The sequence below is a fragment of the Cognatiyoonia sp. IB215182 genome, from assembly GCF_033963905.1.
Taxonomy (GTDB): Bacteria; Pseudomonadota; Alphaproteobacteria; order Rhodobacterales; family Rhodobacteraceae; genus Yoonia.
Window position 1 is genome coordinate 1 of the sequence record NZ_JAXBMB010000010.1, and the last position, 56,685, is coordinate 56,685.

The 56,685-nt window shown below is 58.9% G+C and carries 55 protein-coding genes (1 of these 55 only partly in view); 22 read left to right on the forward strand and 33 right to left on the reverse strand.

Annotated features, from left to right (window positions below):
• Positions 1-222: 222 nt before the first annotated feature.
• From rpsO to truB, 4 genes are all read right to left on the reverse strand, one after another.
• Complete coding sequence (gene rpsO / locus SLH47_RS19400) at positions 223-492, reverse strand: 30S ribosomal protein S15 (RefSeq protein WP_320241854.1); 270 nt, start codon at positions 490-492, stop codon at positions 223-225.
• 135 nt (positions 493-627) lie between these two features.
• Entirely contained in the window at positions 628-1,470 is an 843-nt protein-coding gene (locus tag SLH47_RS19405; RefSeq protein ID WP_320241856.1) for a calcium-binding protein, read from the reverse strand.
• A gap of 95 nt (positions 1,471-1,565) precedes the next feature.
• On the reverse strand, positions 1,566-2,078 hold the full coding sequence (locus tag SLH47_RS19410; protein WP_320241858.1) for a DUF1643 domain-containing protein: 513 nt from the start codon (positions 2,076-2,078) through the stop codon (positions 1,566-1,568).
• A gap of 4 nt (positions 2,079-2,082) precedes the next feature.
• Positions 2,083-2,988, reverse strand: coding sequence for a tRNA pseudouridine(55) synthase TruB (gene truB / locus SLH47_RS19415; RefSeq protein ID WP_320241860.1), 906 nt, complete (start codon positions 2,986-2,988; stop codon positions 2,083-2,085).
• A gap of 107 nt (positions 2,989-3,095) precedes the next feature.
• Here truB and SLH47_RS19420 point away from each other — a divergent pair, with 107 nt between their 5' ends.
• Positions 3,096-3,806, forward strand: coding sequence for a haloacid dehalogenase type II (locus SLH47_RS19420; protein ID WP_320241861.1), 711 nt, complete (start codon positions 3,096-3,098; stop codon positions 3,804-3,806).
• 27 nt (positions 3,807-3,833) lie between these two features.
• On the opposite strand, the gene recQ is transcribed toward SLH47_RS19420, so the two are convergent.
• The gene (gene recQ, locus SLH47_RS19425) at positions 3,834-5,867 is read right to left on the reverse strand and encodes a DNA helicase RecQ (RefSeq protein WP_320241862.1); all 2,034 of its coding nucleotides are present in this window, start codon (positions 5,865-5,867) and stop codon (positions 3,834-3,836) included.
• A 189-nt stretch (positions 5,868-6,056) separates the two neighbouring features.
• Between recQ and SLH47_RS19430 the strand changes: the two genes are divergently transcribed.
• From SLH47_RS19430 to SLH47_RS19450, 5 genes are read left to right on the forward strand one after another with little or no spacing between them, the layout of a single operon-like run.
• Positions 6,057-6,701: a histidine phosphatase family protein gene (locus SLH47_RS19430; protein WP_320241863.1), complete on the forward strand. Its 645-nt coding sequence runs from the start codon at positions 6,057-6,059 to the stop codon at positions 6,699-6,701.
• Positions 6,702-6,714: 13 nt separating this feature from the next.
• Positions 6,715-7,500 (forward strand): hypothetical protein, encoded by a 786-nt coding sequence (locus SLH47_RS19435; RefSeq protein WP_320241864.1) that lies wholly within the window; start codon positions 6,715-6,717, stop codon positions 7,498-7,500.
• A 55-nt stretch (positions 7,501-7,555) separates the two neighbouring features.
• Positions 7,556-8,158: a glutathione S-transferase family protein gene (locus SLH47_RS19440; RefSeq protein WP_320241865.1), complete on the forward strand. Its 603-nt coding sequence runs from the start codon at positions 7,556-7,558 to the stop codon at positions 8,156-8,158.
• Positions 8,158-9,207 carry a saccharopine dehydrogenase gene (locus tag SLH47_RS19445; RefSeq protein ID WP_320241867.1) on the forward strand — a complete coding sequence of 350 codons (1,050 nt, stop codon included), beginning with the start codon at positions 8,158-8,160 and terminating at the stop codon, positions 9,205-9,207. The genes SLH47_RS19440 and SLH47_RS19445 overlap by 1 nt, the downstream gene beginning before the upstream one ends.
• Entirely contained in the window at positions 9,207-10,133 is a 927-nt protein-coding gene (locus SLH47_RS19450; protein ID WP_320241869.1) for a glutathione S-transferase family protein, read from the forward strand. The genes SLH47_RS19445 and SLH47_RS19450 overlap by 1 nt, the downstream gene beginning before the upstream one ends.
• Here SLH47_RS19450 and SLH47_RS19455 read toward each other — a convergent pair.
• From SLH47_RS19455 to SLH47_RS19495, 9 genes are all read right to left on the reverse strand, one after another.
• The gene (locus SLH47_RS19455) at positions 10,118-10,444 is read right to left on the reverse strand and encodes a DUF3775 domain-containing protein (protein ID WP_320241870.1); all 327 of its coding nucleotides are present in this window, start codon (positions 10,442-10,444) and stop codon (positions 10,118-10,120) included. The two genes, SLH47_RS19450 and SLH47_RS19455, sit on opposite strands and share 16 nt — an antisense overlap.
• Positions 10,445-10,571: 127 nt before the next feature.
• Positions 10,572-11,531, reverse strand: a complete 960-nt coding sequence (locus tag SLH47_RS19460) for an alpha/beta hydrolase (RefSeq protein ID WP_320241871.1) — start codon at positions 11,529-11,531, stop codon at positions 10,572-10,574.
• Positions 11,532-11,562: 31 nt separating this feature from the next.
• The gene (locus SLH47_RS19465) at positions 11,563-12,120 is read right to left on the reverse strand and encodes a nuclear transport factor 2 family protein (protein WP_320241872.1); all 558 of its coding nucleotides are present in this window, start codon (positions 12,118-12,120) and stop codon (positions 11,563-11,565) included.
• A gap of 116 nt (positions 12,121-12,236) precedes the next feature.
• Entirely contained in the window at positions 12,237-13,115 is an 879-nt protein-coding gene (locus SLH47_RS19470) for an AraC family transcriptional regulator (RefSeq protein WP_320241874.1), read from the reverse strand.
• 49 nt (positions 13,116-13,164) lie between these two features.
• Positions 13,165-13,902, reverse strand: a complete 738-nt coding sequence (locus SLH47_RS19475) for an SDR family NAD(P)-dependent oxidoreductase (RefSeq protein ID WP_320241875.1) — start codon at positions 13,900-13,902, stop codon at positions 13,165-13,167.
• Position 13,903: 1 nt separating this feature from the next.
• A complete protein-coding gene (locus SLH47_RS19480) occupies positions 13,904-14,476 on the reverse strand; it encodes a DUF3833 family protein (protein ID WP_320241877.1) in 573 nt (190 codons plus the stop codon).
• A 2-nt stretch (positions 14,477-14,478) separates the two neighbouring features.
• Entirely contained in the window at positions 14,479-15,705 is a 1,227-nt protein-coding gene (locus SLH47_RS19485) for an MFS transporter (RefSeq protein ID WP_320241879.1), read from the reverse strand.
• A complete protein-coding gene (locus tag SLH47_RS19490) occupies positions 15,702-16,460 on the reverse strand; it encodes a DUF1365 domain-containing protein (RefSeq protein WP_320241881.1) in 759 nt (252 codons plus the stop codon). The genes SLH47_RS19485 and SLH47_RS19490 overlap by 4 nt, the downstream gene beginning before the upstream one ends.
• Positions 16,457-17,758: an NAD(P)/FAD-dependent oxidoreductase gene (locus SLH47_RS19495; protein WP_320241882.1), complete on the reverse strand. Its 1,302-nt coding sequence runs from the start codon at positions 17,756-17,758 to the stop codon at positions 16,457-16,459. Before SLH47_RS19495 ends, SLH47_RS19490 begins: the two co-directional genes overlap by 4 nt.
• 257 nt (positions 17,759-18,015) lie before the next feature.
• On the opposite strand from SLH47_RS19495, the gene SLH47_RS19500 reads away from it, so the two are divergent.
• On the forward strand, positions 18,016-18,540 hold the full coding sequence (locus tag SLH47_RS19500) for a sigma-70 family RNA polymerase sigma factor (RefSeq protein WP_320242121.1): 525 nt from the start codon (positions 18,016-18,018) through the stop codon (positions 18,538-18,540).
• 8 nt (positions 18,541-18,548) lie between these two features.
• Complete coding sequence (locus SLH47_RS19505) at positions 18,549-19,202, forward strand: ChrR family anti-sigma-E factor (protein ID WP_320241885.1); 654 nt, start codon at positions 18,549-18,551, stop codon at positions 19,200-19,202.
• Between the two features lie 55 nt (positions 19,203-19,257).
• Here the strand turns inward: SLH47_RS19505 and SLH47_RS19510 are convergent, their stop codons facing one another.
• The 3 genes from SLH47_RS19510 to mutL form a co-directional block, all read right to left on the reverse strand.
• Entirely contained in the window at positions 19,258-20,370 is a 1,113-nt protein-coding gene (locus SLH47_RS19510) for an acyltransferase (RefSeq protein ID WP_320241886.1), read from the reverse strand.
• 221 nt (positions 20,371-20,591) lie between these two features.
• A complete protein-coding gene (locus tag SLH47_RS19515; RefSeq protein WP_320241888.1) occupies positions 20,592-21,830 on the reverse strand; it encodes a DNA recombination protein RmuC in 1,239 nt (412 codons plus the stop codon).
• Positions 21,827-23,638: a DNA mismatch repair endonuclease MutL gene (gene mutL, locus SLH47_RS19520; protein WP_320241890.1), complete on the reverse strand. Its 1,812-nt coding sequence runs from the start codon at positions 23,636-23,638 to the stop codon at positions 21,827-21,829. The genes SLH47_RS19515 and mutL overlap by 4 nt, the downstream gene beginning before the upstream one ends.
• A 101-nt stretch (positions 23,639-23,739) precedes the next feature.
• Here mutL and SLH47_RS19525 point away from each other — a divergent pair, with 101 nt between their 5' ends.
• A complete protein-coding gene (locus SLH47_RS19525; RefSeq protein WP_320241892.1) occupies positions 23,740-24,732 on the forward strand; it encodes an NAD-dependent epimerase/dehydratase family protein in 993 nt (330 codons plus the stop codon).
• Here SLH47_RS19525 and SLH47_RS19530 read toward each other — a convergent pair.
• From SLH47_RS19530 to SLH47_RS19560, 7 genes are all read right to left on the reverse strand, one after another.
• A complete protein-coding gene (locus tag SLH47_RS19530; protein WP_320241894.1) occupies positions 24,729-26,039 on the reverse strand; it encodes a pitrilysin family protein in 1,311 nt (436 codons plus the stop codon). The genes SLH47_RS19525 and SLH47_RS19530 overlap by 4 nt on opposite strands.
• On the reverse strand, positions 26,039-27,370 hold the full coding sequence (locus SLH47_RS19535) for a pitrilysin family protein (RefSeq protein ID WP_320241895.1): 1,332 nt from the start codon (positions 27,368-27,370) through the stop codon (positions 26,039-26,041). Before SLH47_RS19535 ends, SLH47_RS19530 begins: the two co-directional genes overlap by 1 nt.
• An 85-nt stretch (positions 27,371-27,455) precedes the next feature.
• A complete protein-coding gene (locus tag SLH47_RS19540) occupies positions 27,456-28,169 on the reverse strand; it encodes a DUF3035 domain-containing protein (protein WP_320241897.1) in 714 nt (237 codons plus the stop codon).
• A gap of 52 nt (positions 28,170-28,221) precedes the next feature.
• On the reverse strand, positions 28,222-28,728 hold the full coding sequence (locus SLH47_RS19545; RefSeq protein ID WP_320241899.1) for a signal peptidase II: 507 nt from the start codon (positions 28,726-28,728) through the stop codon (positions 28,222-28,224).
• Positions 28,729-28,857: 129 nt separating this feature from the next.
• Positions 28,858-30,447 carry a bifunctional phosphoribosylaminoimidazolecarboxamide formyltransferase/IMP cyclohydrolase gene (purH, locus tag SLH47_RS19550; protein ID WP_320241901.1) on the reverse strand — a complete coding sequence of 530 codons (1,590 nt, stop codon included), beginning with the start codon at positions 30,445-30,447 and terminating at the stop codon, positions 28,858-28,860.
• Positions 30,448-30,467: 20 nt separating this feature from the next.
• Positions 30,468-32,147, reverse strand: coding sequence for a heparinase II/III family protein (locus SLH47_RS19555; protein WP_413785661.1), 1,680 nt, complete (start codon positions 32,145-32,147; stop codon positions 30,468-30,470).
• Positions 32,148-32,243: 96 nt separating this feature from the next.
• Complete coding sequence (locus SLH47_RS19560) at positions 32,244-33,512, reverse strand: RsmB/NOP family class I SAM-dependent RNA methyltransferase (RefSeq protein WP_320241904.1); 1,269 nt, start codon at positions 33,510-33,512, stop codon at positions 32,244-32,246.
• Between the two features lie 68 nt (positions 33,513-33,580).
• Between SLH47_RS19560 and SLH47_RS19565 the strand changes: the two genes are divergently transcribed.
• Both SLH47_RS19565 and SLH47_RS19570 read left to right on the forward strand, forming a co-directional pair.
• Complete coding sequence (locus SLH47_RS19565; protein ID WP_320241906.1) at positions 33,581-33,754, forward strand: DUF1674 domain-containing protein; 174 nt, start codon at positions 33,581-33,583, stop codon at positions 33,752-33,754.
• 332 nt (positions 33,755-34,086) lie between these two features.
• Entirely contained in the window at positions 34,087-35,115 is a 1,029-nt protein-coding gene (locus tag SLH47_RS19570; RefSeq protein WP_320241908.1) for a polysaccharide biosynthesis/export family protein, read from the forward strand.
• A gap of 3 nt (positions 35,116-35,118) precedes the next feature.
• Here SLH47_RS19570 and SLH47_RS19575 read toward each other — a convergent pair whose 3' ends face one another.
• Positions 35,119-37,338 carry a calcium-binding protein gene (locus SLH47_RS19575; protein ID WP_320241909.1) on the reverse strand — a complete coding sequence of 740 codons (2,220 nt, stop codon included), beginning with the start codon at positions 37,336-37,338 and terminating at the stop codon, positions 35,119-35,121.
• 197 nt (positions 37,339-37,535) lie between these two features.
• Between SLH47_RS19575 and SLH47_RS19580 the strand changes: the two genes are divergently transcribed.
• Positions 37,536-38,912 (forward strand): phosphomannomutase, encoded by a 1,377-nt coding sequence (locus tag SLH47_RS19580; RefSeq protein WP_320241910.1) that lies wholly within the window; start codon positions 37,536-37,538, stop codon positions 38,910-38,912.
• A 169-nt stretch (positions 38,913-39,081) separates the two neighbouring features.
• On the opposite strand, the gene galE is transcribed toward SLH47_RS19580, so the two are convergent.
• The 5 genes from galE to gmd all read right to left on the reverse strand — a co-directional run bounded on the left by galE (position 39,082) and on the right by gmd (position 45,531).
• Positions 39,082-40,101, reverse strand: a complete 1,020-nt coding sequence (galE, locus tag SLH47_RS19585; protein ID WP_320241911.1) for a UDP-glucose 4-epimerase GalE — start codon at positions 40,099-40,101, stop codon at positions 39,082-39,084.
• Positions 40,102-40,166: 65 nt separating this feature from the next.
• Entirely contained in the window at positions 40,167-41,645 is a 1,479-nt protein-coding gene (locus SLH47_RS19590; RefSeq protein WP_320241912.1) for a M10 family metallopeptidase, read from the reverse strand.
• 370 nt (positions 41,646-42,015) lie between these two features.
• Positions 42,016-43,428, reverse strand: coding sequence for a mannose-1-phosphate guanylyltransferase/mannose-6-phosphate isomerase (locus SLH47_RS19595; RefSeq protein WP_320241913.1), 1,413 nt, complete (start codon positions 43,426-43,428; stop codon positions 42,016-42,018).
• A gap of 10 nt (positions 43,429-43,438) precedes the next feature.
• Positions 43,439-44,407 carry a GDP-L-fucose synthase gene (locus SLH47_RS19600; protein WP_320241914.1) on the reverse strand — a complete coding sequence of 323 codons (969 nt, stop codon included), beginning with the start codon at positions 44,405-44,407 and terminating at the stop codon, positions 43,439-43,441.
• Between the two features lie 2 nt (positions 44,408-44,409).
• Positions 44,410-45,531 (reverse strand): GDP-mannose 4,6-dehydratase, encoded by a 1,122-nt coding sequence (gene gmd / locus SLH47_RS19605; RefSeq protein ID WP_320241915.1) that lies wholly within the window; start codon positions 45,529-45,531, stop codon positions 44,410-44,412.
• 157 nt (positions 45,532-45,688) lie between these two features.
• On the opposite strand from gmd, the gene SLH47_RS19610 reads away from it, so the two are divergent.
• Positions 45,689-46,450 carry a DUF2793 domain-containing protein gene (locus SLH47_RS19610; protein WP_320241917.1) on the forward strand — a complete coding sequence of 254 codons (762 nt, stop codon included), beginning with the start codon at positions 45,689-45,691 and terminating at the stop codon, positions 46,448-46,450.
• Here the strand turns inward: SLH47_RS19610 and SLH47_RS19615 are convergent.
• Complete coding sequence (locus SLH47_RS19615) at positions 46,447-47,322, reverse strand: LysR family transcriptional regulator (RefSeq protein ID WP_320241919.1); 876 nt, start codon at positions 47,320-47,322, stop codon at positions 46,447-46,449. The genes SLH47_RS19610 and SLH47_RS19615 overlap by 4 nt on opposite strands.
• Positions 47,323-47,418: 96 nt before the next feature.
• On the opposite strand from SLH47_RS19615, the gene SLH47_RS19620 reads away from it, so the two are divergent.
• The 7 genes from SLH47_RS19620 to SLH47_RS19650 all read left to right on the forward strand — a co-directional run bounded on the left by SLH47_RS19620 (position 47,419) and on the right by SLH47_RS19650 (position 53,651).
• Positions 47,419-47,583, forward strand: a complete 165-nt coding sequence (locus SLH47_RS19620) for a hypothetical protein (protein WP_320241921.1) — start codon at positions 47,419-47,421, stop codon at positions 47,581-47,583.
• A 325-nt stretch (positions 47,584-47,908) separates the two neighbouring features.
• The gene (locus SLH47_RS19625) at positions 47,909-48,469 is read left to right on the forward strand and encodes a F0F1 ATP synthase subunit delta (RefSeq protein WP_320241923.1); all 561 of its coding nucleotides are present in this window, start codon (positions 47,909-47,911) and stop codon (positions 48,467-48,469) included.
• Entirely contained in the window at positions 48,470-50,008 is a 1,539-nt protein-coding gene (gene atpA / locus SLH47_RS19630) for a F0F1 ATP synthase subunit alpha (protein ID WP_320241924.1), read from the forward strand.
• Between the two features lie 21 nt (positions 50,009-50,029).
• Entirely contained in the window at positions 50,030-50,902 is an 873-nt protein-coding gene (locus SLH47_RS19635; protein ID WP_320241925.1) for a F0F1 ATP synthase subunit gamma, read from the forward strand.
• Positions 50,903-50,920: 18 nt separating this feature from the next.
• Positions 50,921-52,345, forward strand: coding sequence for a F0F1 ATP synthase subunit beta (atpD, locus tag SLH47_RS19640; protein ID WP_320241927.1), 1,425 nt, complete (start codon positions 50,921-50,923; stop codon positions 52,343-52,345).
• A 12-nt stretch (positions 52,346-52,357) separates the two neighbouring features.
• Complete coding sequence (locus SLH47_RS19645; RefSeq protein WP_320241929.1) at positions 52,358-52,765, forward strand: F0F1 ATP synthase subunit epsilon; 408 nt, start codon at positions 52,358-52,360, stop codon at positions 52,763-52,765.
• Positions 52,766-52,844: 79 nt separating this feature from the next.
• Positions 52,845-53,651: a class I SAM-dependent methyltransferase gene (locus tag SLH47_RS19650; RefSeq protein WP_320241930.1), complete on the forward strand. Its 807-nt coding sequence runs from the start codon at positions 52,845-52,847 to the stop codon at positions 53,649-53,651.
• Positions 53,652-53,694: 43 nt separating this feature from the next.
• On the opposite strand, the gene SLH47_RS19655 is transcribed toward SLH47_RS19650, so the two are convergent.
• Positions 53,695-54,462, reverse strand: coding sequence for a hypothetical protein (locus SLH47_RS19655; protein ID WP_320241932.1), 768 nt, complete (start codon positions 54,460-54,462; stop codon positions 53,695-53,697).
• 126 nt (positions 54,463-54,588) lie between these two features.
• Here SLH47_RS19655 and SLH47_RS19660 point away from each other — a divergent pair, with 126 nt between their 5' ends.
• Positions 54,589-54,939, forward strand: coding sequence for an H-type lectin domain-containing protein (locus tag SLH47_RS19660; protein WP_320241933.1), 351 nt, complete (start codon positions 54,589-54,591; stop codon positions 54,937-54,939).
• 6 nt (positions 54,940-54,945) lie between these two features.
• On the opposite strand, the gene SLH47_RS19665 is transcribed toward SLH47_RS19660, so the two are convergent.
• On the reverse strand, positions 54,946-55,965 hold the full coding sequence (locus tag SLH47_RS19665) for a ribose-phosphate pyrophosphokinase (RefSeq protein WP_320241934.1): 1,020 nt from the start codon (positions 55,963-55,965) through the stop codon (positions 54,946-54,948).
• Positions 55,966-56,090: 125 nt separating this feature from the next.
• On the opposite strand from SLH47_RS19665, the gene SLH47_RS19670 reads away from it, so the two are divergent.
• Positions 56,091-56,685 carry the 5' portion of a 2-hydroxychromene-2-carboxylate isomerase gene (locus SLH47_RS19670; protein ID WP_320241936.1) on the forward strand. The gene runs 2 nt beyond the window's last position, so 595 of the gene's 597 nt are visible here — the first part of the coding sequence; it begins with the start codon at positions 56,091-56,093; the stop codon is cut by the window's right edge — 1 of its three bases falls inside, at position 56,685.

Genomic DNA, 56,685 nt, shown 5'->3' on the forward strand with positions numbered 1-56,685 from the left:
TCTCGCCCCTGTGAGCGATTTGAAACGAAAACAAGCCGGTACTTGTGCGAATCCCTAGCTCTGCAAGCCGCCAGAGCGGGCCATAGATCGAATGTTCGGTTTGGGCTGGCAGCAATCATTGCGTACGACCTGGCGAACGACAAATCCGGCTGCCAAGCCGCCTAACAAAAAACGCCCACCAAATGGTGGGCGTTTTGGTCATTCCGAATATTGGTTGTCGCCTTACCGGCGCAGGCCCAGACGCTTGATCAGGTCTTGGTAGCGCGCCTCGTCCTTGCTGCGGGTGTAGTCGAGCAGCTTGCGGCGCTGTGCGACCATTTTCAGCAGGCCGCGGCGGCCGTGGTTGTCTTTCTTATGGGTCTTGAAGTGCTCTGTCAGCGTCGCGATGCGGCTGGACAGGATTGCGACCTGCACTTCGGGGGATCCGGTATCGCCGTTTTTGGTGGCGAATTCTTTCATGATCTTTGCTTTTTCTTCAGCAGTAATCGACATCGGGGGCTCCTTTGGTTGAAGGGTGATGGCGCGATCCGGGATGTCGTCCAGAAAGGCCCGTGGAGGGTCCGGTCGCAGGTGATTCCGCGCGCGGATGGGTGCGTTTAGGGGGATTTGGCGAAAAAGGAAAGGGATTTATTGGGCGGCGACCAGCGACACTGCGTTCACATCCAGATCTGAGAGGTTCGTAAAGGTCGCCACAATCTCATCATCGGCCAAAAGGACGAGGCCCGCATCAGAGAGGGCGGTGCTGAGCGTTGGTTCTTCGCCTTCAAACGCGATTTCGATCACGTCCTCTGCGGGGTCAAAGTCTTCGACGATCGTGTCGTTGGCTGCGGTCAGGTGAAATGTGTCCGTCCCGGTGCCGCCATGCAGGTTGTCGCCCGCGCCACCCATCAGCACGTCGTCACCAGCCCCGCCGTTCAGATAATCCCGGTCAGTATCACCCCGATCATAGAGGATATCATCGCCAGAGCCGCCGTGCAGCGTGTCGGCGCCAGCACCACCCACAAGGATATCATCGTCAAGCGAGCCAAGCAGCGCATCGTCACCGTCGCCGCCCATCAAGAGGTCGTTGCCGCCCCCACCATTGAGCGCATCGTCGCCAGCCTCACCGGCGATCACATCATCTCCAATATGTCCGACGAGCGTATCGTCACCTGTGCCACCGGTGATGATGTCGTCACCACGACCGCCATGGATCTCGTCATCGCCTGCGCCGCCATCAAGGCGGTCATTGCCATCCTGACCGTCGATGTAATCATCGCCGGCACCAGTCTGCACCACATCGTCGTCATCGCCCGAAAAGATGATCGTGTCCTCATCGCTCAACCCGGCAATTTCGTCGATCGGCTGGATCTCTTCACTTGGGTCATCGGGATCGCTTTGTGGTTCTTCCATCTCTGGCGTCTCGGCGTCTTCGCCAATCATGAATGCCGCGGTCACGGCAACGCCCAGCAAACCCATTATGGCCAACATCATCTCACCCCAAAACCAACGGCCACCCCTGACCGGATCAGATCGCTACATTAGCATCGAAAAGCGGCTAAGAGGTTGAAAATCTGCAGCTAAGGTTAACAGGCGTCCCACAGGATCGGTGGTTGGGCGTAACGGATGTAAAGCGGGTGTTTGGGATGCCCGTCTTTGCTGAGGCCCAGATGGTGGATCGGCTTGCCGGTCTCACTTAAGAGCGCAGCGACCTCGCGTCCACGGTCCAGATGCGCGCCATGGGTGCCCCAGGCAGCGATGATCGTGTCAGCCCATCGCGCGCCTTCTTCAATCACCGCGTCATTGTCAGGGCCGATGGGTTGAGAGGCTTTGCGCATTTGATGTGGGTTTGTCTCGCGCCAGGCGAAGATGTTCGTCACCTGAAAGGCACCGTATCCCAATGCCCGCGCGCGCCGTTCGCACCGCTCGACTGTCGGGTCGTTCTGCACCTCTGTCGCCTTGGACGGGTTCAGCATGACAAAGAGCACCTTTTGCCTGTTATCGTCCCAGGTCCGGGTCAACGCATAGCGATAACGCTCACAATCGGAATAAAGGGCGGTCGAGGGCGCGTCGTCCTTGATATGGGAACGGATGATCATCGTCTTACGGGTTGAAGACGCGGCTCGGCTGCATCTCACCTCCACGATAGGTGCCAACCGCAACAGCCTTGCCTTCGTAGGAGGCCCAGACCTCTTCCCCGAAATCCACGCCTTGCGCGATCACGGATGCAGGATTGCCGTTGCGCATTTTGGCAACGCTTTCTGCAAGGCAGCGCACTTCTGGCAAATCGGCAAGGCCGACCTCAAGCGGCTGCAAATAGGCGTCAAGATCAGGTGATTTGGCCAGCGCATCGACCTGGTCGAGGCAGATACCGTCTTCGGCGGTGAAGGGACCCGACCAGATGCGCCGCAGGGATTTGACATGCGCCCTGCACCCCAGCGCGTCGCCCAGATCGCGCGCGATAGAACGCACATAGCCACCTTTCCCACAAGTCATCTCAAGCACCACATGATCAGGATCGGGACGATCAATCAGCAACAGTTCCTCAACCCAAAGCGGGCGGGCGGCGAGTGTCATATCCTCGCCATCGCGGGCCTTCTTGTAAGCACGCTCTCCATCGACTTTGACGGCCGAAAACTGGGGCGGAACCTGCATGATGTCGCCGACAAACTGGCCCAGTGCGTCCTTGATCGCATCGTCGTCGGGGCGCATGTCGCTTTCCGCAATGACTTCGCCCTCGGCATCGTCGGTATTCGTCGCCTGCCCCAGCCGCACCGTGAATGCATATGCTTTGAGCGCGTCAGTGATATAGGGCACGGTCTTGGTCGCTTCCCCCAAGGCTACGGCGAGAACGCCGGTAGCGTCCGGGTCCAACGTGCCCGCGTGGCCCGCCTTTTTGGCGTCCATGGCCCAGCGCACCTTGTTAACCACGGCGGTTGATGTGACCCCGGCAGGCTTGTCGATGACCATCCAGCCCGAGATATCCCGTCCTTTGCGTCTGCGCGCCATGCTCATTTCCGTATTTTGAGGTTTTGCGGGTGCTAGAATGGTCTGGCAGAAGGGTCAAGCGCCAGGCGCGGCTTCTCAGCGCCAGGCGCTCATGGTAGCTCGACCGCATGGATCGGGCTTTCATCTTTGACGTTTTTGGAACATTGGTGAATTGGCGCGAAGGTGTCGCGCAGGTGCTCAGGGCGGCCTTTGCAGAGCGCAACATTGATGCTGACCCCCATCAATTCGCCGACGCGTGGCGGGCGCGGTACGATCCAGCGATGGCGCGGATCCGCGCGGGTGATCGAGGATATGTCCCGCTCGACATCCTGCATCGCGAAAACCTGGATGAGACTTTGACCATATTCGGGCTGAGCGAGGCATTCGATGAAACCGCGCGTATCGCGCTGAACCATGCCTGGGAGTGTCTGCCGCCTTGGCCTGATGTGCGAGATGGGATGGATCAGCTTCGCCCGTTCGGATTTCTGGCTCCATGCTCAAACGGGTCGGTCGCTCTATCAGTGTGTCTGGCAAGGTTTGCGGGCTTTCAATGGGACACGATAGTGGGCGCTGAAACCGCACAAAGCTACAAGCCTGACCTTGAGGTCTATCGCGCGTCGGCGCAGGCACTTGGTTTGCGTCCCGATCAGGTCGTGATGGTGGCCGCACACAATAGCGATCTTGCCGCGGCGGCAGAGGCCGGTCTGCAAACGGCGTTCTTTCCGCGTCCCTCCGAACATGGGCCAGGGCAGACAACGGACCTGACGGCCGAAGGCGATTGGACCTATGTCGCGCGGGACCTTGTGGATCTGGCGGGGCAGATCAGGGCTGGAGCCTAAGCAGACATCATTTACGGTGCCACGTCGCTAACCGTCTTCCAGCACCTCCAGAAACGCCTCCCCGAACCGTGCGGCGTATTTGTCGCCAATTACACGGGTCAGATGATCCAGATCAGGGCTACGCAAATTTGCGACCTTGGCGATGAGTCCCGCCGAGCAGGTCATCGGCTTGTCCGTTCCGTGCGGGCCACGGCTGAGCCGCGCTTGCGCGGCCAGCAGGCGGTCATAAATCGCGCCTTCGTTGCGCCCGGCAAGCTTGCGGCGGGCCGGGTGCATGTCTTCGGCGGCACCTGCGATAACTTCCAGAAAGGCCTGGCCGTAGCTTTCAAGCTTCTTCGCCCCGACACCGCCGATCTGCGCCATTTCGTCGAGATTGCGGGGGCGCTTTTCGGCCATTTCAATGAGCGTGCGGTCGTTGAAGATGATATAGGCGGGGGCGTTTGCCTGTTCGGCGAGATACCGGCGCTTGGCCTTCAGCGCAGACAAGAGTGGCGCGTCTTCCTCACTGACCAGCATCCGCACTTTCGGGCCGGTCTTGGCAGTCCGGATCGTGTCGCGGCGCAGTTCAATCGTTGCTTCACCGCGCAGGATGGGCCGCGCCTTTTCGGTCATGCGTAAAGCACCGTGCCGCTCGCGGTCAGGGCGGATCAGGTCATGGCCCATCATCTGCCGGAAGATCGCCTGCCATTGGCGTTTGTCATACTCTTTGCCGACGCCGAATGTGGGCAGGCTGTCATGGCCACGCTGCCGGATTTTGTCGGTCATGTTGCCCAGCAGAATATCGATCAGATAGCCCGCGCCGAACCATTCCTCGGTCCGCAAAGCGGCGGAGAGCGCCATGCGCACGGGTGTCGTGCCGTCAAAAACCTCTGCAGGTTTGTCGCAGAGGTCGCAATGGCCACATGGCGCGGCCTCCTCTCCGAAATACCCAAGCAGCGTCTGGCGGCGGCATTTGAGCGCCTCCGCCAGACCCAAAAGCGCGTTCAGCCGGCCATGATCCGCCGCGCGTCGTTCCGGTGGCGCGAGACCTTCGTCGATCTGCTGGCGGCGAAAGCGGATGTCGTCGGGGCCGAAGAGCGTGAGTGTCTCGGCAGGCGCGCCATCGCGACCGGCGCGGCCGATTTCCTGATAATAGCCTTCGATTGATTTTGGCAGGTCCGCATGGGCGACCCAGCGGATATCCGGTTTATCGATCCCCATGCCAAACGCGATTGTCGCGCAGACGATCAGGCCATCCTCTTGTTGAAAACGCCGTTCGACATTGCGCCGATCTTCCGCCTCCATCCCGCCATGGTAGTGACAGGTGGGGTGACCGGCCTCGGCCAAGGCCTTGGCCAGTGTTTCGGTTTTGGCGCGGGTGCCGCAATAGACGATGCCCGATTGGCCCTTGCGGGCGGCGGCGAAGTTCAAGATCTGGTTGCGGGGCCCATCCTTGACGGCAAAGGCAAGGTGGATGTTGGGCCGGTCAAAGCCGCGCAGGAAGGTCGCGGGTTGCGTGCCGTCAAAGAGTTTCTGGATGATCTCTTGCCGGGTTTCAGCATCCGCTGTGGCGGTGAAGGCGGCCAGCGGCACGTCCAGCGTCCGCCTGAGTTCCCCGATCCGCAGATAATCGGGCCGGAAATCGTGGCCCCATTGGCTGACGCAATGCGCCTCGTCCACCGCGATCAGACCAACGCCTGCGCGGCGCAGCATGTTGATCGTGCCCGCAGAGGCGAGCCGTTCGGGCGCCATGTAGAGGAGTTTTAGCGAGCCGCTTTCCAATGCCTCCCACACCGCATCGGTTTCTTCTGCCGTGTTGCCAGAGGTCAGTGCGCCAGCAGACACCCCGGCCTCGCGCAGGCCACGCACTTGATCACGCATCAACGCGATCAGTGGGGAGATCACAACCGTCACGCCATCGCGCACAATGGCAGGCAGTTGAAAGCACAGCGATTTGCCGCCACCCGTGGGCATGATGGCCAGGGTGTTCTGCCCGTTGGTGACCGCCTCAACAATATCCTGCTGGCCTGGCCTGTAGGCATCAAAACCAAAAACATCACGTAAAAGCGTGGCTGCAGACATCGCCGGAATGCACCTGTTCTATGCTCGGGGTTCTTTTGCCCGCCACATTTTCATAGGCCGATTCCGCTAACAAGATGTATCTGGCGCACCACCCGAAAAATGGCACTTTGCTTGGCGTCAACGGGTGACAAAGCAGCGATTGCTATTGGCATTTGAACGCCGTACCTCTGTCCCTTTAGGAGAGACGTGATGGGTGAGATCATTCTGGTCCGGCATGGGCAGGCCAATTCAGGAGCGACGGACGAGGAAAGCTATGACCGGTTGTCGGATCTGGGTCACCAGCAGGCCCGCTGGTTAGGGGATTACCTGCGCGACCGGGAAAGGCCGTTTGACAAGGTGATCGCGGGCAGCTTGCGGCGTCACCAGGAGACGGCAGCGGGGATCGGCTATGTCGATCCACAGATCGACCCGCGCCTGAATGAGATGGATTACTTCAACCTTGGTCAGGCATTGGAAGACGTGCATGGCGTCCCCTTTCCCGGCCCCGATGATTTCGCGGCCCATGTGCCGCAAGTGATGGAGGCCTGGCACCGGGCCGAGATCATGGGGGTGGAGACCTTTGCGTCGTTTGAGGCGCGGGTGACAGGTGTGCTGCAAGAGGCGGCGAAACCCGGCGCGCGGGTGCTCTGCGTGACCTCTGGCGGGGTGATCGGGATGATCATCCGGCATCTGCTGGACCTTGACCCCAAACGCATGGCGCATGTGCTTTTGCCGATCATGAACAGCTCGATCCACCGCGTGCATGTGATCCCGCAAGGGCCGATCCTCGCGGGGTTCAACGCGGTGCCGCATCTGGACCATCCGGACCGGGCCTATGCGCTGACGCATTACTAGGCCTCTTATTGCCATGACCATCACCCCAATTGGCTATCTGTTTTTTGGCTCCATCGCATTTGGCATTGCGCTGATGGTGGGCGTCAGTCGGCGCTGGTCAAAAGATGGAAAACCAGCGGGGATTGTGGCCAATCTGTTTTTCGGGCTGGTGCTGGTCTGTATCTCAAATCTCTTTTTCATGCTGAGCTTTGTCGGTGTGAAAGCCGTCTATGAGATGGTCACCTTTCCGAAATACGAGGCAACCATCATCAGCTTTGAGAGCGAATGGGAAGAATTCACACGCACCGATAGCGATGGACGGAGTTACACGGAAGATGTGCTGATGCATACGCCGATGCTGCAATTCACGGATGAGACCGGTCGCATTATCACGCAACAGGGGAACATCCGTTCTGGTGCTGAACCCGTGATCGGGGACACGGTTACTGTCGGCTATCGGCAGGGCCGTGGGCTGCAGGTCATCTCACTCGCCTCCATCGGTCTTTACACCGGTCTGTTCGTGATCCTGATGATCCTTGTGTTCATCTTGGCCAAGGTGTCGTTGTTCACGCTTGGGCGAAAATCGAAGTGGCTGGACGCGTTTGGCAGTTTCCTTCTGGTCTACATCGTCATCGGCGGCAGCATGCTATTTATGCTGGCTGCGATGACTTACGGCGTCTTCAGCTATTTCCAGCCCGGCAGTGATATGCCGCTTTGGGTCATGCTGGTTTGCGCTTTCTTCACGCTGACGCTCGTCCTCGCCTTTGCCGGGATGTTCGTGGCGACCAAGAATGATAAGCAAAAACGCTCGGCATCTTGACGATCCTCGCAAATCCCTTGCGTATTGATGATGTCGATTGCTCAAAGGATCTCTCATGCTTCGCTTACACTACGCCCCCCGCACAATCTCGGTCGCTGTGGCGATTGCTTTTGAGGAGGTCGGCACGCCTTACGAGGCTGTGCGCCTTGATTTCGCGGCGGGTGAGCAGACGAAAGAGGATTATCGCCGGATCAATCCCAAGGGCCGGGTGCCAGCATTGGAGACACCCGACGGCATCCTGACCGAGACGGGGGCGGTATTAGAGTATGTCGCGCCTTCACTAGTGCCGGCTGATCCCTACGCCGCAGCCAAAATGCGGGAATTGATGTGTTACCTCAACGGGACGATGCATCCGCATCACGCTCATGGTCTGAGGGGAGAGCGTTGGGCGGATCAGGAATCCTCTTTCGCCGATATGAAGCAGAAAGTGCCTGAGCGGATGGCGGATTGCTGCGTCTATCTGGAGGAGCATCTGCCAGAGATGCCCTTTCCAATTGGTGATCTGCAGGTCGTGTCGGATGCCTATCTGTATGTGGTGCTGACCTGGCTGAAAGGGGACGGGGTTGATATTGAAGATCACCCGCTGCTTGCGCAGTTCCAGCACAAGATGAATACCCATCGGTCGGTGCAGGCGGTCTATGAAAAAGGCATGCTTTGATGGTGCATCTCTGGGTCCGGTCTGAGGCGCGTGCGCATGAAGAGCGGGTGGGGCTGACGTCGCAGGGTGCGGCGAAGCTGATTGGTGCGGGGTTTCGGGTGACCGTTGAGGAAAGCGCGCAGCGTATTCTGCCGGTTGCGGATTACGCAGGCGCAGGATGCGAGATCGCGCCAGAGTTTTCCTGGGTCGATGCGCCAGATGACGCGATCATCTTTGGGCTGAAGGAGTTGCCGGAAGACGGCACGCCCCTCCGCCATCGGCACATCATGTTCGGCCATGCCTATAAGGGTCAGCCTGCGGGGCAGATCTTGCTGGGGCGGTTCAAGGCGGGTGGCGGGACGCTTCTTGATCTGGAATATCTGACCGATGCGGATGGCCGCCGGGTCGCCGCCTTTGGCTATTGGGCGGGTTATGCGGGTGCTGCGGTGTCTTTGATGTGCTGGGTCTCGCAACAGCAAGGTGGGATTGCGGGGGCGGTCAGAGCCTATCCGAGTGCCAACCATATGCTGGCGGAATTGCAGCAATCGCTGGTCAACCTTGGTACGCAACGGCCGACGGCGCTGATCATCGGTGCTTTGGGTCGCGTGGGAACCGGCGCGGCGGATTTGTGTCAGGCGATGGGTGTGGCGACGAGGAAGTGGGACATGGAAGAGACGGCGCATGGCGGGCCGTTCCCGGAGGTGCTGGCCCATGACATCTTTCTCAACTGCATCCTCGCCCGTCCAGGTACGCCGGTCTTTGTGCCCGCGAGCGCGAAGGTCGCCGCGCGCGATCTGTCAGTGATTGGCGATATCGCCTGCGACCCGGACAGCGATTTCTCCCCGATCAAGGTCTATGATCGGACCACGACATGGGAGGCTCCGGCCTTGCGTGTGCATGAGAGGCCGGTTCTGGATGTCACGGCGATTGACAACCTGCCCTCCATGCTGCCCGCGGAAAGCAGTGAGGATTTTGCAGAACAGCTTTTGCCGCATTTGCTGACCCTGAACGCGCCTGATCAGGGTGTTTGGGGTCGGGCAAAAGCCTGCTTTGACAGGGCGGTCGGCTGATGGGGTATATGGTCGATGGGGTCTATCATGTGGGCGATGATGTCACGGCGACACTGCCCTCCGGCGAATTCGAACGCAGCCGCAGTACGGTGCGCAACTGGATTGGCGATGCGGATTTCCCGGCTGAGGCGGGCCGCTATCATCTCTTTGTGGCTTGGAACTGCCCCTGGGCGCACCGCACCCTGCTGATCCGCGCGCTGAAAGGGCTGGATCATATCACTGTATCCTACGCCCTGCCGAACCGGACCGATCAAGGCTGGGTGTTTGACGCTGAAGGCGAGTTTGCGGACTCGCTTTTGAACGCGCGGGCGGTGCATGAGGTCTATAGCGCCGATCCGATCAGGTACACTGGTCGTCTAACCGTGCCGGTTTTGTGGGACAAGGTCGCGCGGCGCATGGTCAGCAACGAATCTGCAGATATCGTGCGGATGCTGAATGACGTCTTCGACGGCCCGGATTTCGCGCCGGAGGCGTTGCGAGACCAGATCGATGAGTGGAACGCGCTGATCTACAAGTCAGTCAATAACGGGGTGTACCGCGCCGGGTTTGCATCAACCCAAGCAGCCTATGAAAAGGCCGCATATGAAGTGTTCGCCACGCTCGACCGGATTGACGCGCATTTGGCCGAGAGCCGGTTTCTATGCGGGGACCAGTTTACGGAGGCTGATCTGCGGCTCTTTCCCACGCTTGCGCGGTTTGAAGTGGCTTACCATTATGCGTTCCGCTGCAATCTGAAGAAGCTGTCGGATTACGCCCATCTTTGGCCCTATGCCAAGGCGATCTACGCGATGCCCGGCGTGGCCGAGACTGTGCGGTTTGACATCTACAAACGCGGCTATTTCAGCGCGAGCGAAAAGCGGAACCCGCTGGGGATTATCCCGATTGGGCCAATCGTCGATTGGGGCACCGATCAGGTCGGGCGATAAAGCTCATCCTCGGCTTCGGTCGCATCCATGCCCAGCGCGTCCATACCCGCCTCCAGATGGTCTGAGAGATGCGGCGAACCCTTGAGGTAGTCGGCGGTCGGTACTGTCGCCTCACGCATGGCGGTGTCGATTGCGTCCTCCAGATCGTCAGCCTCAAAACTGCCGCGCCCGATCCAGAAGACGGCGACGAGGCCCGCCTGTTCGTCTTCGTTCAGACGCTCCACAAAGGCATCGAATTCGTTTTCGGCGCGGTCAAGTTCGCGGGCCAGAATGATCACCTCGGCGATCTTGTCAGCTGTGATGGGTAGCATGATGCATCCTCCTGTTGGGGGCAGGATGGGGCAAATTGTACATATCGGCTTTGATCTGGCGCAAGTGATCGCACGCAAAAGCGGCGGCCCGTTTCGTGGCCGCCGCCGTGATTTTGTGTCTGTTCTCTTAGCTGTCCTGCACCGTTGCGGCACCGAAATGGGCAGCCATCGTATCAGCGGCGCGGGTCACATCCTCTGGATTGTCGTAGAAGTCGAACTGCGTGACATCTTCGAGCATCTGGAGGGTTGCCTCACCAGTGAAGCCTTCGAGGAAGCTGCGGACACCTTGGGGGATCGCTGCGGCCTCGGAATGGACAACCGCCAAGGGCTGGGTCAGTCGGTTGGGGTTGTCGGCGGGGTGATAGGTCAGCCAGCCTTCCCAGCCTGCGTTGTTCCACTGGTTGTCGTATTCCGGGATCGCACCGCGATCCGCCTCGTAATAGTAGCCACCGATGGGCATCAGCACGCCCTCGGCACCTTCGGGGCCTGCGGCTGGGATGATCTGGCCACCCGCAGCCTGGGCCGCGCGGCTGACGTCGATCAGGCCGCTCACGCCCTCTTCGCCGCCATAAACCGCATTCACGATCTCTGCGTTCTGCAGCCACGGGGCGACCAGACCTATGCGGTTCACAAGATCATTGCCCGCAACGGCGTCGACCATGTAGCCGGCGGAGGCGCAGATGCCCAAACCGTTGATCTGGGTCGCGTCAACCTCTGGCAATGTGGCCACGAAGTTGAAGGCTGCGCGGATGTCGGATGTCTTTGCCTTCGGGCTTTCGACGAAGCGCACGTTCTGCGGAAGGTCACCCGATTTGCCCCAGCCGCGGAAGTCGAATGTGAAGGCGGCGAAGCCACGTTCGACCATCTGTTCGGCATAAACGCGCGGCATCTGTTCTTCGACCGTGGTCCATGCGCCGGTGACGACGATTGTCGGCAAGGCGCTGCCATCATGACCTTCGGGCAGATAGAGCGTGCCGGAGAGCATCGCGCCTTCGTTTTCAAAGGTCAGCGTGCGGGTTTCGACCTGAGCGATGGCGGCAGTCGAGGCCATCAGCATTGCGGCGGTTGTGATTGAGAACGTGTTCATTGTCATATCTCCAGTGATGAGGGGTTACGGTTCAGGATCCGGGTGTGTTGCGGACAAAGGGGTTGCCGCGTTCGGCGGTGGCGGTGAACGTCATTGCGTTGACTTTCCAGCCGTCTTCGGTGCGGGCAAAGCCATGCTCATAGGTGCCCCAGACTTCCCACAGCGCCTCTCCACCATTTTCGGGCAGCGCGCCGCTTTCCATCCGGTTCCAGGCATAGCCGTGCGAGACCATGGTGGCGGCGTCAGGCCCATCGAATGTCACACGGTGATTGCCGCGCAGGTGGAATGAGGTTTTTTCGGCGGTCAGGTTGCCGGACCATCCGGCGATCAGCGCGTCGGCGGGGATCGTCGCAGGCTCTCCCCCCACCAGCGATGTGAAATCGACGGTGATTTCGTCGGTGAAGAAACTGCGTGTCAGGTCCCAGTCTTTGGCGTCGACACCGGCATCGATGGCGTCAGCAATGCGGACCATTTCGGCTTGGTCGACCAGCGTTTCTGCGGTAATGGGATCGCCCGCCAGATTGGGCGTGTCGGCAAGGGCGATGGTTGCGGAAGCGATCAGGGCGGTTGCGGCGGTCAGGGCTTTCATTGTCTTGTCTCCGTTGGTGTGTTCCGATGACCAAAGAGATACCCAACGACCGGCCAGATGAATTGAACCGGTCTGCCGGGTTTTTGTAGGATTCTGCTTTTTGAAGATTGCCGCCTTCAGGCGGCGCGGAACTGGCGGGGGGTCTGGCCTGTGACCTGTTTGAAGCTGCGTGAGAAATGCGCCTGGTCGGCAAAGCCGCAGGATAGGGCCACATCACCCAAGGGGCGCGCCGGATCCTCCATCATCTTCATAGCCTGCTCAATCCGGTAGGCCAGCACATATTGCATCGGGGTCGAACCTAGCGTTTCCTTGAAGACGCGCGCGAAATGCGAGGCGCTCATCCCCGTCTCGCGCGCGAGTTCATCGACGGTGATGGTTTGGTCCAACCGTGCGCGGATGAAGGCGAGGACCTGATTGTAGTGTTTCGATGTGAACTTCGCGCTCAGCGCCACCTCTTCCGCGCGACGTTTGCCGTAGCGCTGGAGCAGCTTGACGAGGAGCACGCGGCTCATCGCCTCAAACATCACACCGGACGAGATGTCGTCGTTTTCCAGCGCATCGCGCAGCATGGCCCCTGCGTTGCAGAGATCGGCGTCAGAGAATTGCGGCTCGTCATTCAGCTGCTGCGGGTCGAGGAGGATGCCCAATTCCGATTGCGCAAATCTTTCGACCTTGGCGGGATCAAGCGTCACGATGATCACGTCACTCTTGGCAAACCAGCGCCAGCCGGAGCGCATGCCAGCGGGCGTGATGATCACGTCATCCTTGTGCAGCGTGAAATCCCGCATCTCGCCATTGCGGCGGTTCTGGACGCGATGGGGGTTTTCCTGCAGGTTTAGCACGACATGATGTTCGGCAAAGATGTCCTCGGGCATGCTGTCCGGCTCGGCCTGGAAATAGCGGACGGACATGAGTGCCGCGGCAGAGATATGCTCTTTCGCGTCGCTATTAAGAAGCGGAAGCGAGGGATAGATTTCAGCGTAGCGGCGCGGCATGGGTGGTATCTCCTACCGCATATTTAGCGTCTTCCGGACGATATACGACCTACTTCGCGCCAAAGAGCCGGTAATACATCCAGTCCGGCATGAATTGCGACAGGCGGAACACCCATGAGAACATCATCGGGAAGCTCTTTTTGAAACTGTCGGTGTTCATGTGGTCGAAGACCTCGCGCGCGGCGTCTTCGGGGGACATGATGAAGGGCATGTTGAAATCGTTCTTGTCGGTCAGCCGCGTCTTGATGAAGCCCGGATTGATCAACTGCACCTCGATGGGTGAGGTGCGCAGATCGGCCTGCATCGACTCAGCCAGCGACATCATCCCCGCCTTGGACGAGCAATAGCCGATGGCACCCGGCAGGCCACGGAAGCCGGAGAGCGATCCGACGAGCACGATGTGCCCTGCATTCTTGGCGATCATATCCTTGATGACCGAACCAACCACGCGGGATGCGCCGAGGAAATTTACCTCGCCCATCATATCGGCTTTTTCGTTGTCCCATTCCTGGGCCTTCATTGGCCAATAGACACCGGCGAGATACACGACGCCGTCCAACTCACCCGTCTCAGCGGCGGCTTTTTCAACGGCGGCACGGTCGGCCACGTCAACGGTGATGTAGGAAGCCTTGCCGGGCAATTCCGCGACCAGATCTTTCAACCGGTCCTCTGATCTGGCGGAAACGATGACTTCTGCCCCTGCCCGGTTCAGGATAAACGCCACCTCGCGCCCTAACCCCTCGCTCGCGCCGACGAGCCAGTAGCGCTTACCTTGCCAGTTCTTCAATTCACTCTCCTGCGTAGGCCTGTTCTTTGGGTCGCATCGTCGCGACCAGTTCGGCCACTTTGATCCCGAATTTGCGGAACTGACTGCGGTTCATGATGGTCCCGTTCGACATCAGGTACATCCAGTCGGTTACATCCAGTGCATGACCGCCTGCCTCTTCGGTCAGTTTGATCCGGTAGTTGAGCAACACGGCTGAACCCTGCTGCTGCCCCGTTCCGGCGCCGATCACATCGGGTGCCTCGGCCTTGATCCGGCCGTCATTGCCCAGAGTCAGGGTCCAGACACGATCCTGGACCATGCCGCTGTCGTAATGGAAACGCTCAACCATCGTGCAGATATTGCCGGCCCATGTCGCCTCAAAATCGGCCACGAAACGCGATGAGACTTTCCCGGTCGGACCGTAAATGATGCCTTCGCATTGCACGGGGCCGTTGAACCGCTCGCGGATATCGAAAATCGGACCATCCGCGTAATCATCAGATTTCTGCGCCCAAAAGGACACGTATCGCGTCTTGAGCATCATCGCGGCGGCCATCAGCACGGCTCCGATCAGGATGTAAGTCACAAAAGACATCTTCAGTCCTCAAGTTTCGTGGCAATCAGCAAGCCGATGGCCAAAAGTTTCAAAAGCGACGGCACCAGCGCATAAAGCATCGTCAGCGTTGTTATTGCTTCGCGAGGCAGATCGGTGCTGCCAGCCACAAAGCCGGATCTTTCCAAAAGCGGCAGCAGCGCGACCGCTGCGAAGGCAAGGGTGAATTTGTTCACCAGGTTCCAAAGCCCGAAACCCTGCCCCCCATTGGGCGAGATCACGGACATCCGCTTTGCAAACATCGCGGGCAAAAGCGTGAGGTCTGCCCCGATCGTTGCACCACTTAGTACGCAGATAACCGCAAAAGGGATCACATCGCCGGGCGATAAAGTGAGGGTATAGCCAAATGAGGCAACCGCGAGGATCATCGCGGTGATCAAAACCGGCTTCTCGCCATAGCGGCGGGCGAGCGCTGACCAGATCGGGGAGGAGATGGCGGCGGCAAGAAAGAAGAGGACCAGAAGCGGCCCTTCCCACCCGGCGGCGCCCAATTTGCTTTCGACGTAGAAGAGGAAGAGTGTGGAGGAAACGGCAAGTGGCGTGGCATTGACCAGAGCAAGGATGAGGAGCTTGCGGGCGGTCCCGTCGCTGATGATCTCGCGGATTTGCGAAGGTTCCTGGCTGACCCGCTCTTTCCATTCGGGCCACATGAAAATGGCGGCGACCAGGGTAACGACCGCGAAGCCATAAGCGAAAGCGGCAAAGGGGTCGGCCACCACACCGATCAGTGCCGTGGGGATCACGGCCGCGATACAGACGCCCATCAGCGCCCCGCTCTCGCGCCACGCCGCCAGCCGCACATGGCCCTTTGGGTCGGTGCCCGCCTTGCTGACGCCTTGGGCATAGAAGTTGATCGACAGGAAGCTGAACGCGGTGAAGAGGCCGGTGACGGTGATCCCGAACCACCAGATCGGCGCGATGGGCGGGATGATCGCAAAGAGGCCGATCATCGACAGGGCAAGGACGGTGGCGGTGAGGGTGATGATCAGCTTCTTGGCGTAGGTCAGACGCTCGCTGATCCAACCCAGCACCGGGTCCTGGGCAAAGTCGAAAAGGCGCAGACCAAAGAGCAGCGCGCCCAAAGCCGCAAGGCTCACGCCGTAGGTATCGTGATAGTATTTAGGCGCGTAGATATAGATCGGCAGGCCCGCCCCTGACAAAACAGCGGCAAATCCGGTATAGGCCGGCAGCCGCTCTTTGAGGGCTTTCATCTGCTGATCTCTTCCACCGGTGGTGCCGGTTGCGACCGGAAGGTGGCGCCCTTCCACCAGAGTTTTAATGCCTGCCAGTGGATCAAAGTCAGCACCCGGCGCGATCCAAATGGGCGGCGGAGAACCGAACGGATAATCGAGGCATTGGAGATGGGCTTACGTGCGCCAGTGAGTGACGCGATCAGCCCGCCATTGCCGCGCGAATAGTCGATCCAGATGCCAATGCTGTCAGGCTGGATATCAAACCGGAACACATATCCACCTTCAATCGGCTGGAAAGGTGAAACATGCATCAGTTTCTGCGCCGAGATCGTGTCCACCTTGGTGATCGCACGACCGTCATCATGGCGGCAGAGATAAGAGTGCCGGTCGCCGAATGTATTGGTGACCTCGGCAATGATCGTCGTGAGCGCGTCATCGTCGTCATAGCACAGCCAGAATGACACGGGGTTGAACACGTGCCCCAAAACCCGCGGTTGCGCCAAAAGTGAGATGCGCTTTGGCGATGGCACATCATGGGCCGCAAGCACCTCGCGCACCCAAGCGGCCCCGCGCCCGTGTTTGGGCGGACCGCCATGATCGCGATCTTGCAACGACATCAGGTTGCCTTTGTTACGGGCAAACAGACCAGGGGTCTTCACCTCAGCCTCGGCTTCCATCAGCACATAGTCGATGGAATAGCGGAAGGCGTTTTTGGTTGCCCCCCGCCTGCCGTGGTAGGTCTCTCCCGCGATATGATCGATGGTTGCGGTCACTCTGCCGCCATATCCAGGTGTTCGACCGCGTTCAGCGCATGCACCACGTCCAATGCGCTGGACAGGCCGTCTTCGTGAAACCCGTTCTTCATCCATGCGCCACAGAACCATGTGCGGTTCGACCCGTTCATCGCGACGGCGGCCTCTTGCGCGGCCAGTGCCTCCAGATCGTAGACGGGGTGGCGCAAGGTGACCTCATCCCAGATCAGCTCTTCCTTGATGGGGCGTTTGGAGTTCAAGGTGACCATGATGTCTTCGCCCTTCAGCCACGGCTGCAGCGAGTTCATCCAGTAGGTCAGGTCAATCTCTTGCGAATTGCGCTGCGCATCCTCGGTATAAATCCAGGACGACCAGACCTGCTTGCGCTTGGGCATGATCGAGGTATCGGAATGCAACACGATCTTGTTGGGCTGATACCGGATTGACCCAAGAACCGACCTTTCGACCGCCGTTGCATCCGCGAGCATACCCAACGTGTCGTCCGAATGCGTGGCAAAGATCACCTCGTCAAAATTATCCCAGTCGCCGCCATATGCCTTGACCTCAGCCCCGAAAGGCGTGCGGCGCACCCCTTGAACGGCGGCGCCAAGGCGCATGTCGATGCCACGCTGCAGCATGTCCGATGCCAATCGCGTGACATATTCACGCGACCCGCCTTTGACTGTGTACCATTGATGCTGCCCCGTGACGCCCAACAGCGCATGGTTGTCAAAAAACCGCATCAGCGCGTAAGCAGGAAAATCCATGATCTTTTCTTTGGGCGTCGACCAGATCGCGCCAGAGAATGGCAGCAGGTAGTGGTCACGAAAAAAGTTGCCAAGATCGAGGGTCTCTAGAAGGTCGCCGATTGTCAGCGCTTCATCCGCCTGACTGATCTCAAGCCCATGCTTATTGAACCGCATGATGTCGCGCAGCATCCGATAAAATCGTGGGCTGACAATGTTGCGGCGCTGCGCAAAAAGTGCGGAGAGGTTGTTGAGCGCATATTCAAACTGCCCACCTGAAAACGAGGCCCCGAAGCTCATGTTACTTTTGATCACGGGCACGTCCAGGTGATCAAAGAGTGCGGTCAGGTTTGGATAGTTGGCGTAGTTAAAGACAATGAAACCTGTATCGACGGCCTGATCCATGTTGCGACCGGCCATTTTGGTGCGCGCATGTCCGCCAAGCCGGTTTTCAGCCTCAAACAGGACAACACGGTGATCTTTGGCCAATGCGTGGGCCGCGCCCATGCCGGATATCCCTGCCCCGATCACTGCGATTTTACGGGGAAGGGCGGTCGAAGTTTCAAACGGCATGCAGGCGGATCACTTTCGTCGGTCACTTTGGTCGTTGCGCTTCTTACGCCGGCCGACTGGGAGTGGATCACAGGAAAACGTAATTGAGCAGTGATCCAACCCCCGCAATGCCCCGTAATAATGTCATGGAAGTTCAAACTGATCTGTTGCCGAAAACGGATGCGTCTGATGGCGCGCTTGCTTATAAAGGGTTGAGCGCGAACGAATTTCGCAAATCGGGGGCGAAAAAGTTGACGGCAGAGCAGACGACCAAACGCATGGCCTGGGTCGCTCAGGTTATTGCTGTGCGGGATGACAAAGACAGGTCGGCTTTTGCCGAAATCTTTGGATATTTTGCGCCGCGCGTGAAGTCATTTTTGATCAAATCGGGGGCCAGCCCGGATCTGGCAGAGGAATGTACACAGGAGGTCATGGCGACCCTTTGGAATAAGGCCCACATGTTCGATCCGACCAAGGCGAGTGTATCCACTTGGATTTTTACAATCGCCCGAAACCGAAAGATCGACATGTTGCGCAAGCAAAAACGGCCTGAGCCCGAGGATTTGCCATGGGGCCCTGAACCAGAGCCTGACCAGGCCGAGGCGATGGGTTTACAACAAGAAACTGAAAAACTGGGCGAAGCACTTGCGACATTACCGCCCGAACAGAGGAAACTGATCGAAAAGGCCTATTTTGGTGAATTAAGTCATAGCGAAATTGCCGCTGAGACCGGACTACCACTGGGTACGATCAAATCGAGGATTAGGTTGGCGCTCGAACGTCTGCGCCACAAGATGAAATGATGACAGATATGAAGAAGATTAAGCATCACCTGACCGAAGAATTGTTGATGGGCTATGCGGCAGGCACCCTGCCGGAAGCATTCAACCTTGTCGTGGCGACGCATATTTCCATGTGTGACGAATGCCGCGCGGCACTCGCTGAATATGAGGCTGTCGGTGGCGAAGTCATGATGGGTGGCGATCCGATTGATTTGGCCGAAGATGCCTTGGCCGCGACAATCGCGCTGATCGAAAACGGCAACGTCGGAAAGCCTATCGTGGCGCCGAAGCCCAAGGTTTCCGGGCTGTTTCCCACCCCTTTGCAGGAATACGTGAATGGTGACCTTGACGCCGTGAAATGGCGCAAGATCGGTGGCGGTGTCAGCCAGATGATTTTGAACACGTCAAAGGAAGCGACCGTGCGGCTGCTCCATATTCCTGCAGGCACTGCCGTACCTGATCACGGCCATCACGGGACCGAATTGACGCTGGTCCTGCAAGGCGCCTTTGTGGACGAAACCGACAGGTTTGGTGTTGGCGACGTCGAGGTTGCGAATGAAGACCTCAACCACACACCCGTTGCGGAAGAAGGCATGGATTGCATCTGCCTTGCCGCGACTGATGCACCGTTGAAATTCAACAGCCTGATGCCGCGGATCGCGCAGAAATTCGTCAGGATTTGACAAACCTTTCATCGTAGAAACCAGCTCGTGGCGATCTGCTCAGGTCGCCACTTTTTTATGGTGAGAACTGTTTCTTACGGCCAAGCAGTGCTCGTTTGCTCATCCGGCCAAGTGGCCGCTCATACCAATGGAAGATCGCGTAAGCCAATAAGACAGACGCCGTCACGTAGACAGGCAAGGTAAGGTAACTTTCCGCAAATTGCCGTGAACCATCAAAGAACACATCTGCAAACAAGAGCACTGTCATCTGAAGCGGCACATGGACCAGATAGAGACTGTAGCTGATATCGCCCAACGCACTTAGGCGTTTGCCGCTTTGTGTCGCAACGCTGTCCAACCCGGCGGCGACTGCCAACAATGCAACGGCAAGGCCTGCAACAAGCAGGTGATCGACGCCAACACGAAAGCCTGCGATCGACAGCGCCCCTCCGACAGAGCCGATCGCCAGTGCACGCCCGAAATGACCATGCGGGCGCGCGCAATACAGAACTGCGCCCAGAAAGAAGTATCCCGCGCATTCGAACACACCAAGCCGTATCAATGGCAGGTCAACCGGATGCCACGCGACCCAGGTCCAGGACGCGGCACACAGGCACAACGATGCCAGCAACGGTGCTTTCCTGATAAAGTGTAATGCAACGAAGAACATTGCATAAACGACGATCTCCAATGACACAGACCAGATCGGGCCATTGAAGCTCAAGCCGCGCGACAGGCTTGTCCAGTTTGATGCCATGAAAAGATGGAGCACAAAGTGCCTGGCATCGTTATTGCCGTAGACCTGCCAATGACCAACGGCCTCAATGCTGATGAACTGCAGAAGCGCCACGTAAACCAGCGTTGCAAAGTGCAGTGGATAAAGGCGCGCGAAACGGGCAACGGCGAATGGCCAAGCCCCTGTTTGCCTGTGCAAATACACATGCACAAAGACAAAGCCGGAAATCAGCCAGAAAAGCTCAACCGCATTCGCGGCAAACGGGCTGTAAAGCGGCGCCAGAAAGCTTGCGAACGGAAAAGAGGCGATATCGGGGAGCGATGGCCTGTCGTCCGCATCGGCAAGATAGAAATGGTGGTAGTGCAGAATAACGATTGCAAGTGCTGCGACACCACGCAGCGCATCCACCCAATAAAATCTTGCCACCGGCAAAGGACGATCTGTGTCACTCAAATTGCTGCTCCCGGCTACGGGATGTCACTAACCTGATACGGATAATGCATGCAAAAACGTCTATGGCGAACAAGATACTTCTCGTAAATGTGCTTTGTTTAATCATTGGAACGCTATGAGAATTCACGGACATGGCGCAAGCCCTTGCCGCCAGTCCAATGAATCCCGTGGTAGCATTGTCGCGATTTCGCGGCTTGCCAAATGACCGTTCAGGTCCGCACTTACACCTTCGGCTGTCCGATCGGGACAACTTTGGTGTCCCCTTCTGGCGCAAGTTCCTCAAAGTCGAAATGATCCAAACGGTGAGCACGTTTGCCGGCCTTCTCGGCGGAGATCTTGATGTCCTCGATATCCTTCGCCGCTTGCCCGAAGTGTCGGTCAAGGTTGCCGACACGAGTCACCAGCCGCTCGACGTCTCCGCCGAGCAGCGCAAGTTCCTTGCGAATGGCCCCGGTCTGTTCACGCATGCGCGCATCCTTCAGGATTGCCCGCATCGTGTTGAGCGTCGCCATGCAGGTGGTGGGTGAGACGATCCAGACCCGCGCGGTGAAACCCTCGCGCACGACCTCTGGCAGGCGGGCGTGCAGTTCGGCATAGACCGCCTCGGAGGGCAGGAACATGATGGCGCCGTCCGCTGTCTCGCCGTCAATGATGTAGCGCTCGCTGATATCTTTGATGTGTTTGCGCACCGCGCTGGCGAGATCGCGCAGGGCCGTCTTTTGCTGGTCCGGACTCTGCGCGGCGGCGAGTTGTTCGTAGGCCTCAAACGGGAACTTAGCGTCGATCACAATCGGCCCCGGCGGGTTCGGCAAGTGGATCAGACAATCCGCGCGTTTCCCATTCGATAGCGTCGCCTGCAGGGCATAGCTGTCGACAGGCAGTGCTTTTGAGACGATATCAGTCAGCTGGATTTCGCCAAACATGCCTCGGCGTTGCTTGTTCGACAGGATATCCTGCAGGCTCAGCACATCGCCGGACAGCTTTTCGATATTCGTCTGCGCCTTGTCGATGGTCGCCAGCCGCTCCTGCAATTCCGTCAAACTCTTTGTCGTCTTTTCGGTACTGCCGGAGAGCGTGTCTTTCATCCGCTCTTGCATTTCGGCCATGGCGACGGAAGAGCGTCTTTGGCTTTCATGCAACTGCTCGGTCATCTGCTGGCGGACCTCGGCCAGCCGTTGCTCCATGTTCTGCAGGACCTGTGACTGCCCATGCGCCTGCTGCTCGCTGACGGTCTTGATGCTGCCCGCCAGCGTGTGCTGGCCTTGGTTCAGCACGCCGATATCCTGTGCAAGCCGCCCGACTTGCCCCGCCACATAATCCACGGATTGGGATGATTTCCCGGCCCGGCGCAGGGTCATGATCAACAGAACGAGGATGAGCAGGGTAGCAAAGGCCCCCAGCCCAATGCCGATCACCAGCGGGTCGTCCAAGGGATAAGTCTGATCACCGATCTGGATCATGTGCGCCCGAAAAGCCGTTCGATATCGCTGAGCTTCAATTCCACATATGTGGGCCGCCCGTGATTGCATTGGCCAGAGAGCGGCGTCGCCTCCATCTCACGCAAAAGCGCGTTCATCTCGGCCCCCTGCATTCGGCGGCCGGAACGGATAGAGCCGTGACAGGCCACCCGACTGAGGATTGCCTCTATTTTGGATAGCAAGCTGGCGCTGTCGCCCTGATCGGCAAGCTCGTCGAGGATGTCGCGCAGCATGGCCTCCGCATTCACCTCACCGAGGATCGCGGGTGTTTCGCGGACAGCGATTGCGCCACCGCCGAAGGGTTCGATGGTCAGGCCGAGACGGGCAAGATCGTCTGCGGTTTCGAGGAGTTGGGCGGCATCGCCTGCATTCATCTCAACGATTTCCGGTATCAGAAGCGCTTGTGCCGCGACCCCGTTTTCGGCCATTTGCTTTTTCAGCTTTTCATAGACCAGGCGCTCATGCGCGGCATGCTGGTCGACGATCACTATGCCCGTTTCGGTTTGCGCGATGATATAGTTCTCATGCACCTGCGCGCGGGCGGCCCCAAGAGGCAGATCGGCAGGTTCATCTTCGATGACGGGTTCGATCCGGGCGGAGGGTGTTTCCTGAAAGCCGGGTGCCTGGGCCTGAAAGGTCATGGAGCGGGCGCTGAAACTGGGCCGGTCCATCTGATAGACACGGGCGGTGCGTGGTTGGGGTGTCATGGCACCCAGCGTCGCGTCTGCCACAGTGGTAGAGGCGCGGTGGCCTGCTTCGGCCAGCGCGTGCCGTAGTCCGGAGATGATCAGGCCACGGACGGTGCCGGGATCGCGGAAACGCACCTCAGATTTCGCGGGATGTACGTTCACATCGACTAGGTTCGCGTCGCAATCGACAAAGAGGGCTGCTACCGGATGTCGGTCGCGCGACAGCACATCCATGTAGGCGGCGCGCAGGGCACCAAGCAGCATCTTATCGCGTACGGGCCTGCCATTGACGAACAGGTACTGCGCCACCGCCGCGCCGCGCGAAAAGGTGGGCAGAGCGGCGTAGCCGGTCAGGTGAAGTCCGTCGCGCTGCGCATCGATCCGCAAAGCATTCTCTGCGAAATCCTTGCCCAGCACCGTGCGCAGCCGCCCGTGCAGCGCATCGAAGAGATCGCCGGTTTCAGCGTCGGCCCGAAACGTCGTGCGCTGATCGCCGTTGGACGCATCGCGCAGGATGAAGGTCACAAACGGGGCCGCCATGGCGAGCCTTTTGATCACGTCGCCAATCGCCTGCGCCTCGGCCCGGTCGGTGCGCAGGAATTTTAGACGGGCGGGCGTGGCATAAAACATGTCGCGCAGTTCGATCACCGTGCCATTGGACAGGGCCGCAGGGCGCACAGTTTCGGTTTTGCCGCCTGCGACGGTGATCATCGCGGCGTCTTCGCCCGGCACGCGCGAGGTGATGGTCATTCGGCCCACGGCGCCGAGCGACGGCAACGCCTCGCCCCTGAACCCGAACGAGGTGATGTTCAGAAGGTCCGAGCCGTCGATTTTCGACGTCGCATGGCGTGACAGGGCGAGTGGCAGGTCGGTGGCTGCGATCCCGCAGCCGTCGTCGGTCACGCGGATCAGGGTTTTGCCGCCATCGGCAATCACAACCTCGATCCGTCTCGCGCCGGCATCGATGCTGTTTTCGACAAGTTCCTTCACGGCGGAGGACGGACGCTCCAACACCTCACCAGCCGCGATCCTGTTGATTGCGGCGTCATCCAGCTGCCGGATCACCGGACGCGGCTCTATTTGGGGGTCTGCGATGGCCATGCCACAAGTTCTAGCATGATCCGGCGCGATTCTGCGAGGGGCAAAAGCGTGTTGACTCTTCTCATTATGTAAGCGATGGCTTACATAAGGGAGATCGTTCGATGCGCATACTGATCGTTGGTGGCACCGGGTTTTTGGGCAAAGCAAGCTCGAATGCCGCGATTGCGGCTGGGCACGAAGTTACCGTCATGACCCGCAGCGGCGCGCATGTGGCCAACGGCGCCGCGACGCTGATCGCAGATCGCGAAGAGCCACTGCCCGATTTGCGGGGCCAGTTTGATGCGGTGATCGACACCTGCGCCTATGCGCCCGATATGGTCGAAAGGTTGGCAGCGGCCATTGGCGCCGTCCATTACGTGCTCGTCTCATCCATCTCGGTCTATGACGATATGTCGACCCCGCAATTTGATGAAACCGCGCATGCACCGACGGCTACTGAGGATGACCTCGCTCTTGCGGCGCGGGCGGAGCCGTCCCTGCGCGCGACGGCAGAACCTTATGGTGCATCCTATGGCCGTCTGAAGCGCGCATGCGAGATTGCAGCGCACGCGGCCTTTGCCGGGCAATGCACGCATATCCGTCTTGGGCTGATCGTTGGCCCGCGCGACTACACGGACCGTTTCACATGGTGGGTGCGGCGGTGCGATCAGGAAGGCCCGCTTGTCGTGCCGGGGCCCGCGACGCGGAACATACAGATCATCGATGTGCGGGATGCCGGTGCGTTTCTGGTCAAGACGGCGGAAGAGCGGGTTTGCGACACGTTCCATCTGACCGGGCAGCCGATCACGCTGCAGAGCATGCTGGACGCGATCATCACGGCGACAGGCCGGAAGATCGACATCACTTATCGTCCTCTAGCCCAGTTTGCGGAACACGGAATTAGGCATTGGACCGATCTGCCGTTGATCGTGCCAGACAATCCAGCCTTTGCCGAGATGCTGAATGTCTCAACCGAGAAGGCGCAGCGCGCGGAGCTGACAATCCGGCCATTGGCGGAAACAGTTCAGGCTGTGCTGGCCCATGACCGCGCCGACCGCAACAGGCCGCTGATCTGCGGTATGTCCGCAGATCAGGAAGCGGCAGTCAGACCTTAGTTGGTGCTTTCCAGCCCCTGTGGTTTGCCGACGACGACAAAGTGCAGATCATCCGGTTGCAGCAGTTCAGCCGCGACGCGGTTGATATCGTCAAGCGTCACCGCCTCGATAAAATCATTGCGGTCTACCACGTAGCTGGGCGGCAGATCGATCATCTGCATGCCAACCATGATCCTTGCAATCTCGCTGTTACCGTCAAAGCGCAGGGGATATTCGCCGGTCAGATAGGTCTTGGCGGATGCAAGCTCTTCGGCACTCATCCCCTCTTCGGCCATGCGGCGCCATTCGTCGCGCGTGACCGCAATAGCTTCGGCGATGGTTTCATTCGAGGAGGCGACCTGCCCGATCACCATCTCGGCGTGGAATTTCGGGACGAGGGCTGTGCCGATACCGTAGGTCAGGCCGCGCTTTTGGCGGACTTCGGTCATCAGACGGGACTCGAAACCGCCGGCGCCCAGCACATGGTTGATGATGAAGGCGGCAAAGAAATCCTCATCATCGCGCTTCATTCCGCTATGGCCGAATAGCGCCACAGATTGCGGGGTGTCGTAGTCAACGACTGTGACCCCGCCACCCAAACCAAAGCCCACATCGGGAGGTAGTGGCGCGCCTTCCTCCGGCAAATCGCCCAAAAGCGCATCCAGCATCGGACCCACCTGATCAACGGTCACGTCACCGACGACAGAGACATAAAGCCGTTCGCGGACAAGCGCATTGCGGTGGGCTGTCATCATGTCTTCACGCGTGAGCGCGTTCACGCTTTCAACGGTACCGTCAATGGCCGTGCCGTATGGGTGATCGCCAAATGCCGCCGCATCAAAGGCGGCACGCGCAATCGTGTCTGGATCCTTTTCATCACTGGCAATGCCGGACAGGACTTGCGCGCGCACCCGGTCGAGCGCAGTTTGCGCGAATGTGGGCTCCACAAGTGCCTGCCGCAGCAAGGCGAGCGCATCGTCCTTGTTCTCGGTCAAGAACTGGGCTGAGATCGACAGCGTATCGTCAAAAGCGCGGAACCTGTAACTGGCTGCCAAAGCCTCGCGCGCGGTCTGGAATTCTTGCGCGGACATCTCTCCCGAGCCTTCCTCAAGCAGGCCCATCATCAGGTTGGTCGCACCACGCTCACCGGGCAAGTCCAGATTTGCGCCGCCGCGAAAGCGGATTTCCATTGCAACGAACGGAATGCTCGGCTCTTCGACAACCCATGCATTGATCCCGCCGTCAGACGTAACCTCTTTGATATCAATCTCGGCCCTTGCGATGCTGGCAACCAATGTCAGGCAGATAGCAGTCAGAATACGCAGCATCAGCGTGCCTCCTCTTGGTTGGCGACAACCCAGCCGGTCACCGCCTGTTCGCGATTCAGAACTTTTTCTGCCACAGATTTGATGTCATCCACGGTTACGGCCTGCAAGATATCCGGCCAGGCCTGTACATCGGCGACGGTCAGACCTTGCGTTAACGCGGCGCCATACCGGCGGGCGAGGCCAGCAGTGTCATCAAGTGCGTACACCTCGGACGCGCGCAACTGCGTGCGCAGGCTATCCATGCGGGCGGCGTCAATCTCGGCGTTCATGAAGTTGGCGATCACCTCATCCATGGCAGCCTCAGCCTCGGACAGGGCCACACCGTCGGTGGGGACAACAACGAAAGAAAAGGTCGTATCGTCCAAGGACGAGCCACCATAGGACGCATTGGTGTAAACAGCCGTTTGCGTATCGAACTGCAATGCCTGGCCCAGATCGGATGTGAATGAAGAGCCGCCCAAAAGCTCGGCCAGATAGACCAGTGCTGCGGCTTCTTCCTGCGCGTCCGCATCGCGTTCGGGAGCCAGGTAGCTGCGGATCAGATAAGGCTGGCTGACACGCGGATCGACATAAGTGATGCGCCGCTCAGCCCGTTGTGGCGGCTCTTCAGGGCGCAGCCGTTCGGGCAATTGAGGCTCTGACGGGATCACGCCGTAGTATGTACGGGCAAGCTCTAGCACCTCGTCAGGGTCAACATCGCCTGCGACGACCAGAACGGCATTATTGGGCGAATAGTAAAGATCGTAGAAGTTCTGCAGGTCCGCGATGCTCAGATCATCGATCTCGTGCCGCCAGCCAATGATCGGAATGCCGTAGCGGTGGTTTTGGAATTGTGCGGCACGGAATTGCTCACCCGCAAGCGCGTTGGGATTGTTTTCGGTCCGTTGGTTGCGTTCTTCGATGACGACCTGACGCTCCGGCTCTACTTCAGCCGGATTAATGACCAGATTGTTCATCCGATTGCTTTCCATCTGCATCATCAGTTCCAGCCGGTCCGCCGCGACCCGTTGGAAATAGGCGGTGTAATCGTAACTGGTGAAAGCATTGTCGCTGCCGCCATTGGCGGCGACGACTTCGGAAAACTCGCCCGGTTCGAGGATGTCGGTACCCTTGAACATCAGATGTTCAAGAAAATGCGCAACGCCCGAAGCGCCCTCCGGCTCATCGGCTGAGCCCACCTTGTACCACAGCATATGCACGACGACAGGCGCCCGGTTGTCTTCGATGACGACAACCTCCATCCCGTTATCCAGCGTATAGGTGGTGACTTCTTCAGCTTGGGCGGCAATTGCCGTGAACATGAAAACCAACGCAGCGATAAGACGTGTCATGGGCACCCTTTTTCAAATTTCTGCCCAAGTAACTACGCCAGATCGCAGTTTCTTCAAGTCACCCTACGCGGATGTGAGGTTCGGTTTATTGAGCGTCCGGCTCAATAGGGGTGCAGACCCGTCGCAGCCGGTTGTCTGGCGGTACTGTCCTGAAGACGCAGTTTTGTGGGGTGTCGCCTGCCGCCTCGTTCTGTTCCCGCCACCGCGCGAGCAGTGCATCGACCTGCCGTTGCAAGAACCGGGGTTCCTCCTCCGGCTCTTCAGGCGCAGCAGAAGGTCGCTGTGCACGCGGTGGAGCAACTGGTGCTGTCGGGACCGCGATACCCTGACTGATCAGACGGGTACGCTCTGCAGTCGCATCAAGCGCTTGTCCCGCATATGCCGGGAAATACCGATCACGTCCCAACGGGTTGAAGACGTTGAGGCGGCGCGCACGGTCTCGGATCTGTTCATCTTCGGCTGCAAGTTGGGCGCGGATGTCAGGCTCTGTTCCAAAGCGACCGGCATGGCCGACGAGAACGCGATCGGCCGCTGGGACACCGCCGGCCACTTGCGCTGCAGGCGACCCACCCAACGCATTAATCGCATCCGCGTTGGGCTGAGTGTCCGCGAGGTTCTCTCCACCTGGCGTGGGCGCAGGAAGGTTGGCCTCAGGTGGGATTATCAGCGGCTCCTGCGGGATCACGGCAAACTCGTCAGGTCCGTTCCCCGCAGCACGCAAGTCGCGCAACGGACGGTCCGGGTTGCCGCAGGCGGCCAGAAGCATCACGCTCAAAAGTGTAAAAACGATTGCCCGCATGAAGGGATCCCATCTGATATTGATGCCTGTCTAGCTCAGGCGTCGGAGGAGGTCACGTCGCTTTCTTGTTATCCTCGGCCAGAAAGGCCAGTCCGATCGCCCCGATGAAAATGGCGATATCGGCGACGTTGAAGGCGTAAGGATTGTTGATCCCACAGCAGGACATGTTCAGAAAATCCGCCACCGCGCCATAGAAGAACCGGTCGATCACATTGCCCATCGCACCGCCGATTAGAAAGCCGCCAGCGATGAATGTCCATTTACTGCCACCCGTGCGGTTCAGCCACCAGATGACGCCCGCTGTGATCGCGAAGGCCACGCCAATCAGAACCCAGCGCATATCGTATTCCGCAAAAAGGCCGAAATTTACCCCGCGATTCCAAGCCATTCTCAGTACGAGAAATGGTGGAAAGACCTCAACCGTTTCGGGGCGCGGCAGTTGGCTGGACGGCACCCGCACCTGTGCCCACTGCAATCCAAAGACCTGAAACAGAACAAAGAACTTGATCACCTGATCAATCAAAAAAATCCAGAAACCGGTCCAGAACATGAGCTTCATTTTACTTGCCCCCTTGTCGTGATGCGGGACAGTGCCCGGCCCTGGGAGGGTGCAAGGCGCTCTCCCGTGGGGAGGGTCGGGCGCTGTCCGGGCCGCTGGCCCGGACCGTATGGGAAGAAACGCAGCATCCTAATGACGGAAGTGCCGCATGCCGGTAAAGACCATGGCGATCCCGGCCTCATCGGCGGCGGCGATCACCTCGTCATCGCGCATGGAGCCACCGGGCTGGATCACGCATGTGGCGCCCGCACCGGCCGCCTCCATCAGACCATCGGCAAAGGGGAAGAACGCATCCGAAGCGACAGCGGAGCCTTTGGTGAGTGGTTCTGGAAGACCCATCGCCTCGGCCATGCGTTCCGCCTTTTTGGCGGCGATCAGCGCGCTGTCCACGCGGCTCATTTGGCCGGCGCCGACGCCGACGGTCGCCTGGTCTTTGACATAGACGATGGCGTTGGATTTGACGTGCTTCGCAACTTTCCAGGCAAAGAGCAGATCAGTCATCTGCGTCTCGGTCGGCGCGACCTTGGTCACCACTTTCAAATCATCCATGCCGACGAAGCCGGTATCCTTGTCCTGAACCAGCATGCCCCCGGCAACCTGCCGATAGGTTGTGATCGGCGCTTTGACATCGGGCAGGCCATCAGTTGTCAGAAGACGCAGGTTCTTCTTTGCAGCAAAGACCGCTTTGGCACCGTCAGAGGCTCCGGGCGCGATGACGACTTCGGTAAAGATCTCAACAATCGCCTTGGCTGTCTCTTCGTCAAGCGCTTGATTCAGCGCCACAATCCCGCCAAAGGCGCTGGTGCGGTCGCAATCGAAGGCCTTCGTATAGGCCTCGGCCAAAGTCGCACCACGCGCCACTCCGCAGGGATTGGCGTGTTTGATGATGGCGACGGCAGGGCCATCGGCGGGGTCAAACTCGGCGACCAGTTCGAACGCGGCGTCGGTGTCGTTGATATTGTTGTAGGACAGTTCCTTACCCTGATGCTGCACCGCCGTCGCCACGCCCGGACGGCCCGTACCATCGGTATAGAACGCGGCTTTCTGATGGCTGTTCTCGCCATAACGCATGGTCTGGCGGTACGTCCCGCTGAACGAGCGACGACGAGGTGTCTCTGCGCCGATTGCGCCTGCCATCCATGTGGATACCGCCGTGTCATAGGCCGCCGTACGGGCATAGGCCGTCTGCGCGAAACGCTGGCGCAAGGCTAGTGTGGTCTGGCAGTCATTGGCATCCAACTCTGCCAGCAACGCGTCGTAATCCTCCACATCCGTCACGACCGTGACAAAGGCATGGTTCTTGGCGGCGGAGCGGATCATGGCGGGGCCGCCGATATCGATATTCTCAATGCAGGTGTCAAAATCGGCACCTTTGGCGACGGTTTCCTCAAACGGATAGAGGTTCACTACAAGCAGATCGATCGGCCCGATATTGTGCTCCACCATCGCATCGCGATGCGCTTGCAGATCGCGGCGGGCCAGCAGGCCACCATGCACGACCGGATGCAAGGTCTTGACCCGACCATCCATCATCTCGGGGAAACCCGTCACATCGGCCACATCGCGCACCTCGAGCCCCGCATCGCGCAGGGCTTTAGCAGAACCGCCGGTGGACAAGAGTTCAACTCCTCGTGCCGCCAGCGCCTTGCCCAGATCGACCAATCCGGTTTTGTCAGAAACAGAAAGCAGCGCGCGGCGCAATGGAGCGAGATCGGTCATGCAGGTCCTCAGGGCAGGCGTTAGTAGGTCACGTCCATCGGATCTTCCTGCACCAGATCGCGAACCGCCCTTGGCGTGTCCTGCGCTTTGGCCAGCGACCAACGAACGCGTGTCGCATAGGACATTGCGCGCCCGGATAAAACCACCTGTTGTGTGGCGCGCGGTTTTAATCGGCCTTTTTGTAGATAAACCGATGGTGCCAGTGCCAGATCAGCGACGCCATCGTGACGCAAGACCCAGACTTCGCCCGATTTGAGCGTCATGGAAACGGCAGTGTCGCCCATATCGAGCCTTGGTTCGACATCGGGATGCAGATGAAAACGCACGCTAAAGGCAAGCCCGGCATCCGCAACCTGATCCAAAGCACGGTCAAATGTGGATTTGTCATTGCCTTCAAGCGTCGTCAGCAGTTCCTCACCTTCAAGCATCCGACCATCGACCGAAAGCGTCAGGATACGCGCATAGGTCAGGCCGTGGCTGGGTTGGTAGCCGTTATGCGACAGCTCAAGCGTCCGGTCTTTTACCAGATTGGCGCGGGTGATTGTGGGCACTTCGGTCAGCAAATCCGCCGCCTTGCCCAGGTGTGATGAGGACACACCATCCAGACCCAACAAGCTATGGCTTGGGGTGGCCCGGCTGGCGCGTCGCCATTCATCGCCGAACCGCTCGCCAGAGCCGCAGCTGACAATCAGGGGGCGGCGGCCAGAGGTCACCTCCATCCCCAAGGTGCTGGCATGGGCGGATCCCGACGCATCGCCCTGCGGTGGTGCTGCGGCATCAATGATCAGCGTCGTGCGACCGCCGGTCAGACGGGCAAAGCCCATGTGCAGGCCCTTTCGTGGTACGTCCTTGACGCCGGATGCGGCGAAGGCATGCTCCAGCCGCCCTTCCACACCGGCACCGCCGCCGTGAAACCGCGCGAGGCTTCCATCCGCATGCCGCAAAGCGCGTAAGGTGGGCACCACCCGGATGAGCGCGCGCATGATATCGGGCGGCACATCGCGTTCCGTGCTGCGCAAAGCATCAATCGTCCAGTTGAGGAGCGTGAGGACCTCTAGCAATTCTTCGGGGTTACGGGTGACGATGCCACCCTCTTCGTCGATCTGGGTCGCGCAGTCCTGCGCTAAGGCGGCGACGGCGCGGGCGACCTGATCCTCCATCCCTTCGAGCGATAGACCGGCATAGATTGTCCCGGCTAACGCCTCAAACCTCGGCAGTCCGGGGGCCGCCGTTTGCCAGCGGCGCGACAGGAAGAGGGTCTGGCGGGCAAGGCTTTCGAAGAAGGTCTGCGCGGTGGCTTTGTCCTGATTGCGCAACAGAAAGAAGCCGTGATTGATCCAGCGGATCACGCGCCGTCCCGTCAGGTCCGGGGTCCAGCCCGGCCCCTTGCCCTTGCCGTAGCGGGTGATCCAGTCAAACACCCATCTCTGCGCCTTTGTCCGCGCGCGATCATCGCCGACAGCGGCAAGATCATCGAGCCAGGTGCATCCATGGATCTCATCGGCGACTTCAGGCTTCTGATCTGCGATATCCCAGATCGACAGTTGCGGCCCTTCGACCAGCAGGCCCGAAAACAGGAAATTGCCCGCAATCAGTTGCCTGCCCCGCGCCACAACTCCGATGGAGCGCGGCTCGGGCGCTGAGACAAAGGCCGTGGCCGCATCAGCACGCCCTGCACGGCGGGCATGGACCCGGTGCATAAAACTGATCCGGCGGGCGCGCCATGTCGTCTTTGGTGGCAAATCCTGCAGCCTCGGTTCGCTTTTGTTCGAACCATAGCAAAGGTGCGGATCAAGTCACGCAGGCTTTCGCAAGAGCGCGAGATAAAACCCATCCATGCCGCCGCGGTCGGGCCAGTAATCGGGGCGCAGACGCAAACCGCCCTCGTCACTGTGCCAGCTTTGATCAATGCCGGGAATGTCGATGGGCAAAATCTCAAGCTCTTGGTGCCGCTCCAGAGCCTCTTCAACTTGCACTTCGCCTTCGTCGGGCAGCAGTGAACATGTGCAAAACATCAGTCGCCCGCCGGGTTTCAGCAGGGTCACCGCGTGGTCAATCATGCGCGCCTGCTGGTCGATCAGCATGCCGAATTCCGATCCGTCCTTTGCGTAAGGCAGGTCAGGGTGACGCCGGATCGTGCCGGTCGCAGAGCACGGCGCGTCGAGGAGAACCGCGTCAAAGCCCTTTTCTGTAAAGGCGAATGCGTCACTGACAACCGTCCTCGCTTTCAAGCCGACGCGGCTCAGGTTCTGTGTCACCCGTGCCATGCGGCGTTCGGACATATCCACCGCTGTGACATCCGCACCACCTGCGGCAAGCTGCATCGCCTTGCCGCCAGGGGCCGCACAAAGATCAACGACCTTCAGGCCTTTCACATCGCCCAGCGCTTTAACCGGAATCACCGCCGCCGCGTCCTGCACCCACCAGTCGCCCGCCTCATAGCCCGGCAGCGCCGAGACCTGACCGGCATCCGTTACCCGCACGGAACCAGTCGGCAGAACATTGCCACCCACCGCCTTGGCCACTGTTTTGGGATCACCTTTGACCGTCAGATCAAGAGATGCACCTGCAAAATGTGCGGCTTCCATGCCCACCACGGCGTCTCGCCCCCACGCCGCAACCAAGGGCTGGCGCAGCCATCCGGGGGTGAGCGGAACGGGGCGCTTGGCCCAGCCTTCGGGGCCTTCAGCGGCGATCTTCCGTAGCACCGCGTTCGTCAGCCCCTTCATCGACTGGGTGCGTTTGTTGCGCCCCACAATCTCGACATAGGCATTCACGACGCCATGGGCGGCCTCGCCTCCGCAGAGCTCAATCACACCAAGGCGCAGCGCGTTCACCACGTGATCAGGTGGTGTTTTTTTCAGGTAAGGCTTCAGCATCCGGTCGGCACGGTCTAGGCCGCGCAGAGCCTCCGTGGCGAGCCGCTGCGCGCGCGCGCGGTCTTCGGCTGAGAGGTCCGAAAGCGCGCCATCCGCAATCAGTTCGGAGACCAATCGCCCTTCGCCCGTGATCTGCATCAGCAGGTAATGGGCAGTGCGGCGGGCGGGCAAGCCGGTTTGGCGCATGGCGTCTCTCTTGATGCGGGCTGTGCGCGGGGTATATCAAAGCCCATGCGCCCACAAGGAGAGCCGCGATGAGCGATGACGCCAAAGACCTGCCCCCTGCCGCCCAGCGCGCACTGGCCGAAGCGGAAGAGCGGCGCAAGAAATCCAAGCTGGATTTGCCCCCCGAACTGGGCGGGCGCAACGGGCCAGAGCCTGTGCGTTACGGCGATTGGGAGAAGAAGGGCCTCGCGATCGATTTTTAGAAGACGACAAACGTCGAACCACACGGCGAATGTCAGCTCCTGAAAGCCCTAGAAACCGCGCTTGCAGCCATTGAATTGATAAGGTGATTTCAACCAATTGAGGCGATGTGTCTTCGGACTCGGATACGGCACACGCCAGATCGACTTCTTAACTGCAGGCAGAAACTGAGCCGGGTTACGCGTCTGGTTGTTGTTCGGGCTTGGCTTTGTGTAGATTGCCCAGACGCGAGGAAGGAATCATCCCATTGAAGCTACTGCGAGTTGTTCCGTTGTTATTGTGTATCGCCGTCACGGGATGCAGCTTGCCGCGCGGGGCTGGCTTTCAATCAGAGGTGTTGGCAGCATCCAACCTTGGCACCCGTGAAGAGGGCGAAGAACCCGTTTACGACTTCGCGGTTTTCGATGTGACCAAAGAGACCCTGCCGGTCTTGCAATCCTGGCCGCGCAATGACGTCAAATCCCTGCCGTGGATCACAAGCCAGGAACAACCCGCATCATTGATCATCGCGCCCGGCGATCAGGTGACCCTGACGGTGTGGGATGCCGAGGATAACTCGCTTTTGGCGGGATCGGGGCAACGGGCCACATCGTTGCAACAGACCCAGGTCAGCACGAACGGTCGCATCTTTGTGCCCTATATCGGGGAATTGCGGGTCGCGGGCATGTCGCCCAATACCGCGCGCTCCCGAATTGAAGAGGAACTGATCCGCACGATCCCGTCAGCGCAAGTTCAGTTGGTTGTGGAACCTGGGCGCCAGAATACAGCAAACCTTGTCACCGGCGCTGCCGCGCCGGGTCTTTATCAACTGCCTGATCGCAACTTCAAGATCCTTGACCTTTTGTCTCTGGCCGGTGGGGCGAGCCCTGAACTGATCAATCCGGAGGTGCGGCTCGTGCGTGCCGGTCGAACATATGGCGTCGCACTCGACAGGTTGTTGACCGAGCCTGATCTTGACACGGCTTTGCAAGGCGGTGACCGCGTGATGCTGATGGGTGATGACCGGCAATTCGTCTCGCTCGGCGCCACGGGAGTTGAGGCGGTCCATGATTTTCCGGCGCAAAACGTCACGGCGCTCGAGGCGATGGCCATTGTGGGCGGTGTTGCCGATGCGCGCGCAAATCCGCAGGGCATTCTGATCTTGCGCGAATACGATGCTGGTGAAGTTCGCGAAGACTTGTCAGGGCCGCCGCAAGAGCGTGTGGTTTTCACAATTGATCTGACCTCGGCAGATGGTCTTTTTTCTGCTGGCAATTTTTTGCTGCAGGACAAGGACCTCGTTTACGGCACAGAGAGCCCACTAGGCCCTACGCTGACTGCTGTAGGTTTGATTAACACGATCTCGACGCTGGCAAATCAGTAGCGGTCAAAAAAGAATAATGTCATCGGCCAACATGGAATAGTCGCTGATATTGTCGATAGTCAGGATATTGCCATCGCCAAGGTCAATTGTGGTTTGGGTGCCGTCGATGCTGCCATAGACAAACAGGACGTCCGACGCAGAAGTCAATCCGCCCCAAAGGCTGGCATCTAGGGTGATCTGGTCCAATCCCTGTTCAAAATCGCTGATCCGGTCGTTGCCGCCGTTGAAGACAAAGGTGTCGGCACCCGCATCACCGAAAAGCAAATCGTCCCCGGCGCCGCCTTCAAGCCTGTCGTCACCGTCGCCGCCACGCAGCAGATCCTGCCCGTTGCCGCCAATCAGCAGATCGTTTCCGTCTCCGCCAAGCAGAATATCCGCATCGTCCTCACCACGTAGCGTATCATCGCCATCGCGGCCCAGTAACGTGTCATTCCCGGCGCCACCGGTAATGGTGTCATCGCCCGCACCTGCGAGGATCACTTCGTTTTCGACCCCTCCAGCAATGGCGTCCGCCCCGCCTCCACCGGCGATTACTGGCGTATCAGGTGCGGTACCACCGCCCAGCGCGTCGCGAAGAACGTCAATGTTTCCAGCAGCCAGAACCTGTGCGCCGGCAAGTGGATCGTTGGGTCCGCCCTGTTCACCCGGTACCGCGGGTGGATCAAGAGAAATCGGCGGGCGCGCAGGCCCCGGATACCCCGGTTCGATATTCTGGGGCAGACGCGTCGCCCCGATCAGATCGCTGGTCTGCAAGTTGCGATAATCAATGGGCTGACCATCCGCGCTTTGTACGATCAGCGTTTCGCTGCCATAGCTGATCTGCATCCCATCGCTGCGGATCGTGATCGTCAACTGGCTGATGTCACGCAGGAACGGCCAGAGCGACAAATCAATGCTGTCCTCTCCCACCGTAAAGTCGGTGATCGTATCCAGTTCGCCGTCTTGCGAAAGAATGAAGACATCTGCACCGGCCCCACCCGACAACATGTCGCTCCCGGCACCATCGCGAATAATATCGTCGCCCGCACCGGCTTCAATCACATCGTTCCCGGCAAGCCCCTGCAGAATGTCCGCACCGGCTGTACCCGCCAAGAGACCGCCCGCAAGAACCGCCGTAGTTGTCACGCCTGCAGGTCCAGCGTCAAAGCGAAGCTGGGTGATCCCCGGCTCACTGCTGCTGGCGACGAAGATATCGAGCCCGTCGCCCCGGCCTCGTGCAGTTATAGCGCTGACATTATCGAGCCCCATATCAACGGTGTCCTCGATCGTCGCCCGCGCGACCAATTGCCCACCTTCGAGCAAGACAAAGATGGTCAGACCATCATCCGCACCGCCCGCGATGACATAGGTCTGCCCTGCATGGGTTAAGGTATCGAGCGTGGTGACGCCGGCAAAGCGCGTATCGCGAGTATCCAGAATATGCTCACGAATGATCAGACTGCCATCCATGGCAACCTCCAACACGCTCAGCGTGCCGCTTCCCGCAGCGGCGAGCACGGCGTAGGTGCTGCCGCCGACATTTGCGACGGCCATCGCCGTGGGCGCGCTGACCCATAGCCCGTCATTCGTGCCAAGACTGACCGCTTCGGTCAGGCTTCCGTCCGGACTGACAACCCAATTGGTGACTAAGTTGCCACTGCTACTCGTACTCAAGAGATATGTCGTGCCGCTGACTTCAGCTGATACGATTGCGCTGATCTGCGCGGTTGCGGTACCAGATGGCGCTGCCAACACGTTCTGTCCTGTCAGAACACCGTCCGGATCGAAGTCGAGCCGACCGATCCCGACCGCGCCAACCACGCCGCCATAAACAACCTGCGCACCCGATCCGAGTGTTACCGTGACTTCCGGCTGGAACCCGCCGCGAATGGGCGCGGTCGTCCCCAGTTCTGTCGCAGCAGAAAACGACCCGTCAGTGGCGATTGGAACGACCTGCAAGTCACCCCCCGCGCCGCCACCGGTCAGCAACACCGTATCGAACCCCTGGTTCAGGGTTGTCAGCGCGCCAGAGACGCCAGGCAAAAGGTCGCCCGCGAAAGCAAGTGTATCGATCGCCGCCAATGTGCCACCGGCCACGGCCCAGCTTTGCAAAATACCGTCGTAGCGTGTGGTGCCGACAAGAAATTCCTCGCCACCAATGGTGAGGATGTCTAGCTCCGTGATCCGCGAATGATCCAGGTCATCCGGCGACGTCAAATACGTAACAAATGTCAATTCTGTCATGAAAGCCCACCCCTGAACTCACGCTTTCAGGGTCGGTCAGTCCTGCGTCGCTCACATGGTCTGATTGTGGCGCTCCGATGTCTCTTTGATCGGAATTTGTTCAACAACGGCCTGTATTTGCTGCGTGTTTTCTGCAATTGCTGTGGGATACGGTAAACGCGGCATGCGACGGTGCAGTATTGGTCAAGGGATCACTTATGGCTCCAAAATTTGGTACGAGCGGATTGCGCGGACTGGTCACTGAACTGACACCCGCCTGCGTCACAGATCACGTGCGCGCCTTTGCCATGGCCTGCCCGACGGGCACGGGCCTCTTTGTCGCACACGACCTGCGGCCGTCATCGCCAGATATTGCAATGATGGTGATGCAGGCGGGTCAGGAGGCGGGTCTTCAGGTGACAATGTGCGGGGCCGTGCCAACACCCGCGCTCGCCCTTGCCGCGATGACGGCGGGTGCGGCGGCAGTGATGGTCACGGGCAGTCATATTCCGGCCGACCGCAATGGCCTGAAGTTTTACACGCCCCAAGGCGAAATCACGAAAGCACATGAGGCAGCCATTCTTGCGGCACTGGGAAAGGCGGATACGGTTCAGACAGGCCCAGCGGTACTGACAGACGGCACCGCCAGCGCCAGCTATATCGCACGCTATGTCGATGCTTACGGCGATGCCTTGAAGGGGCAGCATATTGGCGTCTACGGCCATAGCGCCGTCGGACGTGATATGATGGTCGACCTTTTGAGCGCGTTGGGCGCCCGCGTTATCAAACTCGGATGGTCTGACACCTTTGTACCCGTCGATACCGAGGCTGTCGCCTCCACCTTGCGGCAACAGCTAAAGGATTGGGCCGCCGAGCATCAATGCGACGCCATCGTCTCGACCGATGGCGATGGAGATCGTCCGCTTGTCGCGGATGCAACGGGCGAAGTTGTCGTTGGGGACATTCTGGGCCAGATCACCGCAGCTACGTTGCAGGCCGACCATGTTGTGACACCGGTCTCATCCAATACGGGCGTCGAGCTGGGCGGAAGGTTTCAGTCAGTGACACGCACGCAGATCGGATCGCCCTTTGTCATCGCCGCAATGGAAAAGCGGGGTGGCCGTATTGTCGGTTATGAAGCCAATGGTGGTTTCTTGCTTGGCTTCGGCGCGGCAGCGCCAGAGGGAAAGCTTGCTCCACTCATGACACGCGATGCGGTTCTGCCCATCGTTGCGAGTTTGGCGACGGCCAAAGAGGGGGGCCTCGCGGCGCGGGTCGCGGCAGAGCCTGCGCGATTCACGGCAGCCGATCGCCTGCAAGAGGTGCCGCAGCAAAAGGCGCAGGATTTTGTGGCGCAAATGCTGAATGATCCGGGTGCACGGGCAGGATTTCTGGATCATCTTGATGCGACTGAAAGCGCGATTAATGCCATTGATGGCCCGCGTATGACCCTTCGCGACGGCCGTGTGGTCCATGTCCGGCCCTCCGGCAATGCACCGGAGCTGCGGCTCTACGTCGAAGCCGATACAGCTGAGAGAGCCAACGCGACACTCAAACGCGGCCTTGCAGAGCTGGCGAAAGCGCTCGGCAGCTGAGGCTCCGCAAGATTTTCCGTGAAATTTCGAAGAAATTTATCATTTGTGACAAAGCGCACAGAAGTGTCGGCGGAATTCCGCTAGAAGCACACGCAGGGGCTAAGATTTTTATTGTTTGTTTCGAGTACCGATACTCCCCGTGCGATGCGCACGGGGAGTTTTTTATTGGTCATTCAGTATCGCGATAGCCATTTGGATTTGCGCTTTGCCAGGCCCAGGTACTGGCGGTCATAGCGTCAAGATCATGCGTGGCGTTCCAGCCCATCTCCTTCTTGGCGCGGCTCGCATCAGCTTGCATTTCGGCGATATCACCCGCCCGCCGACCGGCGAGTTTTGTCGGAATCGTCTTGCCGCTTGCGCGCTCAAACGCCGCCACCATGTCGCGCACACTGTAGCTTTCACCGGTCCCTATATTGAACGGGCGGGCGCCCTTGTGTGTGGCAGCGTAGTCCAGAGCGGCGACATGCGCTCGCGCAAGATCGACAACATGGATGTAGTCTCGCTTTCCGGTGCCATCGGACGTGTCGTAATCGTCGCCAAACACCGTCAAGGCATCACGCTTGCCCACGGCCACCTGCGCAATGAACGGCATCAGATTGTTGGGAATGTCTTTGGGGTCTTCGCCAATCCGGCTGGAAGCATGGGCACCCACGGGGTTGAAATACCGCAGCAGTACCGCTGAAGTGTCAGGCTGCGCGCTGGTCCATGCGGTCAGCATCTGTTCTGCGATCAGTTTCGTCTGCCCGTAAACTGATGTCGGATTGGTCGGGTGGGCCTCGTCATAAGGCAGGTAAACAGGGTCGCCATAGACGGTGGCGGAAGAGGAAAAGATGATCCTCCGGCACTTCGCACGATCCATCGCATGCAGAAGCGCCAGTGTGCCCGCAACATTCACATCGTAGTAGAGTAGAGGTTTTTCGGTGCTTTCGCCCACCGCCTTGAGCCCGGCGAAATGGATCACCGCCTCAGGTGCAAAGTCCCGCATCACCTCATCGAGCTTGGCCGGATCGCGCACATCACCCGTGACGTCGGATATAGTGCCGTTTGACAGGGCACGCACACGTGTCAGTACCTCAGGCGTTGCGTTGCTGTAATTGTCCAACACGCAAACCTCGTGGCCCTGCGCCATCAGCTCAAGCAATGTGTGGCTGCCGATATAGCCAGCGCCGCCTGTGACCAGTACACGCATTTGCGAATGTCCTTAGCTTTTGCACGTGCTTAGGCCGTCACCTGGCCGACCGCAATGCACTTATGCTAAAGGAGAAAGTCGCCCTGGCTGAGATTTGTGACGCCGGACACAAAAATCTCCATGTCATCCACATTGTCGCCGTTCACATCAATGCCAACCACTGTATTGCCACCGCTAGTCGAGAGCGTGATGTCATCCGAGAAGTTGAGGCCACCGAAGGCGCTCAGATCGATATCATCCACGCCGACTTCAAAATCCAGGATCACATCCCGATTGCCCGCGCCCACGAGGCTGTCGCTGATGAACTCAAAGATGAAATCATCAGAGCCGTCGCCGCCGGTGAGCGTATCCTGACCTAAACCACCGGTGATCAGATCATTGCCAGCGCCACCATCGATATCGTCATTGCCACGCCCACCGAAAATAGTGTCGGCATCTCCGTTGCCTTCAACCGTGTCGTTGCCGCTGCCCGCATAGATCGTGTCGCGCCCGGTACCACCGAATATACTGTCGCCACCAGAGCCGCCGTAAATTGTGTTTGTACCAGCAGATGTGGTGATTTCATCAACGCCGGAATTTCCGTTGACCGTATCATTTCCCGATCCGGCGTTGATCTCGTCGTCGCCAGTTCCGCCTGACGCATTATCGTTACCGCCGCCAGCGTCAATGTTGTCGTCACCGGACCCGCTCTTTAGGACGTCGTTGCCACCATTGCCTGTCAGGGTATTATCAGCGTCATTGCCGATAAGCGTGTCGTTGCCCGAGCCACCAATCGCGTTTTCAATGACAACACCGTTGGCAATTGTGTACCCACCCGATATGCCCGACGCGTTCGAAATGAAACCACCGCCGCCAGCCTCATATTGTAACGTAGCTGCGCGCAGGTCTATGACCACATCTGCCGACCCACTATACCGGATTGTATCCGTACCGCCTGCGTCCCAAATCGATTTCCAGGCGGAACCGTCACTGTTTGACGCATCAAGCTCGTAAATGTCGTCGCCCGTCGCATGCGACATGTTGGCGCCATAAATTTCCTGGAGTGCAGCAATGTCAAAGGCCATGGGTCCCGCTTCGGAACCACGGATGAAATTCGGGGTGCCATAATAGCCGGAGTTATACGACATCGTCGAGTAAATGCCCTGGTTCAGGTCATTGTTTCCCAGGCTGTTGAAGGGGCTGGTCACTCCTTGCAAGACAGTTCCATCATGTGGATGCGCAAGGCCGAGACCATGAAGCAATTCATGGACAATGGTTGTGTAACCGGTACCACCTTCGCGCAAACCACTCGTATCCCAACCAAAACCGTCAGAGTTGAAGACACCGACGCTCTGACCCGTGAAGTTCGGCAGGTAGAAATAGCCAAGGCTGCCAGCGCTTGAGAACGGATCATCGCTTTTGACAAGCTGAAAATCGGCGTTCGGATTTGACGTGATTGTAAAGGTCACGTTGGCCACCGCCGCAATTGAGGCCAATGCAGCCTCGACACGTGCGCGTTCGTAGGATGACCAACCTTCAGATATTGTGTTGTCGAAAGTGGCCACGGAATCTTGGCCTGCCGCAACAAAATGAACAGAAATGTTCGTGTCACTCCGCACAGAGCCCGAAAACACCGACTCAACGGGACTGTTTGTGGGTATCTCAGCGGCTAGTGGAGTCTGGCCTGACGATTGTTGCTGATCCGCAAACACTTGTTGGGCTGACAAGGCCTGGCATATTTCACACAATTGAACTGACTCCCGATCGGCAGGTGGTGCCCGCGATCTTCACTACAAAACTGTGGCAGAATTCAGAACAGAAAAGGACAGCGAGCGAACAGTTGGCGCGAATTCGCCCAACATATGTGACCAGATGAACTGGGCGTCGTGATGATTTCCACTGTTCGTAGTCGGGATTCAGCCCAGCATCTTGACCTTAATCTCGCGCATAGATGTCTTCGTAGCGGATGATGTCATCTTCACCCAGATAACTGCCCGTCTGTACCTCGATCAGCACCATGGGCAGTTTGCCGGGGTTCTCCATACGGTGTTTTGCGCCGAGCGGGATGTAGATGGACTGATTTTCTGTCACCAGTCTGACCTCATCATCCACTGTGACCTTCGCCGTGCCCTGCACGACGATCCAGTGTTCGGCGCGGTGTACATGAGACTGCAGCGACAGGGCCGCGCCTGCATTCACAACAATCCGCTTTACCTGAAACCTGTCGCCGATCACGAGGCTTTCAAACCATCCCCATGGTCTGTGGTCTTTGGGAAAGCTCTCGGCCTGGATCGCTTCGGCGGATTTGAGCTGCGCGACTGCCTGTTTGACGTCTTGCGCGTGGTCCTTGTGACTGACAAGAACAGCGTCCGGCATAGCGACGGCGACAATATCCTCTAGCCCTATACCCACAACGTGCTGGCCCTCGACCTCTGACCGCAGAAGGGTGTTTTTGCAGGAAATCGCGGTTGTTTCAGCCGTCTGGGCCATCCCATCCGTTTCAGTCTCGCGCCAGACGGCAGCCCAATCGCCCAGATCTGACCAGCGGCCAGCATAGGGCACAACAGACAGGTTCGCGGCCTTTTCCATCACCGCGTAGTCGACCGAGATTGCGGGGGCCTCGGCCCACGGCTCTGCCGCCAAGCGCAGGAAACCCAGATCTGCCTTCGCATCGGCCACGGCGGCCCGTACGGCTTGAACCATATCGGGTTCGTTTTGTTCAAACGCGGCGAGGATCGCCTTGACCGAGAACAAGAAGATGCCAGCGTTCCAGAGGTACCGCCCAGCGTCCAACATCTCCGCTGCGCTTGCGCTATCTGGTTTTTCGACAAAGCTCTTGAGCGGGATCGGCTGCGCGGTCTCGCCTGGTGCCGCAGCGAGTTCAAGGTAGCCATAGCCCGTCTCGGGCCTGTCGGGCGTGATGCCAAAAGTCACCAATTGCCCGGCTTGGGCGGCGGGTAAGGCGGCCTCAACCGTGGCTGCAAAAAGTGCGTTGTCGGGGATCACATGGTCAGAAGGCGCGACAAGCATCATGCCGTCGGGATCAGTGTCATGCAGATAAAGCGCTGCGGCGAGGATTGCCGGTGCTGTGTCTCGCCCCGTGGGTTCGATCAGAACTGCGGCCGGATCAACCCCAACCTCCTGCAACTGCTGAACTGCGATAAAGCGGAAATCATTGGCCGTTACTATCACCGGCGCGTTGAACAGCGGCCCTTGCAGCCTTTTGGTGCTAGCCTGAAACAGGCTTTCTGAGCCGATCAGCGACGAAAACTGTTTTGGGTAGCTTTTGCGCGACAATGGCCAAAGGCGGGTGCCAGACCCACCGCACAAAACAACCGGAGTAATCATCGCATTCCTCTTAACTGGCGCGGAGCGTGCTGCCTAAATCACATCGTCCAATATACCAGTCATAGGTCGCGGTGATCCCCGCGCGCAAGTCGATTTTGGGTTCCCACCCCAAGGCGTGCATCTTGCTGACATCCAGCAATTTGCGCGGTGTGCCATCCGGTTTGCTGGGATCAAAGCGGATTTCGCGGCCAAAACCGGTCACTTCAGCGATAAGGCCCGCCAGTTCGCCAATCGCGATGTCCTTGCCGCGGCCGACATTCAGATGGCTTTGCATGGGCCTTGTGTGCCGCAGATAATCGGAGCGCCGCAAGTTCATGACGTGCAGAGCCGCAGCGGCCATATCGTCAACATGCAAAAACTCGCGCCGGGGTGTGCCGGTGCCCCAAATCGTGACATGATCGTTGCCCTGCTGCGCGGCCGCGTGAAATCGGGCCAAGAGGGCGGGCAGCACATGCGCGTTTTCGGGGTGAAAGTTGTCACCCGGCCCGTAAAGGTTTGTCGGCATGATAGACCGGTAGTCCGTGCCATATTGCCGGTTATAGCTTTCACAGAGCTTGATCGCCGCGATTTTGGCGATGGCGTAGGGCTCGTTTGTGGGCTCCAACGCACCGGTCAGCAACGCATCCTCGGTGATCGGCTGCGGGGCGTCGCGGGGGTAGATGCAGGATGAGCCGAGTTGCAGTAGTTTTTCAACGCCCGCCGCCTGTGCCGCCACAATCACATTGGTTGCAATCATCAGGTTTTCGGCGATGAAGGTTGCGGGGTAGGTCTTGTTCGCTATGATCCCGCCAACCTTGGCCGCAGCGAGGATTACAGCGTCGGGGCGTTCGTGGCGCATAAACGTCCGAACCGCTGCCTGATCCGTCAGGTCTAACTGGCTGCGGATGGCAGTGATGACATCATGAGCGCCCTCAGCGATCAGCTGACGCAGAATTGCGCTGCCCACCATGCCGGTATGGCCTGCAAGATAGATGCGCATCACTACGCCTCAACCGCGATTGGCAGGCTCATGCCGTGCTCTTTGAGCAGCGCCTGCCTATGCGCATCCTTCAGGTCTTCGGCCACCATCTCGGCACACATGGCCTGCGCGCTGATTTGCGGGGTCCAACCCAGATCAGTCTTCGCCCGTGTCGGATCGCCCAGCAGCGTTTCCACCTCAGCGGGGCGGAAATAGCGTGGATCCACCCGCATTACGACGTCTCCAGGTTTCACCGCTGGGGCGCGGTTGTTGCTGACGGCGGTAACGGTCGCGACCTCGTCCACACCTTTGCCGCTGAACTCCAGTGTCATCCCCAGCTCAGCGGCCGTCCAGACAATGAAGTCCCGCACGGAATGTTGCGCGCCGGTGGCGATCACATAGTCCTTCGGCGTGTCCCGCTGCAGCATCATCCACTGCATCCGTACGTAGTCCTTAGCATGCCCCCAATCACGCAGCGCATCGATATTGCCCATGTAAAGGCAATCCTGCAGGCCCAGTGCGATCTGCGTCAGCCCACGCGTGATCTTGCGGGTCACAAAGGTCTCACCCCGCCTCGGGCTTTCATGATTGAAGAGGATGCCGTTGCAGGCGAACATCCCGTAGGCCTCGCGGTAATTCACGCAGGTCCAATAGGCATAGAGCTTGGCCACAGCGTAGGGGCTGCGGGGGTAAAAGGGCGTTGTCTCGGTTTGCGGCGATTGCTGGACAAGACCGTAAAGCTCGGATGTGGAGGCCTGATAGAACCGTGTCTTGTCCTGCAGTTTCAGAAAGCGGATTGCCTCTAGCAGGCGCAATGTGCCCAGCGCATCCACATCTGCAGTGTATTCCGGCGCCTCGAAACTGACCGCCACGTGGGATTGTGCGCCGAGGTTGTAGACCTCATCGGGCTGCACCTCAGAGATAATACGGGTGAGATTCGAACTGTCGGTCAGATCCCCGTAATGCAGCTTGAAACGTGCATTGTCGGTGTGCGGGTCTTGATAGATGTGATCCACACGATCCGTGTTGAATGAAGATGCGCGGCGTTTGATCCCATGCACCTCATACCCTTTTTCCAGCAGAAATTCCGCCAGATAGGACCCGTCCTGCCCCGTTACCCCCGTGATCAATGCACGTTTCGCCATGAATACCCCTTACGATTCGTAAAGCTGCCGTTAACCAACAGATGCCCAGCAAATCGTTGACGATGCGTTAACCACCGCACGGCGCACAAAGGGCTCGTCAAGCAAGCGAGATGAATATTGCGCGCGATTTCACTTTAGTCCGGAAGGCGCCATTCCCATGCCAGATCAAACACCCAACCTGTCCCTGCCATTCATCATGCCCGCGCAGGCGCAAAAGCATGTCACCCACAACGAGGCCATCGAATTGCTCGACATGATCGTTCAACTGACGCTTGAGGCGACGGGCGCAACGGCACCGCCTGCCAGCGCCAATGAGGGCGAGGCTTGGGCAGTCGGCACCGGCGCCACCGGTGATTGGGCCGGTCAGGACGGGATGATCGCGACATGGCGCGGGGGCGGGTGGCTGTTTGTTGCGCCGCGCGACGGCTGGCTCGCCTGGGTGCGCGATGTTGCGGAGCTTCAGGTGCTGACAGGAGGTGCATGGGTCACGCAAGGCGAACCTGATCTGCAAAACCTGCCCAGCGTTGGCATCAACGCCACTGCCGACGCCACCAACCGGTTGAGCGTGAATGCAGACGCGACCCTGCTCAACAATGATGGCGCCGGCCATCAGGTGAAGGTCAACAAGGCCGGCGTCGGCGATACCGGATCGCTGCTTTACCAGACCGGCTTTTCGGGCCGAGCCGAGATGGGATTGGCAGGCAATGACGATTTCAGCATCAAGGTCTCTGCCGACGGCGCGACGTGGTTCACCGCGTTGACTGCAACTGGTGCGGATGGGCATGTGCAGATTGATCAAGTCTTGCGGCTGACACCCGGGCCTGTGCCAGCCAGCCCTACCGCCGGTGACATCTACTTCGACGATACGGCGTCTGTCTTGCGCTGCTTTGACGGCACAACCTGGCAAGATCTGTTCTAAACAGCATCACAGGACAACAACCATGATTTGAGCGTCTTCACACGCTCTGACAACGCGCCGGGCTGATGGATGATATAGTAACCCAGACCCTCAATCTGGTGCTGCATCAGGGCAACCAGCCGTCCGGCGGCGATGTCATCCTCGATCAGCGCGCCTGCAATCACGCCGACGCCCGCACCAGCCCGCACTCCTGACAATAGCATGCTGCCTGTTGCCACGACATGCGCCTGGCAACACGCCAGATCGAGGCCCGATTCCTCGACCCATTTCTGGGCCTCGCGCCCATCAGTCTGAAACAGCCAGGGCAGATCATAGAGATCGCTGAAATCCCTGACATCACGCCCATCGACAAGAGACGGCGTGGCGGCGACCGTATAGTTTGCCGGGACCAGATGCGTGGCCTCGACCCCCGGCCAGGACCCGCGCCCGTAGCGGATCGCCAGATCGAATCCATCGCGGCGCAGGTCCACCAGTTCCATGCCCGGATGAACCGACAGTGAAAAACCGGGATAGGCAGCCCAGAATCGCGTCAAGCGCGGCATCAGCCAGTTTTCGGCAAAACTGGGTGTGACCGAGATGGCCAAAGGGCGCTCAGCCACATCCTGACTGGCCGATTGCACCCCTGCAACGATCTGACGAAAGCCTGCAGAGAGTTCTGCCGCGAGGGCAGCACCAGTGTCGGTGGGCGCCATCCCGCGCCCCTCACGCACCATCAAAACGGTATCAAGATGGGTTTCCACCGTACGGACATGCTGTGCGATGGCCGCATGTGTGACATTCAATTCCTGCGCCGCAGCGGAATAAGAGCCCGTGCGCGCCGCAACCTCAAAAGCACGCAATGAGGCGAGAGAGGGGATCTCACGCCAATTCATTTGTAAGCTCAGCTAACATTTCAAAAATCATAAAAACTCGGCCTGGCTCGCTCTTGCTGGTAGTCTCAACACATCAATAGCAAGAAAGGACAAGTCATGCTAACAATCATTGCAGATGCTATGCTGACAGCAACACGGCAGGAAAAGTGGCCCGCACCCGATCACTGGAAAGCCGGACGGCCCGCACGGGGCGCAGGGCATCACGACCGCGAGGCGGCCTATTGGCGTCGAAGGCTGCAACGCGACAGCGAATTGTGGTAGCCGGCGAGCCCATCGAAAACAGCAAAAAACGCGCGTGATCCCCCATGGTCACGCGCGTTTTTGACGTGCATCAGTGACGTATCATCACCCTCGGACGAACGCACAAAAAGCAAGCGAAAATCCCAAGACCGATGATCGGCGGAGAGAGGTGCGAGGAATCTTGTCGCAGTCGGGTCGCAGAATGCTTGCGACCCTATAGCGCCTCTGCTACATCCGCCGAGATTTTGGCGCTCTCGCAAGTGCGAGGGCCCATCAACTTGTCCTGTCGCTGGCCTGGGGACCATAGGGGTGGCGATCTTGGACCCAAGACATCGGAAGGCGACACGTGTCCGAAACTGCTGGTATTTCAACAGGCATCGCCGCGCGCTACGCGACTGCCGTTTTCGAAATCGCCAAAGAAGGCAAGGCGATCAAATCTCTCGAATCAGATGTGGCGGCACTGAACAGTGCGATTGCAGAAAGTTCGGACCTGCGCACCCTGCTCACCTCACCGCTTTACAGCCGCGAAGAACAATCCGCCGCCATGACGGCCGTCGCGCAAAAGATGGACCTGTCGGATACGACAAGCAATGTTCTGGCGCTGCTGGCCAGTAAACGCCGTCTGTTTGTATTGCCGCAGCTTCTCGCGGTTCTTGAGGGCATGCTGGCCGATGAACGCGGCGAAGTGACCGCCGAAGTGACCACTGCCAAGAAGCTGACCAAGACCCAGGCTGACAAACTGGCAAAAACGCTCAAAGCCCAGATGGGCAATGACGTCACCATCAAAGAAACCGTCGATGAAAGCATCATTGGCGGTCTTATTGTTAAAGTGGGCTCAAAGATGATCGATACGTCGATCGCCTCCAAGCTCAACGCACTCCAGAACACTATGAAAGAGGTCGGATAAATGGCGATCCAAGCGTCTGAAATCTCTGCGATCCTGAAGGACCAGATTAAAAACTTCGGTCAGGAAGCCGAAGTGGCCGAGGTTGGCCGCGTACTCAGCGTCGGCGACGGGATCGCCCGGGTTTACGGTCTGGACAATATTCAGGCAGGCGAAATGGTCGAGTTTCCCGGCGGCATCCGCGGGATGGCCCTGAACCTCGAATCCGACAACGTTGGCGTCGTGATCTTCGGCTCTGACCGCGACATTAAAGAAGGCGACACCGTCAAGCGCACGAAGGCTATCGTGGACGTGCCTGTGGGTGATGAGCTGCTGGGCCGTGTTGTGGATGGTCTGGGCAACCCGCTGGATGGCAAGGGTCCGATCAAAACGAAAAACCGTGCAGTTGCAGACAGCAAGGCCCCTGGCATCATCCCTCGTAAATCGGTGCATGAGCCGATGGCGACCGGCCTGAAATCCGTTGACGCGATGATCCCGATTGGTCGTGGCCAGCGTGAGTTGATCATCGGCGACCGTCAGACCGGTAAGACCGCCGTGGCGCTCGACACGATCCTCAACCAGAAGTCCTACAACGACGCGGCTGGCGATGATGAAAGCAAAAAGCTTTACTGCGTTTATGTCGCTGTCGGCCAGAAACGCTCTACCGTCGCACAGCTGGTGAAGCGCCTCGAAGAATCGGGTGCGATTGAGTATTCCATCGTTGTGGCGGCAACTGCCTCCGATCCTGCACCGATGCAGTATCTGGCCCCATATTCTGCGACGGCGATGGCAGAACACTTCCGCGACAATGGCCGCCACGCGCTAATCATCTACGATGATCTGTCCAAGCAGGCCGTGTCCTATCGTCAGATGTCGCTTCTGCTGCGCCGCCCACCAGGCCGAGAAGCTTATCCGGGTGACGTTTTCTACCTTCACTCCCGCCTTTTGGAGCGTTCGGCCAAGCTGAATGAAGACAATGGCGCCGGGTCTTTGACCGCTCTGCCTGTCATCGAAACACAAGGTGGTGACGTGTCGGCCTTTATTCCGACCAACGTGATTTCGATCACCGATGGTCAGATCTTCCTTGAAACGGAACTCTTCTACCAAGGCATTCGCCCCGCCGTGAACACCGGTCTGTCGGTGAGCCGTGTGGGCTCATCCGCCCAGACGAACTCCATGAAGTCGGTGGCCGGTCCGGTGAAACTGGAGCTTGCCCAGTACCGCGAAATGGCGGCCTTTGCGCAGTTTGGTTCTGACCTTGACGCTGCCACCCAGCAGCTTCTGAACCGTGGCGCCCGACTGACCGAGCTGATGAAGCAGCCACAGTATTCGCCGCTGACCAACGCAGAAATCGTCTGCGTCATCTATGCGGGCACCAACGGGTATCTTGATAAGATCGACGTCAAGGATGTGGGCCGGTTTGAGGCGGGTCTTCTGAAGCACCTGCGCACCAACGCATCCGACGTGCTGGACTTCATCACCAAGGAAGACCCAAAGGTCAAAGGTGAGGCCGCTGACAAGATCAAGGCAGCTATCGAAGCCTTCGCCAAAGACTTCGCCTGATACCGGACATAGGAGACCCTTATGCCCAGTCTTAAGGACCTGAAAAACAGGATCGAGTCGGTCAAATCGACCCGCAAGATCACCAAGGCGATGCAGATGGTCGCGGCTGCAAAACTGCGCCGCGCCCAGGATGCCGCCGAGGCGGCCCGCCCATATTCCGAGCGTTTTAACGCCGTAATGGCCGGTTTGGCCGCGTCGGTCGGCGGCTCGGATTCCGCACCCAAACTGCTCGCCGGGACAGGCAGCGATCAGGTGCATCTGCTTGTTGTGATGACGGCAGAACGCGGCCTTTGCGGCGGCTTTAACAGCAATATCGCCAAGATTGCCCGCCAACATGCGCAAGAGCTGTTGTCGAACGGCAAAACCGTCAAGGTGATCACCGTTGGCAAGAAAGGCCGCGATGCGATCAAGCGTGAGTTGAGCGATTATTTCGTCGGCCATGTCGACCTGACCGACGTCAAGCGCGTGGGCTATGCCAACGCGCAGGACATCGCAAAGGATGTGCTGTCCCGCTTTGACGCGGGCGAATTCGACGTCGCGACGATCTTCTACGCGCGGTTCGAAAACGTCGTGACCCAGCACCCGACAGCGCAACAGATCATCCCTGCCAAGTTCGAGATGGCCGAAGACGCAGAAGCCACGCTTTATGACTACGAGCCTGGTGAAGAGGAGATCCTCGCCGACCTGCTCCCCCGCGGTGTGGCGACGGCGATCTTCAGCGCGTTGCTCGAAAACGCAGCCTCTGAACAAGGTGCCCGCCAATCCGCGATGGATAACGCGACCCGCAACGCTGGCGAGATGATCGACAAGCTGACCATCGAGTTCAACCGCTCACGTCAGGCCGTGATCACCAACGAGCTGATTGAAATTATTTCGGGCGCGGAAGCGCTCTAAAGACCCGGAGAAACCAATATGGCAAATGCTAAAGGCAAAATCACGCAGGTCATCGGCGCTGTCGTTGACGTGCAGTTTGACGATTACCTGCCTGAAATCCTCAACGCGCTGACCACCGACAACAACGGCAAAGAGCTGGTGTTGGAAGTAGCCCAGCACCTTGGCGAAAACACTGTTCGCGCCATCGCGATGGACTCGACCGAAGGCCTGGTGCGCGGTCAGGTCGTCACCGACATGGACACCACCATCACCGTGCCCGTGGGCGATGCCACGCTGGGCCGCATCATGAACGTGGTGGGCGAGCCTGTGGACGAAAAAGGTGCGATTGGCGAGAAAGAGCGCCGCTCGATCCACGCTGATGCGCCTACGTTCGAACAGCAGTCAACCGCCTCTGAGGTGCTGGAGACCGGGATCAAGGTGATCGACCTGCTGGCGCCTTATGCAAAGGGCGGTAAGATCGGCCTCTTCGGCGGTGCCGGTGTGGGCAAGACGGTTCTGATCCAGGAGCTGATCAACAACATCGCCAAGGTGCACTCCGGTTTCTCCGTTTTCGCCGGTGTGGGTGAGCGGACCCGAGAGGGCAACGACCTCTACTACGAATTCATCGAATCCGGCGTGATCAACGCCGAAGACCTGACCAAATCCAAAGTGGCGCTAGTCTACGGCCAGATGAACGAGCCTCCAGGTGCGCGTATGCGTGTGGCCCTGTCCGGTCTGACCATGGCGGAATCGTTCCGCGACCAGTCCGGGACAGACGTTCTGTTCTTCGTTGACAACATCTTCCGCTTTACCCAAGCCGGTTCCGAGGTGTCCGCGCTTTTGGGTCGTATTCCTTCGGCTGTGGGCTACCAGCCGACGCTGGCCACCGACATGGGTGCGATGCAGGAACGGATTACGTCCACAAAGAACGGCTCGATCACATCTGTGCAGGCCATCTACGTGCCTGCGGACGACCTGACCGACCCAGCGCCTGCGACTTCGTTCGCGCACCTTGATGCCACAACCGTTCTGAACCGCGCGATTTCGGAAAAGGGTATCTACCCTGCTGTTGACCCGCTCGACTCCACATCGCGCCTTCTGGACCCTGCCATTGTGGGTGAGGAGCATTATCAGGTTGCCGCCGACGTCCAGAACATGTTGCAGCGCTACAAGTCGCTGCAGGACATCATCGCGATCCTCGGCATGGACGAGTTGAGCGAAGAGGACAAACTGACCGTGGCCCGCGCGCGTAAGATCGAACGCTTCCTATCGCAGCCCTTCGACGTGGCCGAGGTCTTCACCGGTTCGCCTGGCGTTCAGGTTAAGCTCGAAGACACAATCGCGTCGTTCAAGGCAGTGGTTGCCGGTGAATATGATCACCTGCCCGAAGCGGCCTTCTATATGGTCGGCGGCATTGAAGAAGTGAAAGCCAAGGCCGAAAAGATGGCCGCAGAGGCCGCATAAGGAGCTGCCGATATGGCAAATCTACAATTCGATCTGGTCTCGCCCGAGCGGCGTTTGGCCTCGGTCACTGCCTCCGAGGTTCAGATTCCGGGCACCGAAGGCGACATGACGGCCATGGCCGATCATGCGCCCACCATCACCACATTGCGTCCCGGTATTCTGACCGTGGTGCATGATGGCGGTGCGGATACATACGTGGTGTCTGGCGGCTTTGCCGAGATCACGGCCGCCAGCGTCTCGGTTCTCGCCGAACAGGCTTTGCCGACGGGTGAAATGACGCAAGAAGTCTACGACCAGATGATTGCCGATGCCAAAGAGGCGGCCAGCAACGCCACGGCAGATGCGCAGGACGATGCCGCCAAGCTGTTGGCGGATATGGAAGCAATTGGCGGACAGATCGGTCTGTCGCCCAAGGGCTGAACACCCAAACCCGTTGTGACCAAAAGCCCCGCCAATGCGGGGCTTTTTGCTTTGGGAGTGTGGCACTATTCGGTACGACATGCCCAAAGCAACTGGTGGAAACATCGACATGCACGATATTTCGGGCCGATCATTTCAGTCAGCAAAGCTGTCAGACAACTATGTTCACCGCCCACCCTACGCACCACAGATCCACGCCTGCATCGCCGAGCACGCCCCATCAGCCAAGCGGCTTCTGGACCTTGGCTGTGGAGAAGGCAAACTCGCGCGTCCACTAGCGCGCATGTTCGACAACGTGGTCGCAGTCGACCCATCGGAAAACATGCTCGCCCTTGGGCGGTCGTTGGAAAATGGGGATGCCCCGAACATCAACTGGATCGCGGCAAAAGCCGAAGATGCGCCACTGTCTGGCCGATTTGACCTGGTCACCTTTGCGTCGAGCATCCACTGGATGGATTGCGACCGCCTGTTTCCAAAGCTCAAACCGCATCTGAGCGCGCAGTCGCTCTTTGCATTTGTCGAAGGCGATCAGGCATTTGAGCCGCCTTGGGAGGCAGAGTGGCGGGCGTTTCTGGCGAAATGGGTTCCAATGGTGACGGGGTGGTCGCTCGATTCAGCGGAATGGCGTGCATGGCGGGACAAGCATCTTCGCCATGTCGCGGTCACAGATACGTTTGAATTCCTGTCACCGCCCGTCCGGCAGTCGGTAGACGATTTCATTCTGTGCCAGCATTCACGAAATACGTTCTCGCCCTTGGCGCTTGGCAACCGTACCGCTCAGTTCGCCGACGAACTCAGGGAACTACTCGCGTGTTATGCGAGCGCGGATGGCATGCTTGAATTCCGCGTAAAAACGCACCTCACCTTCGCAAGGCCCAAGGACTAATCACCATCTCGCAAGGCAGTTTCGTCGCGCGGCCCAACTTCACTCACTGCCGGATCGCAGAAAGCGTGCCAATCCCGACGTTGCCCGGCCCCGACAGACCGTCAATTTCGGTGGTCATAGTCCCGTGTACGCCCGTGTTGCTGCCGATCGCATATAGACCTTCCGCCCCATCACCGTAGAAGCCGCCAATCAGATCACCTTCGACCGCAAAGGTGTTCACACCATTGTCCAACTGGCCATCCACCTCGAACGTGATGTCGGTCGATCCGTCGTCTCCTTCGACCACCCCACCCCCGAAAATGTCGATGGTGCCTTCATAGGCCACAACCTGCCGCACCATCGCCTCATCCGGGGCGACGCCCAGAAATCCGGTGGCAGAGCCCGTGACTGGGCCGCCGTCAAACCGTACTTCCAACGTCGCATCGCCGATCACATTTGCGGCCACAGTAGCGTTGCCCATGATCAGTTGCATATATCCGTCATAGGTGACCGTGCCTGACACCGCCGCTGCGTCAAAGGCTGTGGGCAGCCCCGTTGTTGCGGCAGCATTCACAGCCGAAAAGTCGGGAAGAAAGGTGTCGTAATAGGCAGTCCGCTCTGCCTCGGACACGATGTTCAGCGGGCTGACAACGGGGATGGGGTCGGGCGTGCCGCCGCCCCCGCCACCCGTATCGCCGCCAGAGCCATCATCACCAGAGGAAGTGCCCCCACCGCCACCTCCGCCGCAGGCGGCCATGGCACATGTCGTAATCATGCCCATCCAAACCCGTATCAGCATTCCGCCCATTGTTGCCCGTTCAACACTATTCACCTTGCGTCAACGGGTTATCAGGGATTTATTAACCAAAACTTATTTTTAAATGAGCATGCGTTTTCACTCATCCGCCGGATTTGACATCATCATGCGCGTTAAACTGGCTTGTCGGCCAACGGGGTCATGCAGCGATTAAACAGTGGAGTTTTTGGGGTCGACCACGGGAATGTGGTCCTGTTCTCGGATTTTGAAGATGACGGGCAAATGTGGCGTGGCCAAGGCCCAAGGGAAGCGCGCAAGCCGGTGCGCTTTGCCGAGCCCTATCTGAACCCACCCCATGTCCAGGTGGCTCTGTCGATGTGGGACATCGCGAACACCTCCAACATGCGCGCCGATGTGCAGGCCGAGAACATAACGAAAGAGGGGTTTGAGATCGTCTTTCGCACCTGGGCCGATACGCAAGTGGCCCGCGTGCGGGTCGCGTGGACATCCTTTGGGGAACTGCCCAATGATGAGGGATGGGAGCTGTATTAAGCCGAGCTATTCAGCGGCATAAAGCCCCTCGTAAATCGGGCCGAGCGTCTTGTGATCAAAGAGCGATGAGACAGAGGTACCATTCCAGGTGTTCAGAATCGCTTGTGCGAACATCGGTGCAGTGGGCACGATGCGGATATTCTTGCAGCACTTCACTGCTTCTGTGGCCTGAATTGTGTCGGTGATAACAAGGCTTTTCATCACGGATTTCGACACACGCTCCACCGCAGGACCCGATAGGACGCCGTGCGTAATGTATGAGTGCACCTCTTTCGCGCCATTCTCCATCAGCACTTCGGCGGCCTTGCACAGTGTCCCTGCGGTATCAACAATATCGTCCACGATCACGCAGACCTTGTCCTTGACCTCGCCAATAACCGTCATCTCGGCCACCTCTCCAGGTTTCCCGCGACGTTTGTCCACAATCGAAAGCGGCGCCCCGATCCGCTGTGCAAGGTCGCGCGCCCTCGCCACACCGCCGACATCGGGCGAAACGACCATGACCTGATCCATCCGCCCCCGGAAATTATGCATCGCATCCAGCGCATAGATGGGCGAGGCGTAAAGGTTATCGACCGGTATATCGAAAAAACCCTGGATCTGCGTAGCGTGCAAATCCAGGGTTAAGACGCGCTCAATGCCGGCTTCGACAAGCATATTAGCCACGAGTTTCGCCGTAATCGGCGTGCGGGCCTTGGACCTGCGATCCTGCCGCGCATAGCCGAAATAGGGAATCACCGCAGTAATCCGCGCTGCAGAAGACCGGCGCAGCGCATCGGCGATGATCAAAAGCTCCATCAGGTTGTCATTGGCGGGGTTCGAGGTGGGTTGGACGATGAACATGTCCTCACCACGCACATTCTCAAACACCTCAACGAAAATCTCACCGTCATTGAACCGTTCCACCCGCGCGTCGCACAGGCCCACCTCCATCCCGCGATGCATCGACATGCGGCGGGCAATGGCACTGGCAAGCGGCTGATTTGCGTTGCCGGAAATCAGCTTGGGTTCAAACATCGTTGGCATGGGGGCTCGGGTCCTCTGGCAGAAGGTACGGGGCGCAACGCCTTTGTAACAGATTCGTGGCGTTGACACCTGCTAGCACAGGGTTACCGTCCGGCAAAGAATACAGTCTGTCCACGGAGCGGCAAATGCCACATATCGACTTCTACTTTGCAACTTTGTCACCCTTTACCTATCTCAGCAGCACGCGACCTGCCGAAGTGGCGGCAAAGCATGGGGCGACGATCACGTACAAACCGCTTGATATTATGGCGCTCTTCGCACGCACAGGTGGTATACCCCCGAAAGACAGACACCCCAACCGGCAGGAATATCGTCTGCAGGACCTTGTCCGTCGGGCCAAGGTTGTGGGGCTGCCGCTGAACCCCAAACCGATGTTCTGGCCAACGAATGGCGCACCCTCGGCCTATGCGATTATTGCGGCGCAGAATAGCGGCGGTGACGTCGCCAAGCTTGTGCATGCCTTTGGCTCTGCCTGCTGGACGGAGGAGCGGGACATCAGCCAGGATGACGTGGTGCGCGATTGTCTGGAGAAGTCCGGGTTTGATCCAGGCTTGGCCGACAAGGACATGATGACCAGCGCCGATACATTCGCCAAAAACCTCGAAGACGCCGTGAATGCCGGGGCCTTCGGCGCACCCTTCTTCATCACCGACACTGATCAGCGGTTCTGGGGTGAGGACCGGATTGACGATCTGGATGCGTATCTGTCCGGCAAGCTCT

What these genes read in the sequence shown, in the direction of transcription:
- SLH47_RS19595 (WP_320241913.1), bottom strand. Translation starts at nt 43,428, where the DNA reads ATGATTACTCCGGTTGTTTTGTGCGGTGGGTCTGGCACCCGCCTTTGG.
- SLH47_RS19500 (WP_320242121.1), top strand. Translation starts at nt 18,016, where the DNA reads ATGGCCTGGGTCGCTCAGGTTATTGCTGTGCGGGATGACAAAGACAGG.
- SLH47_RS19445 (WP_320241867.1), top strand. Translation starts at nt 8,158, where the DNA reads ATGGTGCATCTCTGGGTCCGGTCTGAGGCGCGTGCGCATGAAGAGCGG.
- SLH47_RS19435 (WP_320241864.1), top strand. Translation starts at nt 6,715, where the DNA reads ATGACCATCACCCCAATTGGCTATCTGTTTTTTGGCTCCATCGCATTT.
- SLH47_RS19555 (WP_413785661.1), bottom strand. Translation starts at nt 32,147, where the DNA reads ATGCACCGGGTCCATGCCCGCCGTGCAGGGCGTGCTGATGCGGCCACG.
- SLH47_RS19665 (WP_320241934.1), bottom strand. Translation starts at nt 55,965, where the DNA reads ATGCCAACGATGTTTGAACCCAAGCTGATTTCCGGCAACGCAAATCAG.
- SLH47_RS19485 (WP_320241879.1), bottom strand. Translation starts at nt 15,705, where the DNA reads ATGAAAGCCCTCAAAGAGCGGCTGCCGGCCTATACCGGATTTGCCGCT.
- SLH47_RS19535 (WP_320241895.1), bottom strand. Translation starts at nt 27,370, where the DNA reads ATGACACGTCTTATCGCTGCGTTGGTTTTCATGTTCACGGCAATTGCC.
- SLH47_RS19560 (WP_320241904.1), bottom strand. Translation starts at nt 33,512, where the DNA reads ATGCGCCAAACCGGCTTGCCCGCCCGCCGCACTGCCCATTACCTGCTG.
- mutL (WP_320241890.1), bottom strand. Translation starts at nt 23,638, where the DNA reads ATGGCCATCGCAGACCCCCAAATAGAGCCGCGTCCGGTGATCCGGCAG.
- truB (WP_320241860.1), bottom strand. Translation starts at nt 2,988, where the DNA reads ATGGCGCGCAGACGCAAAGGACGGGATATCTCGGGCTGGATGGTCATC.
- SLH47_RS19525 (WP_320241892.1), top strand. Translation starts at nt 23,740, where the DNA reads ATGCGCATACTGATCGTTGGTGGCACCGGGTTTTTGGGCAAAGCAAGC.
- SLH47_RS19660 (WP_320241933.1), top strand. Translation starts at nt 54,589, where the DNA reads ATGCAGCGATTAAACAGTGGAGTTTTTGGGGTCGACCACGGGAATGTG.
- atpA (WP_320241924.1), top strand. Translation starts at nt 48,470, where the DNA reads ATGGCGATCCAAGCGTCTGAAATCTCTGCGATCCTGAAGGACCAGATT.
- SLH47_RS19495 (WP_320241882.1), bottom strand. Translation starts at nt 17,758, where the DNA reads ATGCCGTTTGAAACTTCGACCGCCCTTCCCCGTAAAATCGCAGTGATC.
- SLH47_RS19620 (WP_320241921.1), top strand. Translation starts at nt 47,419, where the DNA reads ATGCTAACAATCATTGCAGATGCTATGCTGACAGCAACACGGCAGGAA.
- SLH47_RS19515 (WP_320241888.1), bottom strand. Translation starts at nt 21,830, where the DNA reads ATGATCCAGATCGGTGATCAGACTTATCCCTTGGACGACCCGCTGGTG.
- galE (WP_320241911.1), bottom strand. Translation starts at nt 40,101, where the DNA reads ATGCGTGTACTGGTCACAGGCGGCGCTGGCTATATCGGCAGCCACACA.
- SLH47_RS19635 (WP_320241925.1), top strand. Translation starts at nt 50,030, where the DNA reads ATGCCCAGTCTTAAGGACCTGAAAAACAGGATCGAGTCGGTCAAATCG.
- SLH47_RS19420 (WP_320241861.1), top strand. Translation starts at nt 3,096, where the DNA reads ATGGATCGGGCTTTCATCTTTGACGTTTTTGGAACATTGGTGAATTGG.
- purH (WP_320241901.1), bottom strand. Translation starts at nt 30,447, where the DNA reads ATGACCGATCTCGCTCCATTGCGCCGCGCGCTGCTTTCTGTTTCTGAC.
- SLH47_RS19410 (WP_320241858.1), bottom strand. Translation starts at nt 2,078, where the DNA reads ATGATCATCCGTTCCCATATCAAGGACGACGCGCCCTCGACCGCCCTT.
- SLH47_RS19565 (WP_320241906.1), top strand. Translation starts at nt 33,581, where the DNA reads ATGAGCGATGACGCCAAAGACCTGCCCCCTGCCGCCCAGCGCGCACTG.
- SLH47_RS19405 (WP_320241856.1), bottom strand. Translation starts at nt 1,470, where the DNA reads ATGTTGGCCATAATGGGTTTGCTGGGCGTTGCCGTGACCGCGGCATTC.
- rpsO (WP_320241854.1), bottom strand. Translation starts at nt 492, where the DNA reads ATGTCGATTACTGCTGAAGAAAAAGCAAAGATCATGAAAGAATTCGCC.
- SLH47_RS19610 (WP_320241917.1), top strand. Translation starts at nt 45,689, where the DNA reads ATGCCAGATCAAACACCCAACCTGTCCCTGCCATTCATCATGCCCGCG.
- SLH47_RS19580 (WP_320241910.1), top strand. Translation starts at nt 37,536, where the DNA reads ATGGCTCCAAAATTTGGTACGAGCGGATTGCGCGGACTGGTCACTGAA.
- SLH47_RS19575 (WP_320241909.1), bottom strand. Translation starts at nt 37,338, where the DNA reads ATGACAGAATTGACATTTGTTACGTATTTGACGTCGCCGGATGACCTG.
- SLH47_RS19645 (WP_320241929.1), top strand. Translation starts at nt 52,358, where the DNA reads ATGGCAAATCTACAATTCGATCTGGTCTCGCCCGAGCGGCGTTTGGCC.
- SLH47_RS19600 (WP_320241914.1), bottom strand. Translation starts at nt 44,407, where the DNA reads ATGCGCATCTATCTTGCAGGCCATACCGGCATGGTGGGCAGCGCAATT.
- SLH47_RS19450 (WP_320241869.1), top strand. Translation starts at nt 9,207, where the DNA reads ATGGGGTATATGGTCGATGGGGTCTATCATGTGGGCGATGATGTCACG.
- SLH47_RS19465 (WP_320241872.1), bottom strand. Translation starts at nt 12,120, where the DNA reads ATGAAAGCCCTGACCGCCGCAACCGCCCTGATCGCTTCCGCAACCATC.
- SLH47_RS19455 (WP_320241870.1), bottom strand. Translation starts at nt 10,444, where the DNA reads ATGCTACCCATCACAGCTGACAAGATCGCCGAGGTGATCATTCTGGCC.
- SLH47_RS19480 (WP_320241877.1), bottom strand. Translation starts at nt 14,476, where the DNA reads ATGTCTTTTGTGACTTACATCCTGATCGGAGCCGTGCTGATGGCCGCC.
- atpD (WP_320241927.1), top strand. Translation starts at nt 50,921, where the DNA reads ATGGCAAATGCTAAAGGCAAAATCACGCAGGTCATCGGCGCTGTCGTT.
- SLH47_RS19460 (WP_320241871.1), bottom strand. Translation starts at nt 11,531, where the DNA reads ATGAACACGTTCTCAATCACAACCGCCGCAATGCTGATGGCCTCGACT.
- SLH47_RS19430 (WP_320241863.1), top strand. Translation starts at nt 6,057, where the DNA reads ATGGGTGAGATCATTCTGGTCCGGCATGGGCAGGCCAATTCAGGAGCG.
- SLH47_RS19650 (WP_320241930.1), top strand. Translation starts at nt 52,845, where the DNA reads ATGCCCAAAGCAACTGGTGGAAACATCGACATGCACGATATTTCGGGC.
- SLH47_RS19505 (WP_320241885.1), top strand. Translation starts at nt 18,549, where the DNA reads ATGAAGAAGATTAAGCATCACCTGACCGAAGAATTGTTGATGGGCTAT.
- gmd (WP_320241915.1), bottom strand. Translation starts at nt 45,531, where the DNA reads ATGGCGAAACGTGCATTGATCACGGGGGTAACGGGGCAGGACGGGTCC.
- SLH47_RS19615 (WP_320241919.1), bottom strand. Translation starts at nt 47,322, where the DNA reads ATGAATTGGCGTGAGATCCCCTCTCTCGCCTCATTGCGTGCTTTTGAG.
- SLH47_RS19470 (WP_320241874.1), bottom strand. Translation starts at nt 13,115, where the DNA reads ATGCCGCGCCGCTACGCTGAAATCTATCCCTCGCTTCCGCTTCTTAAT.
- recQ (WP_320241862.1), bottom strand. Translation starts at nt 5,867, where the DNA reads ATGTCTGCAGCCACGCTTTTACGTGATGTTTTTGGTTTTGATGCCTAC.
- SLH47_RS19530 (WP_320241894.1), bottom strand. Translation starts at nt 26,039, where the DNA reads ATGCTGCGTATTCTGACTGCTATCTGCCTGACATTGGTTGCCAGCATC.
- SLH47_RS19540 (WP_320241897.1), bottom strand. Translation starts at nt 28,169, where the DNA reads ATGCGGGCAATCGTTTTTACACTTTTGAGCGTGATGCTTCTGGCCGCC.
- SLH47_RS19440 (WP_320241865.1), top strand. Translation starts at nt 7,556, where the DNA reads ATGCTTCGCTTACACTACGCCCCCCGCACAATCTCGGTCGCTGTGGCG.
- SLH47_RS19545 (WP_320241899.1), bottom strand. Translation starts at nt 28,728, where the DNA reads ATGAAGCTCATGTTCTGGACCGGTTTCTGGATTTTTTTGATTGATCAG.